The sequence below is a fragment of the Saccharopolyspora sp. NPDC002578 genome (genome assembly GCF_053592695.1).
Genome location: NZ_JBSFWJ010000011.1, coordinates 56,958 through 113,168, shown reverse-complemented (window position 1 = coordinate 113,168; position 56,211 = coordinate 56,958). Strand labels below are relative to the sequence as shown.

Sequence of the window (56,211 nt, the reverse complement as noted above, 5' to 3'; positions counted from 1 at the left end):
GATGGGCCGCTCCCGCGCGGGGCACCTGGTCTTCCTGCGACGCAGGGTGGCCGAGCCCGGCTTCGTCGTCGCCATCGACGCCCCGCCGGGCGCCGAGGGGTCCGACGGGGTGCTCACCGCGGTCTGGGCGCACGCGAACGAGGCGTTCGACCGCCTGATGCGGGAATCCTGAGCCGCGCGGCGAGGTGGGCCGCGTTCGGTCCGAGCCGGAAGGAGAAGCTCATGATGGCGCGCGAGATCATGCACGCGGGAGCCCGCTGCGTGGGTGAGGACGAGAGCCTGCAGGTGGCCGCCAGGATGATGCGCGACCTGGGAGTGGGGTCGCTGCCCATCTGCGGCCGGGACGACCGGTTGCGCGGCATGCTGACCGATCGGGACATCGTGCTGCACTGCTGCGCGGAGGGACGGGACCCGGCGTCGGTGACCGCGGGCGAGCTCGCGGCCGGCACCCCGCACTGGGTCTCCGCCGACGCCGAGACGACCGAAGTGCTCATGATGATGGAGACCCACCAGATCCGGCGAGTGCCGGTGATCGACCACCACCGGCTCGTCGGCATCATCAGCGAGGCCGACCTCGCCAGGAACATCACCGACGACCAGCTCGCGCACTTCGTCGAGAGCGTCTACGCCCTGCGGTGAGGGACCGCGGTCCGGACCACCGGCACTGCTTGAACCAGGACGGCGTGGATCGGGATCGTCGAGCACGGCCAGGCCGCTCGACGTGCCGGGACGCGGTGAGCGCGCCGCTGGCCGCACCCGACTGCCTGCGCGCCGGACGGGCGTAGGCGGAGGGCTCTGAACTGCGGTGATGCGTTCCGTGACCTGACCGCAACCTCAGCGGAACACGTGGGAGGTGCACTGACGTGCACGAACCTTCTCCGTGGAGGCGGTGCAGCGATGATGTTCTGTGCGAGTTGCCGCGAACCGATCCCGTCCTCTAGCCCGTCCGACGACTTCTGCCGAGAGCAGTGCCAGCTGTCCTGGTACTCGGGCCGGCTCGCTCCAGGCGCCGGCGGCACCGCCGTGGCGCCGACGCCAGGGTTCCCCTTGCGAGATCGTCGCCACTCGGCGCCAGGTGCGTAACGAGCCTTCCCGTTTATGCTGGTCAATGCCCTGGTGTCCGCAGTGATCCACGAGGGGAGGCGGCGAGCGAGATGGCGATACGTGTGTTCGTGGTCGACGACCACGAAGTGATCCGGCGGGGCGTGGCGGCCCTGGTGAAATCCGATTCGGAACTCGAACTGATCGGTGAGGCGGCATCAGCGGCCGAAGCGCTGGCACTGGTGCCGCAGCACCGGCCGGACGTGGCCGTGCTCGACGTGCGGCTGCCCGACGGCAACGGCGTCGAGCTGTGCCGGGAGCTGCGCTCGCAGCAGCCGGAACTGCGGTGCCTGATGCTCACCTCGTTCGACGATCACGAGGCGCTGCTGGACGCGATCCTGGCCGGTGCCGCGGGTTTCGTGCTCAAGGGCGTGGTCAGCGAGGAGCTGCTCAGCGCGCTGCGGACCGTCGGGTCCGGGCGGTCGCTGCTGAGCCCGAAGAAGACCGAGGCGATGCTGTCCTGGCTGCGCCGGGAGCAGGAGCGCGCGGACCCGCTGCGGGAGCTGACCTCGCGGGAACGGGAAGTGCTGGAGCTCATCGGCGAGGGCCTGACCAACCGCGAGATCTCCCAGCGGATGTACCTCGCCGAGAAGACGATCAAGAACTACGTCTCGCAGATGCTGGCGAAGCTCGCGATGCGCCACCGCAGCGAGGCGGCGGTGCTCGCGACCGAACTGCGGCTCGACCGCGGCACCCGGGGCAAGGACTGACGCGGTGACCGCTGATCCTGGGCGCGAACGGCTGCTCGCCGGGTTACGGGACCTGCGGGACGGCAACTTCCGGCGCAGGCTCGCCGTGGCGGGCCCCGACGCGGAACTCGCCGCGGCGTTCAACGAACTCGCCGACCGCGAGCAGCACCTGATCACCGAGCTGCGGCGGGTCACCGCGGCGGCCGTGCGCGGCGAGTGGCCGCAGTCGCCCGTGAGCTTCGGCGGCACCGGGGGCTGGCAAGGCGCCGAACAGGCCGTCACCGAACTCCTGGAGGCGCTGCTGCGCCCGGCGGGCGAGCTCAGCCGGGTGCTGGGCGCGGTCGCGGCTGGTGACCTGACGCAGCGGATGCCGCGCCGCGCCGACGACCGGCTGCCCGGCGGCTTCGGCGACGTGGCCTCGACGGTCAACGACCTGCTCGACCAGCTGTCGCTGTTCGCCTCCGAGGTGAGCCGGGTCGCCGGGGAGATCGGCACCGAGGGCAGGCTGGGCGGGCAGGCGCAGGTGCCTGGCCTGGTGGGCACCTGGTGGGAGCTGGCCGACGCGGTGAACCGGATGGCCGCGAACCTCACCGGTCAGGTCCGCGACATCTCCCAGGCCGCGAAGGCGGTGGCGCGCGGCGACCTGAGCAGGCGCATCACCGTCGAGGTCTCCGGGGAGCTGGTGGAGCTCAAGGACACCTTCAACTCGATGCTGGACCAGCTCTCGGAATTCGCCGACGAGGTGACCAGGGTGTCCCGCGAGGTCGGCAGCGAAGGCAGGCTGGGCGGGCAGGCGCAGGTGCCGGGGGTGGCGGGCACCTGGCGCGGCCTGACGGACTCGGTGAACCTGATGGCCGATAACCTCACCGCGCAGGTCCGCAACATCTCCCAGGTGGCCACGGCGGTGGCGCGCGGCGACCTGACCCAGAAGATCGACGTGGACGCGCGCGGCGAGGTCCTGGAGCTGAAGAACACGCTCAACACCATGGTCGACCAGCTCTCCGCGTTCGCCGACGAGGTGACCAGGGTGTCCCGCGAGGTCGGCACCGAGGGCAAGCTCGGCGGGCAGGCGCGGGTGTCCGGCGTCGGCGGCACCTGGAAGGACCTCACCGACAACGTCAACATCATGGCCGACAACCTCACCACCCAGGTGCGCAACATCGCCGCGGTGGCCGCGGCCGTGGCGGGCGGCGACCTGTCGAAGAAGATCACCGTGGAGACCAAGGGGGAGGTCGCCGCGCTGGCCGCGACGATCAACGGGATGGTCGAGACGCTGGGCGCGTTCGCCGAGCAGGTCACGCTGGTCGCCCGCGAGGTCGGCACCGAGGGCATCCTCGGCGGGCAGGCGCGGGTGCCGGGCGTGGCGGGGACGTGGAAGGACCTGACCGACAACGTGAACCTGATGGCGCGCAACCTGACCAACCAGGTGCGCAACATCGCCCAGGTGACGACGGCGGTGGCGCAGGGCGACCTGTCCAAGAAGATCGACGTGGACGCCCAGGGCGAGATCCTGGAGCTCAAGACGACCATCAACACGATGGTCGACCAGCTCTCCGCCTTCGCGGGCGAGGTGACCAGGGTGTCCCGAGAGGTCGGCACCGAGGGCAAGCTCGGCGGCCAGGCCGAGGTCGCCGACGTCTCCGGGACGTGGCGGCGCCTGACCGAGAGCGTGAACCGGCTCGCGGGCAACCTCACCACGCAGGTCCGGGCGATCGCGGGCGTGGCCAACGCGGTGACCAGCGGGGACTTGACCAGGCAGATCACCGTCGAGGCCAGCGGCGAGGTCGCCGAGCTCAAGGACGACATCAACGCGATGATCTCGAACCTCGCGGAGACGACCCGCACCAACGAGGAGCAGGACTGGCTCAAGACGCACCTGACGCGCCTGTCCGGGCTGATGCAGGGCCGCGGCGAGCTGCGCGCGCTCGCCGCGCTGATCATGACGGAGCTGGTGCCGCTGGTCTCCGCGCAGTACGGGGCGTTCTACCTGGCGCAGGGCGACGACGACGGCCCGGTGCTGACCCGCACCGCCACCTACGGCCTGCCGCGCACCGACACCCCGGAGCGGTTCGAGCTGGGTGAGTCGCTGGTGGGCCAGGCCGCCGCCGATCGCACCACGATCCTGGTGCGGGAGACGCCGCCGCAGTACCTGCGGATCAGTTCCGGGCTGGGCACCGCGGCCCCGGTCGGCGTGGTGGTGGTGCCGGTGCTGTTCGAGGACCAGGTGCTGGCCGTGCTGGAACTCGCCTCGGTGCACGAGTTCAGCGCGCTGCACCTGGATCTGCTGCAACGGTTGCAGGAGACGATCGGCGTGGAGGTGAACACGATCGTCTCCAACTCCCGGACGGAGGCGCTGCTGGCCGAGTCCCAGCACTTGGCGCGGGAGTTGCGGGCGCGGTCCGAACAGCTGGAGCACCAGCAGAACGAGTTGCAGCGCTCCAACTCGGAGCTCGCGGAGAAGGCCGAGCAGCTGGCCGCGCGCAACCGGGACATCGAGATCAAGAACAGCGAGATCGAGCAGGCCCGCCAGCAGCTGGAGGAGCGGGCGAGCGAGCTGTCGCTGGCGTCGGCCTACAAGTCGGAGTTCCTGGCCAACATGTCCCACGAGCTGCGGACGCCGCTGAACAGCTCGTTGCTGCTGGCGAAGCTGCTGGCCGACAACGTCGACGGCAACCTCACCGATCAGCAGGTGGACCTCGCCAACACCATCCACGCCGCGGGCAGCGACCTGCTGGCGCTGATCAACGACGTGCTCGATCTGTCCAAAGTGGAGGCTGGGCACATGACTGTGCTGCCGGAGGACGTCGATCCGGCGGAGCTGGCCCGGCACCTGGAGTCGCAGTACCGGCCGCTGGCCGCGGACAAGGGGCTCGATTTCGAGGCGGCGGTGGCGGATTCGGCGCCGGCGCGGCTGTTCACCGACCAGAGCAGGGTGGAGCAGATCCTGCGCAACCTGCTGTCGAACGCGGTGAAGTTCACCGAGCACGGGTCGGTGCGGTTGCGCATCGAGCGCGGCGACCCGGCGGCGACGGCCGATCCGGCGTTGCGGGCGCAGCCGGAGCTGGTGGCGTTCTCGGTGCAGGACACCGGGATCGGGGTGCCCGCGGGGAAGCTCAACCGCATCTTCGAGGCGTTCCAGCAGGGCGACGGCACGATCGTGCGCGAGTTCGGCGGCACCGGGCTCGGCCTGTCCATCAGCCGCGAGCTGACCGCGCTGCTCGGCGGCGAGCTCACGGTGCAAAGCGAACCGGGCCAGGGCAGCACGTTCACGCTGCACCTGCCCGCGGAGTTCCCTGAGCGGGACGAGCAACCGGAGGCGGTCGCCGAGGTGGAGTCACCGCCGGAACCGGCGTCGCCACCCCCGCCGATCAGCGCGGAGGTCAAGTTCGACGTCGCCGCCGAGGGGATCGACCCGCCGATGCCGGAGTGGGAGTCCTCGATGGACACCGGTCCGCTCGTCGCCCCCGAGAACGGGTCCGCAGCGGAGAACGGTGCGGCGGGATTCCTGCGCTTCGGCGGGCAGAAGGTGCTCGTGGTCGACGACGATCCGCGCAGCGTCTACGCGCTGACCGCGCTGCTGGAGCAGCACGGATTGCGCGTGGTGTACGTGGACAACGGCATCGCCGGGTTGAGCGCGCTGCAGGAGCACGACGACGTGTCCGTGGTGCTGATGGACGTGATGATGCCGGAGCTGGACGGGAACTCCACGATCCGCACCATCCGGCGCATCCCGCGCCACCGGGACCTGCCGATCATCGCGGTGACGGCGAAGGCGATGCACGGCGACCGCGAGCGCAGCCTCGCGTCCGGAGCCACCGAATGCGTGACCAAGCCCGTCGACCCCGAACGCCTGCTGCGACTGATCGCCGAGCAACTCGGCGTCGACGCAGGCCCGGCCGCGGGGCCTTGACAGGACGACCCGCGTAGCTGGTCGCTCAGCGGAACCTCAGCGGCTTCCTCGCTGCGGGATCGATTTCTGATGTATGTCCGATACACGGCGACATCGCCGTCCTCGCGAGGAAGCCGCCGAGAACCCGCCGGTGGTCGTCTTGCTCGGGCTGGTCGCTGCTCAGCGGCTTCGCCGCTGACAGGACAACGAGCAAAAGATCATTCCGAAAGGATGTCTCAGTCGAGATCAGGGCCGGGGGTGGTGGGGAGTTCGTCTAGCTGTTCGCGCAGTCGCTGCGACCAGCGCAGGTCGCGGGCGAAGGTGGCGTCGTAGTGGTCGACGCCGTGCGGCTGCTGCGGTTGGGGCGGTCCGGGTGGTGCCATGGGGAATCCTGAGATCGGGGATTCCGGCCCCGCTCGGGGGACTGACGAGGCCGGAATCCCCTAGCTTACGAGGCGCGCGCCCGCTGGTCGCCACCGGTGTCGGCGGACTCACAGCTCCCGCGTGGTTCTAGTGCCGTTCTGGGCCGATGGTGTGAGCTCGCGCATGCCGGTTCGGCGGCTTCCCCGATCTCCGGGATAGTGCAGACTGTATGCAGTGTTGCGGAACGGGAGGTGAGCACTCATGGGAGGACTGCGGAAGCTGGCGCGAGCGGTCGCGCGGATGCCGCGCGGTTACGCCGCGGACGGCCGCATGCTGGGGTTGGTGACGGCCGCGGCCGTCGAATCGGCCGCGCGGCAGGACGAATCGGTCGAGCAGGAGCAGAGCACTCCGCTGCCACGGCAGCGGCAGCGGGTGGACTGACGGGCCGCTCAGCGCCCGTCGGCGCGGCGGGTGTGCGCCCGGGGCCGACCGGCTTGGCGGACGTAGTGGGCGGCGAGCGCGTCGGCGAGCGCGTTGCGCGCGGCCAGCCGCAGGAACCAGTGCGGGGCGAGGCGTTCGTGCAACCAGACGAAGCCGATCGCGAAACCGGTGCCGATCAGCGCCTGGTACGCCAGGAAGCCCGCGAGCGGCTCGCGCAGGCCGGGCGAGCCGCTCAGCACCCACCACGTGATCGTCTCGTGCAGCAACCGGGCCAGCGGGAACGCCACCAGCCAATACGCGGCGGCCGGCGCGAACATCCCCGGCCGCAGCAGCCCGGCGGCCAGCAGCAGCCCGTGGCCGCCGCCGGACAACGCCAGCGGCAGCACCAGGGCGAGCGTCGTCACGGCCGTCCACCACGGCGGTTGCTGCGCGAGGGAGGCCAGCGGCCCGGCGAACGCGCCCGCCACCGCACCGATCACCGCGCCGGGGACCGCGATCGGAGCGCTCTCCCGGAACGGCATCAGCTCACCACCACGCCGAACCGGAACAGGCTGTAGAACAGCATGCCGAGGTAGAACACGGCGCCGAAGCCGATGATCGCGTTGCTCCACCACTTCGGCCGGATCGGCCTCGGCAGCAGCCGGTTGTTCACCAGCAGCAGCACCACGCAGTACGCGCCCATCGCGAACGTGGACAGGAACGCCAGCACGTCCAGGATCGCGCCAGGACCGTCGGCGGGGCCGAACAGCAGGACGAGGATCCCGAAGATGATCACGCCCCACAGGAATCCCGCGTACAGGTGCGAGAGCCGCAGCCGCCGCGCCCCCGGGACGAAGTGGTAGGTCATGTCGGCCTGCCCGCGGGAGAACGAGTCGAACAGCCCGAGCGTGGCGTTCAGCCCGATCAGCGCGATGAAGCCGAGGAACACGGTGCCCATCCAGGAACCGCCCGCCGCGGAGAACGCGTCCGCCATCGCGCTGATCGCGGCCTCCCGCTCGCCGGACTCGATGAGCCCGCGCACCCCCGGGTTCTGCCGGGCCGCGGATTGGGCGAGCACGGTGAACGAGATCGTGACGAGCATCGTCACGCCCCAGAACAGCAGCAGCGCGTCGAAGGTGACCCAGCGCCGCCAGCCCCGCCACTTGTCCAGCTCGGCCGGGTCGGCGGTGTCGAACATGAAGCCGCGCGAGGGCATCGTCTCCTCGTCGGCGGCGTGCCGGAGCCCGCGGATGCGGGGGATGTGCGCGCCCATGCCGGCCCCCTTGTCCCGCAGGTGCAGCGTGTACCACATCTGCTGCATCCCGGACGGCCCGGCGAACGCGATGGAGCCGACCACGATGGGGAACCAGGTCGGCGACATCGCCTCGGCCGGGAAGTAGCCGAAGTGCAGCATCCCCGCCAGTGTGCTGCCGAGGTCCGCCAGGTTGCCCGCCATCGCGGCGACCACGCTGGTCCCCACCACGAGCAGGCCGATCAGCACGCTGAGCACGTTCTCCAGCAGCGGGTAGATCACCTTCGCGAGGCTGAACACCACGCCCACGAGCACCAGCCCGACGCAGGCCGACAGCACCCAGGGCACCCCGGTGATCTCCTCCAGCGCCGCGGCTCCCGCGGAGAGGTGCCCCGGCCAGATGTAGACGGCGATCGCGGTGACGAAGAAGAACCACATCAGCGGCTTCGCGATCCGGGCCGCTCCGCTGAAGATGCTCTCGCCGGTGGCCATCGCCCAGCGCGCCATCTCCAGCATCACCACGGCCTGCAAGGTGACGCCGATGAGGAACAGCCAGCGGATCTCCGGGCCGAACACCAGCACCAGCCGCGGCCACATGTAGGACTCGCCCATGCCCACGCCCAGCGCCACCAGGAACACGGTCGGGCCGAGCAGGTGGATCGAGGGCGGTGCGTCGGGCAGCGGCCGGATGGGCATCGACTCCAGGCGCCCGGCCCGCCACACCCGCGCGCCGGTGCGCGTCGGCTGCCTGCTTAATTCGGGCTCCGGTTCCGCACTGCCTGCGGACGGTTTGTCGGCTTCCACGGCACTGACCTCCTCGTCGTCAGTCCAGCAATCCCGCGGCGCGGGCCCACTGGTACTTGGCGCCCAGCACGGCCACCGGTTTCTCGGTGGTGTAGGGGTAAGCGACGACCCCGCGGTCGTAGAGGTGGTCGCTCGCCTGCTCGACCTCGACGTCGCCCGCCAGCGAGGCCACGACCGGTTTGCTGATGCCCTCGGCGCGGGCTTCGGCGACGACGCGGGCGGTGAGCTCGGCGAAGACCATCGGTGGCGTGACGATCGTGTGCCAGTACCCGAGGATCAGCGCGTGCACGCGCGGATCCCGCAGGCCCAGCCGGATGGTCTCCTCGTAGGTGCGGGGCGGTTCACCGCCGGTGATGTCGATGGGATTGCCCGCCGCGCCGAACGGCGGGATGTGGCGGCGGAACGCCTCGTCCAGATCGGGAGGGACGTCCATCAGCCGCAACCCGTTCGCCACGCAGGCGTCGGACAGCAGCACCCCGGAACCGCCCGCACCGGTGATGATCACGACGTTCTCGCCCTGCGGGGTGGGCAGCACCGGCAGCCCGCGGGCGTACTCCAGCATGTCGTTGAGGCCGGGGGCGCGCACCACACCCGCTTGGCGCAGCACGTCGTCGTAGACCTTGTCGTCGCCCGCGAGCGCGCCGGTGTGCGAACTCGCCGCCCGCGCGCCGAGTTCGGTGCGCCCGGCCTTGAGCACCACCACCGGTTTCGTGCGCGTGATCCGCCGGGCCGCGTCGACGAACGCCCGCCCGTCCTTGAGGTCTTCGAGGTGCATCGCGACGCACTTGGTGTGCTCGTCCTGCTCGAAGAACGCCAGCAGGTCATCTTCGTCCACATCGGACTTGTTGCCGAGCCCGACGATCGCCGACACCCCGGTCCGGGTGGTGCGGCTGAACCCGAGGATGGCCATCCCGATGCCGCCGCTCTGCGAGGTCAGCGCCACCCCGCCGCGCACGTCGTAGGGCGTGCAGAACGTCGCGCACAGGTCGTGCGGCGTGTAGTAGTAGCCGTAGATGTTCGGCCCCAGCAACCGGATTCCGTGCTTCTCGGCGATGGCCACGACCTCGTCCTGCAGTGCGGTCTCGCCGGTTTCGGCGAACCCGGACGGGATGAGCACGGCCGCCGCGACGCCCTTCGCGCCGCACTCCTCCAACGCGGCGGGCACGAACTTCGCGGGTACCGCGAACACCGCTACGTCCACTTCGCCCGGCACGTCGCCGATGCTGCGGTACGCCCGGTGGCCGAGCACGGTGTCCGCCTTCGGGTTGACCGGCAGGATGCGCCCGCCGTAGCCGCCGTCGGCGAGGTTGCGCAGCACCGAGTTGCCGATCTTGCCGTCCTCGTTGGACGCGCCGATCACGGCGACCGAGGCGGGCCGCATCAGCTTGTTCATCGCCCGCAGGATCTCCTCGCGCGAACGCCGCCGGGGCCGCCGCGCACCGTCCGGGTCGAGCAGCACCCGCACGTCGGCGGCGATCGCGCCGGAGGGCGCGGCGAACACCGGGTTGAGGTCGAACTCGGAGATCTCGGGGAAGTCGGTGACCAGCTCGGACAGCCGGTGCAGCACGCCTGCCAGCCCCGCCGCGTCGACGGGTTCGGCCCCGCGGGCTCCGCGCAGCACCGCGGCGGCCTTGATGTCGCCGAGCATGCCGCGGGCCTCCGACGCGTTGATCGGGGCCATCCGGAAGGTGACGTCTTCGAGCACCTCGACCAGCACGCCGCCGAGGCCGAACGCGACGACCTTGCCGAACGTGGGATCGGTCGTGGCGCCGATGATGACCTCGTGCCCGCCGGTGATCATCTGCTGCACCTGCACTCCGGTGAGCGTCGCGTTCGCGTCGTACCGGCGGGCGCGGTCGAGGATCGTCTCGTAGCCCGCGCGCACGTTCTGGGCGCCTTCGATCCCGGTGAGCACGCAGCCGGCCTCGGTCTTGTGCAGGATCTCCGGCGAGACGATCTTCAGCGCGACCGGTCCGCCGATGTCGGCGGCCAGCAGCACCGCCTGCTCCGCGCTGCGCGCGAGCCCTTCGGCGGCGGCGGGGATTCCGCAGGCGTCGCAGAGGGTTCGGCCCTCCGGAGCGGTCAACGCCGAGCGCCCTTCGGCGAGCACCGCGTCGAGCACCCGGCGCACCGCTTGCTTGTCGTGGCCCATCAGATCACTCCGTTCGCCTTGAGCTCGGCCAGTTCGGCGGCGCCCACGCCCAGCCGATCCCGGTAGATCTGCTCGTTGTGCTCGCCCAGCAGCGGGGATCGGGTGACGTGGGCGGGGGAGTCGGACAGCTTGATGGGGCAGCCGACGGTCCGGTACGGACCGCGCTGCGGGTGCTCGACGGTGACGATCATGCCGTTGTCGGCGAGCGAGGCGTCCTCGATCAGCTCGCGGGTGGACAGGATCGGACCGCACGGCACGCCCTGCTCGGTCAGCCGCGCGAGCACGTCCCACTTGCCGTGGCGCAGCGTCCACTCCTCGATGAGCCGGAACATCTTGTCCAGCTTGGACAACCGCGCTTCCGGCGTGGCCCAGTCCGGATCGTCGATCAGCTCCGGGCGGCCGATCAACCGGGCGATCGGTGCCCAGCCGACGGGTTGCACGATCACGTACACGTAGTCGTTGGCCCCACCCGGACTGCACCGCAGCGCGGACCCGGGCTGGCCGCCGCCGGAGGCGTTGCCGGAGCGTGGCACCTCGGCGCCGAACTCGTCGTTCGGGTACTCCCGCAGCGCCCCGTGCGCGAGCCGTTGCTGGTCGCGCAGCTTCACCCGGCACAGGTTGAGCACGGCGTGCTGCATCGCCACCGACACCCGCTGCCCGCGCCCGGTGCGCTCACGTTGCAGCAGCGCCGCGAGGATGCCCGCGACCGTGTGGATGCCGGTACCGGAGTCACCGATCTGCGCGCCCGTCGCGGTGGGCGGGCCGTCCTCGAACCCGGTGGTGGCCATCGACCCGCCCATCGCCTGCGCCACCACCTCGTAGGCCTTGTAGTGGGTGTAGGGCCCGTCGCCGAAACCCTTGATGGAGGCGTAGATCAACGCCGGGTTCAGCGAGCGCAGCCGGTCCCAGTCGAAGCCCATCCGGTCGACCGTGCCCGGCCCGAAGTTCTCCACCAGCACGTCGGCGTCCCGGACGAGCTCGGTGAACAGCTCCTTGCCGCGGGTGCTCTTCATGTTCAGCGTGATGCTCTGCTTGTTGCCGTTGAGCATCGTGAAGTAGAGGCTGTCGGCGTCCGGCACGTCCCGCAGCTGGGTGCGGGTGATGTCGCCGGCCGGGGCCTCCAGCTTGAGGACTTCCGCGCCCAGCCACGCGAGGATCTGGGTCGCCGACGGTCCGGACTGGACATGCGTCATGTCCAGCACCCGGACGCCTTGCAGTGCGGTGCTCATGATCGTCACTCCTTCGCTCCCGAGAAGGGCGATTCGAAGCCGTCCCGCGATGGCGGGGAATGCCGGGCGGTGACGGGAGATCCCGGTCGCCGCGCGCTCCGGCGGTCGCCGCGGCGAGCGGGTCGTCCCGGCTCACCGCGACCGGAGGGTCACTTGTACATCGTCTGGTTCATGGTTCCCGGCGCGTACACGTCCGGGTCGATCCACACGTTGATCAGCGAGGGCTTCCCGGATTCCCGGGCGCGCAGCAGGGCCGGTCCGATCTCGGCGGGATCGCGCACTTCCTCGCCGTGGCCGCCGAGCATCCGGGCGAACTCGCTGTAGGGCACGTCGCCGAGGGTGTTGCCCACCCGGTCGCGGTCCGCGCCGTACTTCTGCGCCTGGCCGTAGCGGATCTGGTTCATCGACGAGTTGTTCCCGACGATGCCCACGAACGGCAGATCGAAGCGCACCATCGTCTCGAAGTCCCAGCCGGTGAGGCTGAACGCGCCGTCGCCGAACAGGCACACCACCTCCTGGTCCGGGCGGGCGTGCTTGGCGGCCATCGCGAACGGGACGCCGACGCCGAGCGTGCCCAACGGCCCCGGATCCATCCAGTGCCCGGGTGCTTTGGGCTGCACGACCTGGCCGGAGAACGTGACCACGTCACCGCCGTCGCCGATGTAGATCGAGTCCTCGGTGAGGAACTCGTTGATCTCGTGCACCAGCCGGTACGGGTCGATGGGGGAGGCGTCGGACAGCTGCCGGGGCAGGCGCTTGTCGTAGGCGGCCTGCTCGACCTCGCGCAGTTCCCGCAACCACTCCTTGCGGGTCGCCGAGCCGTTCGCCGGGCGCCCGGACGCGGCCTGGGCCGTGGCCCGCAGCACCGCGTCGGCGTCGCCGACGATGCCCAGGTCGACGTCCCGGTTGCGGCCCACCGTGCGGTAGTCCAGGTCGATCTGCACCACGGTGGCCTGCGGGGAGAGCCTGCGCCCGTAGCCCATCCGGAAGTCGAACGGGGTGCCGACGATGACGATCAGGTCGGCGTGGGCGAACGCGTGCCGGCGCGCCAGCTGGAAGTGCAGCGGGTCCTGCGGGGCGAGCGTGCCGCGCCCCGCGCCGTTCATGAACGCGGGCACGTCCAGCGCGCGCACCAGCTCGACCGCCGAGTCCGTGGCCCGGCACGTCCACACCTGGTTGCCCAGCAGGATGCACGGTTTCTCCGCGTGCACCAGCAGGTCCGCGAGCCGCTCGATCGCCTCCGGGTCGCCTGCCGAACGCGTGGAGGCCCGGTAGCTCGCGGGCACCCTCGCCCGGTCCACGGGCACCTTCGCGTCGAGCACGTCGCGCGGGATCTCCAGGAACGACGGCCCGGGAGCGCCGTGGTGGCACTCGCGGAACGCCATCGAGACCAGGTCCGCGACCCGCTCGGTGTGCGGCACGGTGGCGGCGAACTTGGTGATCGGCGACATCATGTCCACGTGCGGTAAGTCCTGCAACGACCCCATCTTGTGCTGCGCGAGCGCGCCCTGACCGCCGATCAGCAGCAGCGGGCTCTCCGCGCGGAACGCGTTCGCCACGCCGGTGACCGCGTCGGTGGTGCCGGGACCGGCGGTGACCACGGCGCAGCCGGGCCGGCCGGTGATGCGGGCGTAGCCGTCGGCGGCGTGCGCGGCGACCTGCTCGTGGCGCACGTCGATGACCGAGATGCCCTCGTCGACGCAGCCGTCGTAGATGTCGATGATGTGCCCGCCGCACAAGGTGAAGATCGTGTCGACCCCCTCGGCGCGCAGCGCCTTCGCGACCAGGTGGCCGCCGGAGATCAGTTCGGTGTCGTCAGCGGAAGGACCGGAATTCGCCATTCGGTGCTCATCTCCTCACCGCGCGCCCGGCACTGCTCGCCGATCGGCGCACCCTCGGTGGAGCTCCATACTGCATACCGTATGAGCTAGGCGTACTCCTCGGCCCGCGAGCTGTCCAGAGCCCGATCCGCAATACGCACTGATGGCGGCCCAACTCCCACCATCAAGTAAAAACTCCATTGAGGATTGTTCGTTTTTGCCTTGTGGTGTGGTCGGGTGGCGGAACCTCAGTGGCTTCCTCGCTGCGGGATCTTTTTCCCTCGTGGCGGAGCCACTCGGGAAAAAGATCCCGCAGCGAGAGGCTCACTGAGGTTCCGCTACCCGGACACCCAAGCCACACGAGCCGCCGAATCCAGTTGGGACGTGAGTCACAAGGAACCCGTCGTTTCGGGGGTGGGCGGGGTCCTACCATCGGTTCCCATGGCGCCCTCCGACAGGCTCTCGACGACGAGCAGCCCCCGGCCCAGCCTCAGCCTGGGCGGCGAATTCCCCGAGCCCACGCACCGGCAGTGGCTCGATCAGGTGGAGAAGGTCCTGCGCAGGACCGGCCGCATCGCGGAAGGTGATGCTGCCCCCGACGATCCGTCGGAGCTGCTCGCGACGCGGACCTACGACGGGGTCGCGGTGCGCCCGCTGTACTCCGCCGAGGACCGCGCCGGCGCGGACGCGTCCGGTTCGGGGCTGCCGGGCTTCGCCCCGTTCGTGCGGGGCAGCCGGCCGCAGGGCTCGGTCGCGGAGGGCTGGGACGTGCGCCAGTCGCACGGGAACCCGGATGCGTCGGTGTCGAACCGGGAGGTCTTGGCCGATCTCCACGGCGGTGTCACGTCGCTGGTGCTGCGGCTCGGCGAGGGCGGGATCGCGGTGGACGCGCTGCCGGACGTGCTCAACGGCGTGCACTTGGACATGATCGGCGTGGTGCTGGACGCGGGTGAGCAGGCCGCGAGCGCCGCCGACGCCTTCCTGGAGGTCGCCGCCGAGCAGGGCGTGGCGCCGAGCGCGCTGCGCGGCAACCTCGGTGCCGATCCGCTGGGCGTGCAGGCGCGCACGGGACGTGAGGTCGGCCCGGAGCAGGCGGTGGAGCTGGCGAAGCGCTGCGCCGCCGAGCACCCGGGTCTGCGGGCGGTCGTGGTGGACGCGCTGCCGTTCCACGACGCGGGCGGTTCGGACGGCGAGGAGCTCGGTGCTTCGCTGGCCGCGGGCGTCACCTACCTGCGCTGGCTGACCGAGGCGGGGTTGGACGTGGACACCGCGTGCGGCCTGCTGGAGTTCCGCTACGCGGCGACCGCCGATCAGTTCTCGACGATCGCGAAGCTGCGCGCCGCGCGGCGCGCGTGGGCTCAGGTGGCGCGCCGGTGCGGTGCGTCGGAATCGGCGCGGGCGCAGCAGCAGCACGCGGTGACGTCCTCGGCGATGCTGACGCGGCGCGACCCGTGGGTGAACATGCTGCGCGCGACGATCGCGACGTTCGCCGCCGGTGTGGGCGGGGCGCAGGCGGTGACGGTGCAGCCGTTCGACGCGGCCATCGGTTCGCCGGACGAGTTCTCCCGCCGGGTCGCGCGCAACACGCAGGCGCTGCTGCTCGACGAGTCGCACTTGGCGCAGGTCATCGACCCGGCCGGGGGTTCCTGGTACGTGGAGGAGCTGACCGACGAGCTGGCGAACGCGGCGTGGGCGTGGTTCCAGGAGATCGAGCGCGCGGGCGGGCTGCCGGAGGCGTTGCGCTCCGGGCTGGTCGCCGACCGGCTCGCGTCGACTTGGCAGAAGCGCAAGGCGGCGGTCGCCGATCGCTCCGACCCGATCACGGGAGTGAGCGAGTTCCCGAACCTCGCCGAGCAGCCGTTGCGGCGCGAACCCGCGCCGGAGCCGCCGTCGGGCGGCTTGCCGAGGGTGCGCTACGCGGAGGAGTTCGAGGCGCTGCGCGACGCCGCCGACGCCCGCCCGGAGCGCCCGGAGGTCTTCCTCGCCACGCTGGGCCCGCTGGCCACCTACACGGCGCGGGCGTCGTTCGCCCGCAACCTGTTCGCCGCCGGTGGCCTGGAGGCGAGCGAGGCCGGGCCGACGGAGTCCACCGCGGACGTCCTCGCCGCCTACGCCGAGCACCCCACTCCGGTGGTGTGCCTGTGCTCGACGGACGGGGTCTACGCCGAGCGCGCCGCCGAGACGGCGAGCGCGCTCAAGGAGGCGGGCGCGGAAAGCGTGCTGCTGGCCGGAAAACCCGGCCATGGGCTGAACAATGTGGACGGTCACGTGTTCGCCGGGTGCGACGCGATCCAGGTTCTGCGCGCGGCGCACCGCACGTTGGGAGTCGAGTGATGAGCAGCATCCCGAACTTCGCCGACGTTCCGCTGGAGCGGGACGCGGCCGAGGGCGACCCGAACTGGGATTCGGCGGTCTTCTCGGCCACCGGCAAGGAAGCCGACGCCCTGGTGTGGGAAGCACCCGAGGGCATCGGGGTGAAGCCGCTCTACACCGCGGCCGACACCGAGGACTTGGACTTCCTGGGCACCAAGCCGGGCATCGCGCCGTTCCTGCGCGGCCCGTACCCGACGATGTACGTCAACCAGCCGTGGACGGTGCGCCAGTACGCGGGTTTCTCCACGGCCGCCGCGTCGAACGCGTTCTACCGCCGCAACCTCGCCGCCGGGCAGAAGGGCCTGTCGGTGGCGTTCGACCTGGCCACCCACCGCGGCTACGACTCCGACCACCCGCGGGTGTCCGGTGACGTGGGCATGGCCGGGGTGGCGATCGACTCGATCTACGACATGCGCCAGCTGTTCGACGGCATCCCGCTGGACAAGATGAGCGTGTCGATGACCATGAACGGCGCCGTGCTGCCGGTGATGGCGCTCTACATCGTCGCCGCCGAAGAGCAGGGCGTGGCGCCGGAGAAGCTCGCGGGGACCATTCAGAACGACATCCTCAAGGAGTTCATGGTCCGCAACACCTACATCTACCCGCCGCAGCCGTCGATGCGGATCATCTCGGACATCTTCGCCTACACGTCGCAGAAGATGCCGAAGTTCAACTCGATCTCCATCTCCGGCTACCACATCCAGGAGGCCGGGGCGACGGCCGATCTGGAGCTGGCCTACACCCTCGCCGACGGCGTGGAGTACTTGCGCGCGGGCAAGCAGGCCGGGTTGGACATCGACGCGTTCGCGCCCCGGTTGTCGTTCTTCTGGGGCATCGGGATGAACTTCGCGATGGAGGTCGCGAAGCTGCGCGCCGCCCGGTTGCTGTGGGCGAAGCTGGTGAAGGAGTTCGGTCCGCGGAACTCGAAATCGCTGTCGCTGCGCACCCACTCGCAGACCTCCGGCTGGTCGCTGACCGCGCAGGACGTCTACAACAACGTGGCCCGCACCTGCGTGGAGGCGATGGCCGCGACCCAGGGGCACACGCAGTCGCTGCACACCAACGCGCTCGACGAGGCGCTGGCGCTGCCCACGGACTTCTCCGCGCGCATCGCCCGCAACACGCAACTGGTGCTGCAGCAGGAATCGGGCACCACGCGCGTCATCGACCCGTGGGGCGGCAGCCACTACGTCGAGCGGCTCACCCAGGACCTCGCGGAACGCGCGTGGGCGCACATCACCGAGGTCGAGGACGCGGGCGGCATGGCGCAGGCCATCGACGCGGGCATCCCGAAGCTGCGCGTGGAGGAGGCCGCCGCGCGCACCCAGGCGCGCATCGACTCCGGGCGCCAGCCGCTGATCGGCATCAACAAGTACCGCTTCGACGGCGACGAGCAGATCGAGGTCCTCAAGGTCGACAACGCCGAGGTCCGCGCCGAGCAGCTGGAGAAGCTGCGGCGGCTGCGGGAGGAGCGCGACGAGGCGGCCTGCCAGGACGCGCTGCGCCGCCTCACCGGTGCCGCCGAGGCGTCGATGTCCGACGAGCGCCCGAACGACCTCGACCACAACCTGCTCACGCTGGCCGTGGACGCGGCGCGGGCGAAGGCGACGGTCGGCGAGATCTCCGACGCGATGGAGAAGGTCTTCGGCCGCCACGCGGGTCAGATCCGTACGATCTCCGGTGTGTACCGGGAGGAATCGGGGCCGTCGGAGTCCTTGGAGCGGGCCCGCGAGGTCGTGGAGCGCTTCGCCGAGGACGAGGGCCGCCGCCCCCGGATCCTGGTCGCGAAGATGGGCCAGGACGGCCACGACCGGGGCCAGAAGGTGATCGCCACGGCGTTCGCCGACCTCGGTTTCGACGTGGACGTGGGCCCGCTGTTCCAGACGCCCGCCGAGGTGGCGCGCCAGGCCGCCGAGTCCGACGTGCACATCGTCGGGGTGTCCTCGCTGGCCGCCGGGCACCTCACCTTGGTGCCCGCGCTGCGCGACGAGCTCGCCGCGGTGGGCCGCGAGGACATCATGGTGGTCGTCGGCGGCGTCATCCCGCCCGCGGACTTCGACGCGCTGCGCGACGCGGGCGCGAGCGCGATCTTCCCGCCCGGCACGGTGATCGCCGAGGCGGCGCTCGGCCTGCTCGACGAGCTCCGGACCCGGCTCGAACTCGACTGAGGAGTCCTTTTCCGAATGAGCTGCGCAGTGGGTCAGGTGGCGGAACCTCAGTTGCTTCCTCGCTGCGGGATCGATTTCCCGAGTGGCTCCGCCACGAGGGAAATCGCTGTCCTCGCGAGGAAGCAACTGAGAACCCGCCGGTGGCCGCCCTACGCACGTGGTCGCCGCTCAGCGGCTCCGCCGCTGACAGGACAAGCACCCGGCTCACCCCGCAAGGACTCCTGATGCCGCGCGAGATCGACGTCGAGGACTACGCCAAGGGCGTACTGGAGGGTTCCCGCACGAAGCTGGCGCAGGCGATCACGCTGGTCGAGTCGACCAAGCCGGCGCACCGGGCGAAGGCGCAGGAGCTGCTGATCGAGCTGCTCCCGCACAGCGGCGGGGCGCACCGGGTGGGCATCACCGGTGTGCCCGGCGTCGGCAAGTCCACGTTCATCGAGTCGCTGGGCACCTCGCTGACCGCCGCCGGGCACCGGGTGGCGGTGCTGGCGGTGGACCCGTCCTCGACCCGCACCGGCGGCAGCATCCTCGGTGACAAGACGCGGATGGCGACGCTGTCGGCGGATCCGGCCGCGTTCGTGCGCCCGTCCCCGTCGGCGGGCACGCTCGGCGGCGTCGCGCGGGCCACCCGCGAGACGATCGTGCTGATGGAGGCCGCCGGGTTCGACGTGGTGCTGGTGGAGACCGTCGGCGTCGGCCAGTCCGAGGTGACGGTGGCCGGCATGGTCGACTGCTTCCTGCTGCTGACGCTGGCGCGCACCGGGGATCAGCTGCAGGGCATCAAGAAGGGCGTGCTGGAGCTCGCCGACCTGGTCGCGGTCAACAAGGCCGACGGTCCACATGAGACGGACGCGCGCAAGGCGGCCCGCGAGCTGCGCGGGGCGCTGCGGTTGCTCACCCCGGTCAGCGCCTCGTGGACTCCGCCCGTTGTGACGTGCAGCGGGCTCACCGGCGCCGGGCTGGACTCGTTGTGGGAGCAGATCGAGCAGCACCGCGCCACGCTCACCGACACCGGCGAACTCGCCGACAAGCGCAGCCGCCAGCAGGTCGAGTGGACGTGGGCGCTGGTGCGCGACCAGCTGATGGCGGAGCTCGTCGCCCACCCCGAGGTGCGCGGCATCGTCGACGACGTCGAATCCCACGTCCGCGCGGGCGAACTCACCGCGTCCCTGGCGGCGGAGAGGCTGCTGCGCGCCTTCCGCGAGCGGTGACCGCGCGCTGGATCCGCGCGGGCGTCCGAGGATCATGCACCGCATGTCCGCATGGGTCATCGAAGCCGAGCCGGTCGACGACGCGGGGATCGACGCGTTGATCCGGGAGTTCACCGCCGAGGTCGGCCGCCGTCTTCTGGGACGTCCGGCGACCGGCGCGGAGCTGCGCGCGGTGCTCGACCGCGATCCGCACGGCGACCTGGCCCCGCCGCGGGGAACGTTCCTCGTCGCGCGGGACGACGACGGCGATCTCATCGGATGCGTCGGCGCGCGGCTGCTGGACGACCTCCCCGCGACGGCGGAGCTCAAGCGGATGTACGTGCGCCCCGCGCACCGCGGGGCCGGCGTGGGCCGTGCGCTGCTGGTGGCCGCCGAGCAGGCCGCCGCGGCCCTGGGCGCTACCCGGATCGTCCTCGACACCAGGACGGTGCTCGTCGAGGCGCGGACGCTCTACAGCTCCCACGGGTACCGGGAGACGGCGCCGTACAACGACCACGGCGACGCGGAGCACTGGTACGCGAAGACCCTCCGCTGAGCGGGGCGACGGGCCGCGCGCCCACTACTGCCCGCAGGCCGGGCATTCGGGTAGTGCGGCTGCTCCGGATGGCCGTTTTTCCGGACTTTCCGGGAGGTTTCGACCCTGCCGGGGTGCCCGGAGGCGGTACACCGTCCTCGGGCACTCGCTTCGGAGGTCGGGATGGCCGAGGAGATCCGCAACGTCTTCACCGGAACCGCGCGCAACGTCGTGCAGGTGGGCAAGGTCGACGGCGACGTGCACTTCCACCAGCGGACCGCTCCGGAGGTCCCGGTGCCGAAGCAGTTGCCCGCCCGCGTCGCGCACTTCACCGACCGCGAGACCAGCTTGGACGCACTGGATTCCTGGCTGGCCGACCCCGCCGCGCCGACCTGGCTGATCGTCGGTTCCGGGGGCGTCGGGAAGACGTCGCTGGCCGCCTGCTGGGCGCACCGGGTGCGGGACCGGTTCCCCGACGGGGACCTGTACGTGGACCTGCGCGGTCACCACGTCGACCGCAGGCGGGACGCGAGCGAGGCGCTGGACGAGATGCTGCGCGCGCTGGGCGTTCCCAGCGAGCGGTTGCCCGTGGACGCCGATGCGAAGTCCTCGATGTACCGGACGCTGCTGACCGGCCGCCATATGCTGATCGTGCTCGACAACGCCGCCACCGCCGAGCAAGTCCGCCCGCTGCTGCCCGGTTCCGCGCCCTGCCGGGTGCTGATCACCAGCCGCAACCGGTTGACGAGCCTGACGGCCAGGGAAGGAGCCACCCGGATGTCGCTGGACGTGCTGCCACCGGACCGCGCGATCGAACTGCTCCGCAGGGCCGCGGGCGCCGACCGGGTCGACGCGGAACCCGACGCCGCCGCCGAACTCGCCCGGTACTGCGGATTCCTGCCGCTGGCGCTGCGCATCGCCGCCGAACGGCTCGTCGCCGGAGCGCACCTGCGGGTCGCCGAGCTCGTCGAGGAGCTGGCCGACGAACGCGACCGGCTGGACGCGCTGACCGTCGAGGAGGACGAGTTCACCACGGTGCGGGCGGTCTTCTCCTGGTCCTACCGCTCGCTGCCCGCGGACGCGGCGCGCCTGTTCCGGCTGCTCGGGCTCGCCGAGACCCCCGACGTCGGTTTGGACGCCGCGACGGCGCTGAGCGGGCTCTCGCGCGGCAAGACCCGCCGGTCGCTGGACGTCCTGGTCGGAGCGCACCTGCTCGACGAGCACCGGCCGCAGCGCTACCGCTTCCACGACCTGCTGGGCCTCTACGCCGCCGAATGCGCGCGGCACGACGAGAACGAGGCGGCGCGCGACGCGGCGGTGCGCGGGATGCTGTCCTGGTACCTGCACGCGACGATCGCCGCGTCCTGGCCGGCGGCGCCGAGCTTCACCCGAATCCCGATGGACACGCCCGACTCTCCCGGCTCCATACCGGAATTCGCCGATCGTCCGGCTGCGCTGCACTTCTACGACGAAGAGCGCGAGAACCTGAAGGCCGCGGTCCGGCAGGCCTCGGCGCGCGGGGAGCACGTGTTCGGCTGGCAGCTGCCGGTGGCGATGTTCGCCTTCATGCTGTCGCGGCGGCCGGTGGCCGACTGGCTGGAGACGCACCGCATCGGGCTCGCGTCGGCCCGCGCGCTCGGCGACGAGCTCGCCGAGGCATGGCTGCTGACCAGCGACGCCATCGCGTGGGGAACGGTGCGCGAGCACCAGAAGGCGCTGGTGGAGTTGCAGCGCGCGGTCTCGCTGTGGGAGCGGACCGGCCCGGAGTGGGCGCACGCGTGGGCGCTGCGCGACCTGGGCAGCGTGTACTACGGGCTGGGCCGCGACGCGGAGGCCGACGAGACCTTGGAGCGCGCGTTCGCCATGCACGTCGCGCTGGGCGACGAGTGGGGCGAGGCCACCGCGTTGAGCGCGCTGGCCAAAGCCGAGTGCCGCCTCGGGCAGTTCGACGAGGCGATCCCGCACCTGCAGCGGGCCATCGAGATCCGCCGCTCGCACGGCGACCGCCGCAACGAGGCCAGCTGCTTGAGCGAGATCGGGCTGGTGCTGGGCGCGATGGGCAGCACCGACGAGGCCGCCGAGCACTTGGAGCAGGCGCTGGCGCTGCACCAGGAGACCGAGTACGGCTACGGCGAGGCCATGGATCGCGAGCGGCTCGCCGACCTCTACGAGCGCACCGGACGCCCCGAGCAGGCCGGCGAGCAGCGCCGGGCCGCGGCGCGGCTCTACGACGAACTCGGCGTCCCGCACGAACTCGCCGGGTGAGGCGGCTGCCTCCCGGCGCTCGTCCTGCTCGGGGCGGAGGAACCTCCGTCGCCTGCCACGACGCGTTCGAGGACGTTCGCCGCGGGCCTGGCGGCCTCCGAGCATTCAGTTCGAGCATTGACAGTTAGAGCTCGAACTGTCAGAGTTCTGACCGTGGACGCACCGGACGACATGCTCACCAGCACCCTCGAACTGCTGCGCTGGATCGGATGGGCGCAGCGGAAGGCCGGCGAGGACTGGATCCGGGCCCGCGACATCACCTTCGAACAGGGTTTCGTGCTCCGGCAACTGGTCCGCAATCCCGGCTCGATCCAACGCGACCTCGCGCAGCTGACCCGCACCAGCGCGGCCAGCGTCTCCAGCCTGCTGCAGGGACTGGAGCGCCGGGGCCTCGTCGAGCGGCGCACCGAGCCCGGCAACGAGCGCAGCAAGCGCGTGTACGCGACGGAGGCGGGCGCCGAAGTCGTCTCCGGGTTCGACTCCGCGATGGCCGCCACCGAGGAGTCGGTGCTGGCCCCGCTGGACCAGGCCGAACGAGCGACCCTGCACGACCTGCTCACGAAGGTCACCGCAGAACTCCCGCGCCCGACGCGGCCGTAGCCGCATAACGCCCCGCTACCCGGAACATCCCGCGCCGCGCAGGCCACGCCTGCGCGCGCTAGAACCTGCTCGCACGAAGGAGCCACCCATGCGCACTCCCGTCACGATCATCGGCGCGGGGCTCGGCGGACTCGCACTGGCCCGCGTCCTGCACCTGCGCGGCATCCCGGTGGAAGTCCACGAGGCGGAGCCCTCGCCGACCGCGCGGTCGCAGGGCGGACTGCTCGACATCCACGAGCACGACGGGCAGCTCGCCCTCGAAGCGGCCGGGCTGATCGACGAGTTCCGCGCCCTCGTCCTGGAGGGCCACCAGGCGACGCGGTTCCTCCACCCGGACGGAACCGTCCTGCTCGACCTGCCCGACGACGGCACGGGCGGACGCCCCGAGGTGCACCGCGGCGAGCTGCGGCGGATGCTGCTCGACTCGCTGCCGACAGGCGCCGTCCGGTGGGGCCGCAAGGTCCGCGGCGCCCGCGCGTTCGGCGACGGGCGCCACGAGGTGACCTTCGCCGACGGCACCACGATCACCACGAGCCTCCTGGTCGGCGCGGACGGCGCCTGGTCCCGGATCCGGCCGCTGCTGTCCGCCGACGTGCCCGAGTACCCCGGCCGGTCGTTCGTCGAGACCTACCTGTTCGACAGCGACGCCCGGCACCCCGCCACCGCGAAGGCCGTCGGTGGCGGATCGATGTTCGCGCTCGCACCGGGCAGCGGGATCCAGACCCACCGGGAGCGCAACGGCACCCTGCACACCTACGTGGCGCTCACCGAACCGCAGGAGTGGTTCGCGGACATCGACTTCACCGACACCGCAGCGGCCACCGCGCGCCTCGCGCGGGAATTCGACGGCTGGGCGCCGGAACTCACCGCGCTGATCACCGACAGCGACACCCCGCCCGTGCTTCGGCCCCTGCACCACCTGCCGGTCGAGCACCGGTGGGAACGGGTGCCGGGCGTGACCCTGCTCGGCGACGCCGCCCACCTCTGCGTCCCGAACGGCGAAGGCGCCAACCTCGCCCTGCACGACGGCGCCGAGCTCGGCAAGGCCATCGCCGCGCACCCCGACGACGTCGAAACCGCGCTCGCCGAGCACGAGCGGGCGATGTTCGCCCGCAGCGCCGAAGCCGCCGCCGACGGCGACCGGCTCCACGAGCTCATGTTCGGCGCGGGCGCGCCCCACGACCTGGTAGCGGAATTCGCCGCCCACGCTCGGACTCCGTGAACGCCCGCCCGGTGCGCGTGACGGACAATGCGGGGATGGATCTCAGCGTGGACCCCGATTCCGGGGTGAGCCCGTTCGAACAGGTGCGGTCCGGGATCGCGGAGCGGATCAACTCCGGTGCGCTGCCGGTGGGCGCGAAGCTGCCGACCGTGCGGGGGCTGGCGGCGGAGGTGGGCATCGCCGCGAACACGGCCGCGAAGGCGTACCGCGAGCTGGAGCAGGCCGGGCTCATCGAGACCCGCGGGCGCGCGGGCACCTTCGTCAGCGCCGCCGGGGACCGCAGCGCCCAGCGCGCCGCCGACGCCGCCGCGGACTACGCCCGCACCACCCACGACCTCGGCATCCCGCCGCAGGAAGCGCTGGCGCTGGCCCGCGCCGCGCTGGGTTTGCCGCAGAGCTGACTCCGCCCCGGCGGGGCCGGACCGGCACCGGCACGAGGTGCCCCGATCGCGGCTCGGGGCGGTCGGCGTGGTGAGGCGGGACTCGTTGCCACCTCCCAACGGGCGTGAGACGTTGGAATCGAGCCCGACGACGTGGCTCCCGGACGAGGGGTGCCGTACCCGGTGTGCGACAAGACGGCCCGGAGGAGTCCGTGATGTCGTGGATCGTTCTCGTGCTGTCCGGTGTGCTCGAAGCCGTCTGGGCGACGGCGCTGGGCAAATCCGAAGGCCTCAGCAGGCTCGGCCCGTCGGTGGTCTTCTTCGCCGCGTTGGCCGCGAGCATGGCGGGCCTCGCCTACGCCATGCGCGATCTCCCCGTCGGCACGTCCTACGCGGTGTGGGTGGGCATCGGCGCGGTGCTCACCGTCACCTACGCGATGGCCACCGGGGACGAATCGGTCTCCGCGCTCAAGGTCCTGTTCCTCGCGGCCATCGTCGGCGGCGTCATCGGCCTCAAGCTCCTCCACTGAGCCCCGGCACTGCCGGATGCGGCGCCGGGCAACCCGTCCTGGGAGGACTTCTCAGAGCCGCGCGACGAGGTCGCGCAGCGGGTCCGCGAGGTCGGGGTGGTCGCCCATGTCGACGCGGTGCAGGGCGCGGGACGCGACGTAGCGCAGCGCGGTGCGGCCCTCGCCGGTGTCGAGCACGTCGGCGAACGTCTCGCGCACCTTCGCCGCGACCGGCGGGACGAGCAGGCTGTAGCAGTACAGCGAGGCCGCGTCCGTGCCCGCCGGGCCGCGCCCCCACAACTCCCAGTCGAGCAGGCCGAAGCGCGGGCGCACCAGGTTCGCCCAGTGCAGGTCGCCGTGCACCGTGTCCCAGTGCTCGATGTCCAGGTCGTGGCCGAGCTTGTCCCGCACGGCCCGCTGGATGTCCGGTTCGTCGTTGCGCAGCCGCAGCGTCGGCACCACCCGGATCGTGTCCAGCGCGGTGCGCAGCTCGGCCCACCAGTCGCCGGAGAGGTCCGGTTCCTCGCGCAGCACGTCGGTGTCCGAGCAGCGCTGCCCCGGTACGAAGGTCATGAGTTCGGCGCGCTGCCGCCGCGTCTCCGCGAGTTCCCACTCCACCAGGCCGAGCACCCGCGGCTTGCGCACGCCGGTGATCGCGTTGGAGTCGGCGTTGCCGGTCCACCAGTCCCCTTCGGCCCACTGGATCTCCTCCGACACCACGCGCAGCCAGCGCGGCCCGTCGGGGCTGAGCACGGCCGCGCCGATGGAGCGCTGCCGCCACCCGAGCACCGGATCGCCGACCACGCGCACCGCGAAGTGCTCGGCCGCCCGGTCCAGGTTCTGCCGCATCCACGCGGCGAACATCTCGTCGGCTTCCTCGTTCGGAATCTCGTTCGGTGCCACCACCCGATCATGTGCCATCGGGTCGCGGCCCGCTCATCTCGGTCCCGGTTTCACCGTCCTCCGGAGTGGCCTTCGCCGGATCCACCCAGACCAGCCGGGGCCGGATGTGCGCACCGAAGCAGAAGTCCACTATGGACTTCTCGGCGGTCGCCGCGCTGCGGCGCACTCCCCGTTCGACCGAGACCACCTCGACCCGATCCGGCAGAGCCATCCCCCACGCGGCCACGCGCCCGTCCACTCGGCACCCGTACTCCTGGACGACGGCGAACAACCGGGGAGCGGAATCGGCCACGACGCCGGCCATGATCTCCACGAACTGCTCCTCGTCGCACAGCGGCGGCATCCCGGTGGGGTCGTTGACGAACTCGTCCAGCGGATGCCCCTTCTTCGACCCGGTCGTCGCGTCGTGGATGTGCACCATGCGGTTCGGAGCGCTTGCTGAAATCGCGCTCTCCCAAGGCGACTCCAACGATGCGATCATGAAGGCGCTCAGCAATTACGAGTGATCGCACGAAGGAGCCGACCATGCGGGTGGATCCGTTGGAGAACACCGAGTGGCGCAAGAGCAGTTTCTCCGGTGGTGGCAGCAATGGCGGCGGTCAGTGCGTGGAGGCTGCCGCGCTGGCCGATGGGCGGGTCGCGGTGCGCAACAGCAAGCGTCCCGAGGACGGCGCCGTGCTGTTCACCCGCGCGGAGATGCTCGCGTGGGTGCAGGGGATCAAGGCCGGGGAGTTCGACGACCTCACCTGAGGGAGGCCGGGCCTCAGCCGGCGAGCCCGCGCATCGTGGCGATCTCGTCGGTCTGGGTGACCAGGACGTCCTGGGCCATCTCGTGCAGCCGCTCGTCGCGGCCGGTGGCGAGCACGTCGGTGGCCATCGCGACCGCGCCCTCGTGGTGCGCGGTCATCAGCCGGAGGAAGAGGCGGTCGAACTCCGCTCCCCCGGACGCTTCCAGCGCCGCGAGCTGCTCGGGCGTCGCCATGCCCGGCATCTCGGCTCCGTGACCTGGGTGCCCGTGCCCGGAGTGCCCCTCGTGCCCCGAGCCCTGCGCGTTCTCCGGCAGGTCGTGGGTGGCGAGCCAGCCGCGCATGGCGCCGATCTCGGCCGGTTGCGCGGCGCCGATGCGCGCCGCGAGCGAGCGCACGCTCGGATTCGCGGCCCTGGTCTCGGCCAGGTCCGTCATCAGCACGGCCTGCTCGTGGTGCACGATCATCATCCGCACGTAGTCCGCTTCGGCCTGCACCGGTTCAGCGCTCGCGAGGCGGTCGCGGTCCAGCGACGGCACGACCGACGGTTCGTCACCGGGTTCGCCGGGCAGGACCACGGGAGCACCGGCCGCCGATTCCTCCGGTGCGGCGCTCGGTTCGCTCGTGCACCCCGCCGCGACCAGCAGCGCAGCGGCGCAGCAGCCCACCGCGCCCCACCTCGCGCGACCGGCAGCGACACGTCCGAACACCGGCATTTCTCCCCTCGAACTCCCCCGGCCCGGCAACGAGCAGGGATTTCACATGCTGAAACAACCACTCGGACTATTGGGTCAACCATCCGTGGCCAAGATACTGATCGGAAGCGGTCGGGGTAACCGCTGTTCGACGACGGTCGGTGATCGGCCGGACAAATGGGGTGATGGCGTGGGTATCGGTCAGCGCAGCAGGAGGCGCGTCGCGGGAGTGCTCGCCGCGACGGTGCCGTTGGTGCTCGGGGTGGTGTTCGCCGCGCCCTCGTCGGCGACGCCGCCGAACGAGCATCCCGAGGAGACCACCGGTGCCACCGTGCAGGCACGGCCGGCGGACACCGATCACAGCCCGAACATCGAGCACCTGGCGAACCTGCCGAAGCAGGCACCGTTCGACAACCTCGACAGCATCGGCACGGACATCGCGTTCAAGGGCGACCACGCCTACGTCGGCAACTACGACGGCGTCGTCGTCTACGACATCGCGAAGCCGGAGAAGCCGAAGGTCCTCACGCAGATCGTCTGCCCCGGCGGCCAGGGCGACGTGTCGATCTCCGGGAACCTGCTGTTCGTGTCCACGGACTACCCGCGCACGAACGACAGCTGCGACAGCCAGGAGGCCGACTCCGCGGACCCGCAGGCATGGGAGGGCATGAAGGTCTTCGACGTGAGCGACCCGGCGAAGCCGCGCTACGTCTCCGCGATCCGCACCGACTGCGGCTCGCACACGCACACGCTGGTGCCGGACAAGGCCGGCGAGGCCGTGTACCTCTACGTCTCGTCCTACGGACCGTCGGCGGAGTTCCCGAACTGCCAGCCGCCGCACGACAAGATCTCGATCGTCAAGGTGCCGCTGGACAACCCGGCCGCGCCCGAGCTCGTCGACGCCCCGGTGCTGTTCCCGGACGGCGGCAACCCGGGCGTGCCCGACGGCATCCGGGAGACCTCCGGCTGCCACGACATCACCGTGTTCCCGGAGCGCGACCTCGCCGCCGGGGCGTGCATGGGCGACGGCGTGCTGTTCGACATCTCCGACCCGGCGAAGCCGAAGGTGACCGAGCAGGTCCGCGACGACGAGAACTTCGCGTTCTGGCACTCCGCCACGTTCAACAACGACGGCACGAAGGTCGTGTTCACCGACGAGCTCGGCGGTGGCGCCGCCGCCACCTGCAACTCGCGGGTCGGCCCGCACCGGGGAGCCAACGGCGTCTACGACATCACCGGCTCCGGCGCGGACGCGAAGCTGGAGTTCCGCAGCTACTTCAAGCTGCCGCGCGAGCAGGCCGACACCGAGAACTGCGTGGCGCACAACGGGTCCCTGATCCCCGTTCCGGGCCGCGACATCATGGTGCAGGCCTGGTACCAGGGCGGCGTGTCGGTGTGGGACTTCACCGATTCGGCGCAGCCGCAGGAGATCGCGCACTTCGACCGCCCGCCGTTCGACCCGAACGAGCTGCAGCTCGCCGGTTCGTGGTCGGCGTACTACTACAACGGCCACATCTACTCCAGCGGCATCCAGGAAGGCCTCGACGTGCTCGCGTTGAACGACCCGCGCACCGACCCGGCCAAGGACGTCCGCTACGAGGAGTTCAACCCGCAGACCCAGCCCGTCCACGCGGGCTGAGCCGAGCAGCGATTCGGCCCCGCTCGTCCTGACGAGCGGGGCCGAATCGCGTTCACGGCAACGGGATGGGCGAGCTCAGTCGGGCTCGTGGGGTGGTTGGGCGGCGCCGAACTTCCGCAGCAATGCCTGCGCGTCCCACGCGGTCACCGGATCGCCGTACAGCGGGCCCACGGCGAAGTCGCAGCCCGCCTCGGCCCAATGGCGCTGCTGCTTCTCGTCGGCCACGTCCCCGGTGCAGATCTTCACGCCGCTGTCGTGCATCAACGGCAACAGCTGCCGCACCGCGCGCACCGCCGGATCGTTCTGGTCGTCGCAGCCGTGCACCATCTCGACCAGTTCGTCGGCCAAGCGCACACCTTCCACGGGGATGCGGCGCAGCGCCCGCAGTTCCGGCGCGGAACCGGAGAAGCTGTGCAGCAGCGTGCGCACGCCCAGCGTCCGCAGCACGCGGATGTTCTCCAGCAGCTCCTCGGAGGCATTCATGATCACGCTGGTCGGCATCGCCAGGTGCATCCAGCTCGCGTCGAGGTCGCCGTCGTCGAGGACCGACCGCACCAACGCCACCAGATCCGGGTCGCGGACCTGGTTCTCGCTCAGCTCCACCAGGAAGCACGTCCTGAAACCGGCGCGGTGCCACGTGCCGACCTGCTCCCACGCGACGCGCAACATCCAGTCCCGCAACGACAACGTCACGCCGGAGCGTTCGGCGAGTTCCAGGCATTCGCCGTGCCCGAGCACCCCGTGCCCCGGCGGGCTCCACCGCAGCTGGGCCTCGACGCAGATGAGGTCGCCGGTGTTCAGGCCCACCGTGGGCCGGTAGCAGACCTCGAATTCGCCGAGCTCCAGCGCGCCCGGCATGATCGCCGCCAGCTGCGCCTCGGTCCGCTCGTCCGGGGCCAGGTCCGGGTCGAACAGCTCCCACTGCCGCGCCCCGGCGATCTCCGCCCGGCGCAGCGCCACGTCGGCGGCCCACATCATGTTCGTCGGGTCGCCCTCGGAGACCGGGCGGCGCACCACGCCGATGCTCGCCGAGGTCGCGATGCCGTGCCTGCCGACGTAGATCGGCTCGGACAGCTCCTCGTTGATGAGCGCGGCGAACTCCGGGATGGCGGGCGTGTGCGGGGATTCGCTGATCAGGATGGCGAATTCGGTGCCGCCGAAGCGGGCGACGAGCGCTTCCTCGTTCTCCACCAGCTGTTCCAGCCGGTGCGCGACGGCGCGGATCACCTTGTCCCCGGTCTCGTAGCCGAGCCCGTCGTTGATCAGCTCGAAGCCGTCCAGGCCCAGGTGGTAGAGGGTGAGCATGCCGTCCGGCGGGAAGTTGCCCTGCGCGGCCTCCAGCCGGGTCCGGAAGTACTGCCGGTTCGCCAGGCCCGTCATCGCGTCGTGCAGCGCCTGGTACTGGATGCGTTCCTGCAGCAGGTAGAGGTCGCTGATGTCCTCGACCATCGTGACGATGTGCTTCGGTTCCCCCTCCGCACCGCGCAGGAGCGACACCGCCAGGTACGTCCAGGCCTGCTCGCCGTCGGCGCGCAGCAGCCTGCGCCGCTCCCGGAGCCGCTGCCCCGGGCCGCCTTCGGCGAGCTCGGCGTAGGCGGCGTTGAGGTACGCGGCCTCCTCCGGGTGGAACAGGTCGTGGATCGCCATCGTCAGCAGGTCGTCCTCGCGGTGCCGGAGGATCTCGGCCAACGCAGGATTGACCTCCATGAACCGGCCGTCGAGGTCGCAGATGGCGACGCCGATGGGCGTGCTGGTGAAGACTTCGCGGAACCGGGCGTCGCTGGCCTTGAGCTCGCGGTCCGCGCGCATCAGCGCCTGCGTGGTGGTGCGTTCGGCGCGTTCCCGGTCGGCGGCCGAGTAGGCCGCGGCGATCGAGGTGAGCAGTTGCAGCAGGTGCCCGACCGCGCCCACTCCGGACTCGCCGACGACGCAGTCCCGGATGAGTTCCAGCGTGCACGGCAGGCTGCGATCACCGGTGGCGTGCAGCTCGACCAGCCGCTCCCCCACGATGCGGCCGGATTCCTCCGCCCGTTCGGGGTCCTGCAGCGCCTCGGCGAGCTCGTCGACGAGCTTCGCCAGCTCGTGCTCCAGTTCCGCGTCCGACAAGCGGATCTCCGGGGAACACTCGGTGAGGCGCTGCGCCCACCGCAGGACCAGCGTCGCGCGCCACCCGGTTCGTTCCGGCAGCGGCCCGGCCCCGTTCCCCGCGTCGAGGGGGTCACCCATGCTCAGTTCACCTGTCCGTCGACCACACCGGCGGACCTAGCGCCGGCCCAGGTGAGATGACCGGCCACCAGGAGGCGGACGTCGCGCCCGGAGGCTGCCCGGCCTCCGGGTTCGTCGCACCACGTTGGTCCCCGAACGTCTCCCCGTATTCGCAAGACTACTGGGTGATGTCCAGTACGCGGAGCACCGTCCACTCGTCTCATCCGACCACCACCCGTGCCACGTTCGTGATCATCATCCCTCGGACGATGGCTTTTCGATCACTGGGCTTGCTCCAACGCCGTGCCCTCCGGGACGAGGTCGTCGAGTTCGGCCACGTCCGTGTCCGTCAACTCCACCCGATCGGCCGAAGAGTTCACTTCCAGGTGCTCGATCGACGAGGTTCCGGGGATCAGCAGCAGGTTCGGCGACCGGTGCAGCAGCCAGGCCAGTGACACCTGAGCGGGCGTGGCGCCGCGACGCTGCGCGATCGTGCGCACGACCTGGTCGCCGCGCACCCTGCTGTCGGCGACGAACGCCGAACCGAGCGGGAAGAACGGCACGAACGGCACGCCCAGCTCCGCGGTCCGGTCCAGCAGCGCCGCCGCGGTTCGGTCGAAGACGTTGTAGGCGTTCTGCACCGACGCGATCGGCGTGACCGCCTGGGCCTGCTCGAACTGCTCCGGCGTCACGTTCGACAGGCCGATGCCGCGCAGCAGGCCTTCCTCGCGCAGCTCGACGAGGGCGCCGAGCTGGTCCTGCAAGGTGATCCCCGGCCGGTCGACGGTGTGGCGCAGGTACACCACGTCGAGGGTTTCCAGGTGCAGGCGGCGCAGGTTGTCGTGCACCTGGGACTTCAGGGCGTCCGGGTGCCCCAGCGGTGGGAAACCGCCGTGCTGATCGCGGTAGGCGCCGACCTTGGTGGCCAGGACCAGACCGTCCGGATAGGGCCGCAGGGCCTTCGCGATGAGCTCGTTGACCACCCACGGGCCGTAGAAGTCGGAGGTGTCGATGTGGTCGATGCCCAGCTCCACCGCGCGGCGCAGCACCGCCTCGGCGCGCGCCGGGTCGGCGGGCGGACCGAGGACGCCGGGGCCGGCCAGCTGCATGGCGCCGAATCCGATGCGGTGCACCGGGCGGACACCGGGGAGGTCGAGAACGTTCGTCGTCGTCACCCGGTGATGCTGCGTCACGGGACCGGTTCAGGGCAAGGCTCCCCGGGGAGGCCACTGTGGACTTCCGGGCGGCATCACTGCTCGTCACAGGTCTGGTCCACTGGTGCGGCATCTGCCCGCCCGGTCCCGGCCGCGAGCGGATCCGCTGGTCAGAGCTGCGGGATGAGCAGCAACCAGCGGCCCCCCACGACGAGCGCGGCGCCGCCGATCAGGAACCAGATGCCGAGCCAGGCCGCCGCCGGGACGCGCACGAGCCGGGCCAGCTGGTCGGCGTCGGAGCTCGGCGCGCGGCCCCTGGTGCGCTTGCCGCGCAGCTCGGCGATCGGGCGCAGGCCGCCGAACAGCAGGAACCAGCTGAACAGCACGCAGCACGCGGCCTGCCACTGCGGGCTGGCGAACCAGGACACGGCGAACAGCAGACCGCCGGTCACGACGATCGAGAGCACGCCGTAGGCGTTGCGGATGGCCAGCAGCATCAGCGCCAGCAGCGCGATCGCCGCCCACAGCGCGGGCCGCGCCTGGTCGAACGAGACCAGCGCCGCCCCGCCCAGCCCCAGCAGCGACACCGCCGGATACCCGGCGAACAGGGTGAACACCATGCCCGGCCCGGTGGGGCGGCCGGTGGAGAGGGTGAGCCCGGAGGTGTCCGAGTGCAGCCGGATGCCGTTGAGCTTGCGACCGCTGAGCAGCGCGACGACGGCGTGCCCGCCTTCGTGCGCGATGGTCACCACGTTGCGCAGCAGCCGCCACGTGCCGCGGTTGACCACCAGGCCGAGCGCGACGAGTCCGAGCAGCAGCGTGAGAGCGGAACCGGAGTCGAGCAGCTGCGCGCTCCACGACCTGACTAATTCGTCCACAGTAGACACACCAGGGGTTTCGGGGTTCTTCCATCGAACGGGTGCCGATCGTACGCAGCGCCCCGCCCCGGACGGCCAGGACCGCCGCAGCCACTCCGCCGGCGCCCCCGAGGGCGCGCCGGCGGAGGGCTCGGCGTCAGTCGAAGAAGCGGGGCACGTCCAGCGGGCCGCCCGCCGCCTCGAACTCCGCGTGCACGGCGTCGCGGAGCCGCTCGTCCGCCAGGTAGTCGACCGCCGTCAGGGCGAGTCCCGCCGCGCCGTCGAGCACCGCGCGGTCGCCCGCCTCCGATCCGGCCGCCGTCGCGAACCCGGCCGTGTGCAAGGACAAGCCGGAGTCGCCCAAGCCGATCATCGGGTGGATCGCGGGCATCCGGAAGCTGAGGTTGCCGAGGTCGGTGGAACCGGTGAGGTACTCCGGCACCACCCCGCGCGGCAGCGAGGTGCGGCCCCGGCGGGACTGGTGCTGCGCCCAGCGCGCGGCGAGCGCGTCGTTGTGCCGGATCGGCAGGTACGGGCACTGCCCGTCCCAGACCAGCTCCACACCGCACCCGGTCATCTCGGCGGCACCGCGTGCGATCCGCTCGATGCGCTCCGCCAGGTCCCGCAACGAATCCGGGTCCGCCGAACGCACGTAGAACTGGGCGGCGGCGCGCTCCGGCACCACGTTCGGGCGCTGACCGCCGTCGGTGATGATGCCGTGCACCCGATCGCCCGAGGGCATGTGCTGGCGCAGCGCGGACACGCCCTGGTACGTCGCCACCACCGCGTCCAGCGCGTTGCGGCCCATGAACGGCTGCGCCGACGCGTGCGCCGCGATGCCGTGGAAGACCACGTCCACCTGGCGGCGCCCCAGGAACGGGTGCGTGGCGACGTCGTGCGAGAACGGGTGCAGCATCACCACGGCGTCCACATCGTCGAACACGCCCGCGCGCGCCAGGATCTCCTTGCCCCCACCGCCTTCTTCCGCCGGCGTGCCGATGAGGCTCAGCCTGCCGCCGACCTCGTCCAGCGCGGCGGCGGCACCGAGGAAACCGCCGGTGCCCGCCGAGCAGATGATGTTGTGCCCGCAGGCGTGCCCCACGCCGGGCAGCGCGTCGTACTCGGCGAGCACCGCCACGTGCGGGCCGCCCGAACCCGCGGTCGCCAGCAGCGCGGTGGGCAGCTCGCCGACCCCGACCTGCGCCTCGAACCCCTGAGCGCGCACCAAGTCCGCGACCGCCGCCACCGAGCGGTGCTCCGCGAAACCCTCCTCCGGGTGCGCGTGCAGGTCGTGGCTGAGCCCGAGCAGCGCGTCCGCCTGCTCGTCGAGCCGGGACTCCACGCGGGCGCGCACCGCCTCGGAGGCACCGTCGAACTCGGAGCGGATCGGTTCGGCGGTGGCCACGGCTCGTTCGGTCGCCGCCGCGACCGCCTTCAGGTACGAGTCATCAGGCGAGGAGGGAACAGTCATTCCCGCACTGTAGGACCCCGGAATGATCTGCGTAGCTGGTCGCTCGGCGGAACCTCAGCGGCCTTCTCGCTGCGGGATCGATTTCCCAAGTGGCTCCGCCACGAGGGAAATCGCTGTCCTCGCGAGAAGGCCGCTGAGAACCCGCCGGTGGTCGTTTTGCTCGGGTGGTCGCTGCTCAGCGGCTTCGCCGCTGACAGGACGACGATGAACGACCGCTCCGCGGGGTCTTACTGGTCGTCGACGGTGGCGTCCGGGTCGTCGAGGTAGCGGTGGGCGAGGAGGGTGCCGCCGACGACGGCGGCCGGGATCACCACGAGCTGTGCGACCGGGATGAGGCACAGCAGGTAGGCGGGGAGGCTGAAGCCGAGGGTGCGGGCCTTGTTCGCCGTCAACGAACGCTGCCGGTCGCGCATGGTCAGGCCGCGCCGCTGGAACACCAGCCCCACCATCTCCAGCGCCACCACCCAGGCGCCGAACACGGCGGCCAGCACCGGGATCACCGTCTGCCCGATGACCGGGATGAAACCGAGGAAGAACAGCACCACCGCTCCGACCAGCGCCACCAGCACCAGCTTGAGCGCGTCGCGGACGCCCCGGCCGAGCTGCCGGGCCGTCCCGGCGCCGTCGTCGCGGGTGTCGAGCCCGAGCCGCTGCTCGGCCTGCTCGGCGATGTGCTCGTAGAACGGTCCGCCGATCAGCAGCGTCACGGCGATGAACGACACCGAGGCCAGCAGCGCCGCCGCACCGACCAGCGCCGCGCCGAGCACCACCCGGAACGCCTGGCGCAGCCACTCCGTCCAGCCGTCGGCGAACGGCGTCAGCCACGACACCAGGTCACCGCTGAAGTACAGCAACGTCCCCAAGGCTCCCAGCAGCAGGAACATGCTGATCAGCGCGGGAATCGCCCCGATCAGCAGCAGGCGCGGGGACCGCAGGATCAGGCCGAGCCCGGTGCCCAGCGTGCGGACACCGGCGACGAAGTTCTTCATGCTGCTCCAAGAACGGCGGATCTTCCCCAGCAAGGTATACGGCCCGATTTGACCGCCCGTGACCGGATCACTCCGCCAGCAGGCCGATTTTCGTGACATACCGCACTTCGGCGTAACACGGGACGCGGCGCGGAACTCAGAGTGGCCGCGACCGGCGTCGGTGACGACGCAGGGCCGGAGGGGAGAACCGTGTTGACAACGCAGCGAACGTTCGCCGAGCGGCTGTGGCACGCGCAGCCGCGGAATCGGCAGCTGCGCGGCCTGTGGCGGCTCACGAAGAAGACGATCCTCGCCAGCTCCCGGCACCGGCTGACCGGCTTGGCGGGCGAGGCGGCGTTCTTCACCCTCATCTCGATGCCCCCGGTGCTGCTGGGCCTGGTCGGCACGCTCGGCTACCTGGCCGACGTGCTCGGCGGCGGCACCATCGCGGCCGTTCGCGAAGCACTGGTGACCGGGGCCTCGACGGTGCTGTCCCAGCAGGCGATCGACGAACTGCTGCAGCCGGTGCTGGACGAGGTGCTGAGCTCCGGGCGGGCCGGGGTGATCTCGATCGGTTTCGTGCTGGCGCTGTGGTCCGGTTCGGCGGCGCTGAACGTCTTCATCGACACGATCTCCGTCGTCTACGGCATGGGCGGGCAGCGCAACGTGGTGCGGCAGCGGCTGATGTCGGTGGGTCTCTACACCGCGGCCCTGTTCGGCGGGATCATCCTGCTGCCGATGCTGGCCGTCGGCCCCTCGGTGATCGCCGACTGGTTCCCGCAGGTCGCGGTGATCGTGTACTCGCTGTACTGGCCGGTGATCGTGATCGGGTCGATCGCGTCGCTGTGCACCTTGTACTCGTTGTCGCTGCCGCTGCGCGCGCCGTGGCTGGAGCACCTGCCGGGTGCCGCGCTGGCGCTGCTGGTGTGGGTGGGCGGCAGCTTGGCGCTGCGCGTCTACCTGGACGTGACGATCGAGCACTCCCCCGTCTACGGTGCCCTGGCGGCGCCGATGGGCGTGCTGCTGTGGCTCTACGTCACCGCGTTCGCGGTGCTGCTGGGCGCGACGGTGAACGCGGAGCTCGACGGCGTGCAGCCGTCGCGGCGCACCGCGCTGGCCCGCCGGGAGCTCGTCGAGGAGTGATCGGTGCAGCCGCACAACTCACACCACAACGACGCGCGTGTTTGTTAGGTTAGCCTTCGCTTGATTGCACCGGATGAAGGATGCGCGATGACCACTGCTGACCGAACGCACCCGCAGGACGAAGCCTCCCGAGGCGGCACCCGCCTGGGTCGGCGCGGCTTCCTGGCCGGAGCGACCGGTCTGCTCGCCGCCGGGCTGGCGGGCTGCGCGGGCGGCTCGCCCACCCCCTCCGGTCAGCCCGCGGGCCCCGGATTCCCCGTGCGGATCCCGAACAAGTTCGGCACCGCCGAGATCCCCGCCGCCCCCGGCAAGGTCGTGTCGCTGGGCATCACCGATCACGACGTGCTGCTGCCGCTGGGCGTCGTGCCCGCCGGTCTCACCCCGTGGGGGCCGTGGGAATCCGGAGTGGGCCCGTGGGTGGAGCCGATGCTGGGCCAGGCGAAGCCGAAGCAGCTCGGCACCGACGTCGACGTCGAAGCCGTGATCACGCTGATGCCGGACCTGATCCTCGGCGTGCAGAGCGCGTTGACGCAGGACCAGTACAACCGGCTCGCCGCGTTCAAACCGGTCGTGGCGCAGCCGCCGAAGGCCATCGACTACGGGGTGAACTGGCGGGTGCAGGCCGAGACCATCGGGCAGGCCCTGGGCAAGGAGGCCGAGGTGGACGAGCTGATCGCCGCCACCCAGGCCCGCATCGACCAGACCCGGCAGGCCAACCCGCTGTTCGAGGGCCGCACGCACGTCACGGTGCGCACCGACTCGGCGGGCACCTACGCCGCCTACACCAAGCAGGACGCCCGCACGGCGCTGCTGGAACAGCTCGGACTGAAGCTGGCGCCGTCGATCGACGGGATGGACAGCGGCGGCAAGTTCAACGTGAAGGTCAGCAAGGAGCAGGTGTCGCTGCTCGACGCGGACGTCGTCATCGTCACCACCGCGAAGCCCACCGATGTGGCGGCGGTGAAAGCGGATCCGCTGCTGAACAACCTGCCTGCGGCCAAGCGCGGTTCGCTGCTGCTGCTCGACGACTACGACCTGACGATGGCGCTGGGCTCGGCGACGGTGTCCAGCATCCCGTTCGCGCTGGACAAGTTGACGCCGCTGCTCAACGGGGCGCTGCAGAAGCTCTGAGGCGGAACCGCCCGGCTCACGCGCCGATCACCGCGGCGAGGGCAGCCGGGCCGGGTCCACTTCGAGCAGCGAGCGGTCCCAGTCGCCGTGCTGCGCGGCGGCGGCGTAGCTGGAACGCAGGAATTCCAGCAGCGCGGCCTCCGGATCGTCCGCCGTGCGCACCGCCTCGTAGGGCAGCACGAACTCCCCGAGGTCCGGGAAGTACGCGGCGTCGGCGGGCCGCACCGGGTGCTCGGCGAACCCGGCGGGTTCCGGGTAGGCGTAGGAGTAGAACAGCCCTTCGCCCTCACCTCCCGGCCAGAACCCGCAGCTGCTGAGCTCGTGCGAGTAGCCCTCCACCATCACGTCGTCCGGGCAGTTCGGCGCGCCGCCGGGGTGCGGTGGCGCGGGCCTGCCGGAGAACCGGGTCACCGCCAGGTCCATCGCGCCCCAGAAGTAGTGCACGGGACTGGCCTTGCCGAGGAATTCCGCGCGGAACTCCCCGAAAACGCGGTTCGCGGCCACCAGCTGCCGCCACCACAGGTGCGCGCTCGCCGCGTCGTAGGAGGCGTGCTCGGTGTCCTCGTCGAACGGGATCGCCCGCACGACCTCGTTCGGCGCGGAGTGGATCGCGGTGGTGAGGTCCAGTTCGTCGAGCGCGGCCATCGTCTCGCGGTAGAACAGCGCCACCGATTTCGGCTCCAGCACGACTTCGCGCTGCTCGCCGTCGGCGGAGCGGATGCGCAGCACGTGGTCGCAGAAGTCGAATTCGGCGTCGAAGCTCCGCTGCCCGTACGGCACCGCCGAGGTCGTCAGGCCACGCGGAGACACGTACAGCGCCGTCTGCCACCAGTGGTTCATCATCGGCGCCAGCGCCAGCCGCACCTTGCCGACGATCTGCGTCCACAGCTGCAAGGTGTCGCGCGTGTCGGCCCATTCGTCGACCCGCAGCCTCGGCCAGCCCACGGCTTCCTGAACCCGTCCTGTCATCACGCCCTCCCCGGTCGCGTCCGGACCCCATGTTGAGCGCCGCCATCGGTGAACGCAGCCGCCGCACGTCCCGAAAACCGCAGGTCACATCGGGGCCGAAGGACTCTTCCGGAAGAAGCGTGGTCCCCCCGCGCGGTCCGGTGGGAGGACCGCGCGGGGAGACCGACCGGGTGGCGCGGGGCGCGGCGCCGCCCGGTCACCACCGGCAGCCACGCGGCAGGACGCGGGCGCCGGTGGAGGCCCCGCCGGGCGCTCGTGGTCGGGGAGGCGCGAGCGGCCCGGCGGGGCACGGCCCGCCACCGGGGAAGGCACGGCGGCGAACCGGGTTCGGAAAGGTCACGGGGCGAGCAGGGCGACGCAGGACGCGCACTCCCGCCGGTCTTCGTCACCGCGGCGCGGCCGGTCCAGCAACCGGTGGACGCGTCCGGAGATCGGATGCCCGCAGGCACCGACGAGCACCGGGCCCGCGGCGGCGCGGTCCACCACGTGCCAGGTGGAGCACCACTCCGAACTGACCCACGCGGTCATCCCGCTTCGAGCTCCGGCGCGATCTCCTCGCACGCCGTCACCCTGGACCGCAGCGCCATGACCCGAGTGCACGCCATGCACGGCATGCCGAGCAGATCGGAGATCACCTCGGCGTCGGCGGCGGTGAGGCGTTCCTCGCACAGCGCCAGGTAATCGCCGTCCCGCAACGGCATCGCCACGTGCACGACCCGCTTCGCCTCCCCCACTGCCCCGGCCCGATACCGCACCCGCACGGGGAAAGCGGCGACGGTGGGCCCGCCTGACCGTTCCTGCTCCACGTCAAACCCCCTTGATCAGCTCCACCAGCGAAGCAATGTTCCACATAGTCATCAGTGCTGCATGCATCAAATATCGCTGCACATCACGTGTCGCACAAGATCCACCTTCGGGTGATGACCTTGGGCGCCCTACGTGACCACCTAAGATGTCGCGCATGGCGAGCAATGCAGACACACCACGAGCTCGCGCACTCGGTGCGGAGCTTCGGCAAGCCCGGAGCCACAAGGGCATCAGCACGCGGAAGCTCGCCGAGCTGATCGGGCGCAGCGGCTCACACATCTCCCGATGGGAAACAGGCAAACTCGCGCCCACGGAAGCCGACACCGCGACAGTGCTCGCAGTCCTCGGAGTTCGCGGCTCCCATCGGGAACGCTTGCTGGAACTGGCACGCGACGCATCAGATCCGAACTGGGTCGCACCCGGCGCCGACAAGCAGCTGGCCATGCTGATGGAGTACGAGCGCACCGCGAGCACGATCACCAACGTGGAACCGCTGATGGTTCCCGGTTTGTTGCAGACCTACCAGTACGCGCGCCACATCCTCTCGGCTTTCGGCGCACCCCGTGGCCAGGCCGAAACGAACGCGCACATGCGCATCGGCAGGCAACACGTGCTCACGGACGCCCCGCCGAAGAAGCTGATCGCCTTCATCGGCGAGTCGGCATTACGGTTCCCGCCATGCTCGCACGGCGTGATGATCGAACAACTTCAACGGCTTTCGCAGTCCGCACAGCGGGACACCGTGACGTTGCACGTCCTACCGCACGGCCTCGCGCTCGCGCCACTGCTGTGCGGCTCGTGGCTGCTGATCGAGTTTCCTCAAGCAAAGCCGGTGGTCCATCTGGAGCACTTCGGTTCGTCGACCACCTTGACCGACGGCAAAGCGGTGAACCAGTATCGGGATTCCGTTGCGCTGCTTCAAAAACACGCCATGAGCCCTGCCGAATCAGCGGACTTCATCAGCAAGTTGAGCAAGCAGAAGGAGAAGTCATGAATGCCAGCACGGGGCACAACCACTGGCGGAAGTCGAGCTACAGCGGCGGACAGACCAACTGCGTCGAGGTCGGGCGGGCGCGCAGCGGTGCCGCTGTGCGGGACACGAAAGACCGTGCCGCCGGGTACTTCACGGCCACGCCCGACCAGTGGGTCTCGTTCCTCGACGCGATCAAGTCCGGTCGCTACGACGGCTGAGCGCGCTCGCGTGAGTGCTGATCGCGGCTGATAACAGCCGCACGGCACCGAATTCCGCTCCGGCCCGATCAGTCCAGGTCGACGTGGACGTGGACCTTGCCGCCTTCGTCGCGGACCGCGCGGGCCTGGCCGGTGCGCCGCTCGCCGCCGACTTCGAGGGCGATCGGGCCGGATTCCAGGAAGTTGCGCCACCAGCGCTTCTGGTCGGGCAGTTCGACCTTGATCGTGGCACCGCTCTCGGTGCGGCGGATGGCGACGACCAGTGAGAACTCCCGCCCGGAGCGACGGCCCTGGTAGGTCACGATCGCCATGCTCGTACCGCCGGCGTCCGGCCATTTCCCGAACCGCGCGACGAGCGGCGCGACGGCCTTGTTGACCCAGCGCCCTACGACGGACACGACTCCCACGGCGACCACCCGATTCCGTTGACGACACCCGTGATCGACTCTACGCCGCCGAATCGTCAGGCGGCTTCCTCCGCGATCGAGCGCAGAACTCCGTCCAGCGCGGTGGAAAAGCGGTCGAACGTGTCCGCGCGCAGCGACACGAAGCAGCGGGTCCCTTCGAAGCGGCAGCGCACCACGCCCGCTTCCCGCAGCACCTTCATGTGGTGGCTGAGCGTCGAGGGCCCCACCTCCACGACGAAGTCGTCCCGCTGGTGCTCGCCGCGGTCCGCGAGGACCGCCAGGGGTCCAACGTCGGCGTCTGGGTCGCGGCCGACGCCGAGGAGCTGCACGACGTGCTCTCCGACCTGCCGATCTGGCCCTGGGCCGACATCGAGGTGACCCCGCTGATCACGCACCAGCTGGTCGCCGAGGCGAAGTAGCACCGCTCAGCCTGCGGATCAAGGAAGTTCACCGCACCCGATCTTGCGGATTCTTTCACCCGGCCACGCCTTCCCGGTGGTCATCGCTCGTCGGCACCCTGGAGTTCGACGCACTTCCCAGCGCAGGAGGCGAACGATGGGCAGACGGGACGCCGACCGGGACGGGCAGGGCACTCCGCAGCCGGAGAAGTGGGAGACCTGGGGCAGCGAGGACGACGGCAACAAGCACGAAGGCGACGAGGGCAAGGAGTAGGCCGTCGTGACCGCGTGGCGTGCCCGGCTCCCCGTGCCCAGGGAGGCGTTCGTTCCGCCGGTGATCTGGGACGACGACCCGGAATCGGACGGATTCGCTCCGGTCTCCCGCGAGAGCGAGCCCGCGCGGTGGCGTGCCTTGGTCGACGCCGACGAACCGGTCGTGACTCAAGTCGAAGACGGGCGGGACCACGACATCGCGCGAGCACCGACCAGCTCGTGCAGCAGGCCGTCGCTCGTCGCCGACATGCTCGACGCGCTGGAAGTGCGGCCAGGCCAACGGATTCTCGAAATCGGCAGCGGCACCGGGTGGAACGCGGCGCTGCTGCGCGACCGAGTCGGCTCGGCGGGTCACGTCACCACGGTCGAGATCGACGCGGACGTGGCCGAGCAGGCCCGGCGCGCACTCGCCGCGACCGGCCACGAAGCCGTGGTCGTCACCGCCGACGGCAGCGGCGGTCACCCGGCGGGAGCGCCGTACGACCGGGTGATCGCCACCGCCTCGGTGCGAGCCGTGCCGCAGGCGTGGATCGACCAGGCTCGCGACGGCGGGCTGATCCTGACTCCGTGGGGCACCGACTACGGCGAAGATGCCTTGACACGGCTAGAAGTTCGCCCGGACGGCTCCGCGAGCGGGCGGTGCGGCACCCGCTTGGCGTTCATGCGGATGCGCGGGCAACGCCGCCACCACCTCGATCCCACCGACGCGGAACTGGCCGCCGCCGACCGGACCATCACCTCGCGGCGCGGTCCGGAACTGTTCGACATGGTGGAGTTCTCCCGAGCCGCCTTCACCATCGGCCTGCGCGTACCGCACTGCTACCTCACCGTCGACGATCGCGACGACGAGCACCGCGACGTCGAACTGCACGACCTCCGCTCGCGGTCCTGGGCGAAAGTCGCCATGGTGCGCGGCGAACACCCCTGGACCGTGCACCAGCTCGGCCCCCGTCACCTGTGGGACGAGGCCGACGCCGCGTACTCGTGGTGGCTGAGCAACGGCGAACCGGCCGCGGACCGCTACGGGCTGACCGTCGCACCCGACGGCTCGCACGCGGTGCGGCTGGACGAACCGGACGGCGAACACCGCTGGACGCTCGACACCTGAAGCGCCGCAAGCGGAAACCTCCGGCGGCCTGAGCACCCGACCGTTCCATGCCGACCGCCCGGCGACGATCCTCTCTCCCTCGCCGAACTCCGGATCCGATCTTGCCGAACCCGGCGCGGAGCGGTCCCCGTCCTCGGTAGCCTCCGCGCCACCGCGGAAAGGAGGCGTCGCAATGCCGGAAGAGCCGGAGCTGGTCGTTGTCGCCGAACGCGCACGCCGGTCCGAGGCCGGATCGCGTGCCGTGTTCAAAGCGCTCGCCCGGTCCTACCTCTACGCCCGCACCAGCGAGGACGCACCGCTGCTGCACGTCGCCGACCTCGGCGAACGTGGCCGGTGGGCGTCGGTGTTCAGCACCCGCGAACGACTCGCCGCCACCATCGGCGAGTGCGACGCGATCGGGATGCCCGGCATGGACTTCCTCGAATTCGTGCCCACCGGAGTCGGCCTCGTCCTCGACCCCCGCGACCCGCACGCCCTGCCCCTGCCGCCGCACCTGCTCGACCAGGCGGCCGCAGCCCTCGGCGTGACCAGGTCGGCATGAGCGACCACGGCGAAGTCGAAGTCACCCTGACCGCACTGATCAACGCCGCGACCGGCATCGACCAGGTCGTCGAGGACATGAGCACCGTCGGCGCCGAAGACATCTCCGACCTCGGCGACGGCACCGACTACGGCCACGAACCGCTGACACCAGCCGTCCGCGAATTCGCCGACGCCTGGGGACACGGCCTGGACAGGCTGATGCGGGACGCCACCGGGCTGAGCGAATCCCTGCACGACTCCGCGCAGACCTACGCCGAGGCGGAGAACGTCAACATCGACCGGTTCGTGCAGGGACGGTGAGCGTGGCCGAGCTCGGAGATACCACCGACCCGCGCGCGCTCATCCCCGGCGATCCGGGAACGGGTTCGCGGCGAGATCGCGCTGTGCAATCGCTACGCAGCCGGACTCGGCCGCGCCGGGGAGGCACTGCGAACCCTCGACACCGCGGATTGGCGAGGTGAAGCCGCCGACGCGTTCCACGAAGCGTTCGACGGACACCCCGTCGACTGGCTCAAGGCGTCCGACGCGTTCCGCGACGCCGCCGACTCCCTCACCGGATACGTCGAAGTCCTCGAATGGGCGCAGCGCCAAGCCGTGGAGGCCGTCGCCCTGTGGCAGGAAGCCGACGCCGCGACGCAGCAGGCCCGAGCCGACCACGACACCGCGGTCGCCCGCGAGCAGAAGCGGTCCGCCGACGCTGGAACACCCGCCGCGCCGATCCCCTTCGCTGACCCCGGCGCCGAAAAGCGGGCCGCCGCTCAAGACCTGCTGCACCGCACTCGTGCACAACTCGCCGAGACCGGTGACCGCACCCGCACGACGATCCTCGACCTCACCGCCGCAGCACCCGCCCGGCCGGGGTTCTGGGGTCAGGCGGGCCAGCTCGGTGCCGACTTCGCCGCCGGACTCGGCGACTGGGTCAGCGACCTCGGCGACATCCTCGGCAACATCCCCGCCACGCTCTCGGCGGCGGCCACCGATCCCACCGCGTTCGCGAAGCAACTGGTCTCCTGGGACCAGTTCCACACCAACCCCGCACGCTGGGCAGGACACGTCCTCCCGGACGCGGCGCTCACCCTCGTCGGCGGCGCCGGAGCGGCCAAGAAGGGCGGCAGCCTGCTCAAAGGCGTCACCGCGACGGGCCGCGCCAACCGCATCCTCGACAAGGCCAAGCACAACGGCAAAGGCATCACCGACCACATCGCGAACAAGGGCGCGGACATCGGGCGCAAGCCGGACCGCAACAAGAAGATGCCCATCCGCCTCGTCGACAACGTCGACGACCTCAACACCATTTGGAAAGACCTGTCCCGCGGCGGCCGCCCAACGGAATTGCCGAACTACAACGGGACGAGCGTAGAGATGCCGGACGGCAGCGTGATCTCCTACCGGGAGAAACCAGGACGCGGCCCCACTGGGAACACCATCGACTTGGTGTCCCCCGAAGGCCGTAGCCTCAAGATTCACATCGACACACCCAAAGGGAACTGATGAACCTATCAGCCGATTTCATCGAGGGCGTCCGTGAGGCGGGCGAAGACGACTGGGTTCAGTTCATCGACCTCGGACACCTGCTGATCGAAGAGAGCGGAACGAACGAACGCCTCATCGAGCGAGGTGTCGACGCGGCCGCCGAGCTGATCGAGCGAGGCATCGTCCGCCCCGGGCAGCTGACCGAGCACGGGTTCCAGCCATGGACGTGCAGCAAAAGCGAAGCGATCGATCAAATCCGCGAGATGGCACAGGAAATAAGCAAGACGCAGAGCATCTTCCGGCCCGGAGACATCTGCTGGTTCGACGTCATCACGGATGAATCTTGAAGTGACACTCCGGATTTCAGAACAACTCCTCGACTGGGTGCTCGAATCCGGGGAGTATGACCAGATTCAGCTCGCGGACCTCGCCTACTTCGTCAAGGAAGACACCGGGACCGACGAAGACCTCATCGGTCGCACCGTGGAGGCGACCATCTTGTTGATGCAGGACGGTGTCCTCACCCCCGGCGACATGGTCGACCACGAGTTCCGGCCGTGGACGGTCGACCTGCAGCAGGCCGAACGACGAATCCGCGAAGGAGCGGCGCACGTACGGCAAGAGACCGGGCGGTTCCTCCCCGGCGACATCTGCTGGTTCAGGGCGCGCAGTTACGACGCTTGAGCCCACACGAAGGTCACGCGCCGAAGAGCAGAACGACCCGCCCGCCCCGAATCTCGGGGTGGGCGGGTCGTTCGGTGCTGCTGGGTCAGGCGATGATGCGCAGCGGGTCTTCCAGGAGGGCGGTGAACTGCTGGAGGAACGCCGCGCCCACGGCGCCGTCGATGGCGCGGTGGTCGGCGGAGAGGGTGACGCGCAGGATCTTGCGGGCCACGACCTCGCCGTCGCGGAGCTGGAGCTCGTCCTTCGCCGCGCCGACGGCCAGGATTCCGGCCTCCGGCGGGTTGATCACGGCGGAGAACTGCTCGATGCCGAACATGCCCAGGTTCGAGATGGTGAAGGTGCCGCCGGACATCTCGTCCAGCTTCAGCTTGCCCTCGCGAGCCCGCCCGGCCTTCTCGCGGCCCTCGGCGGCGATCTCCGAGACGCTCTTGCGGTCCGCGTCGGGGATGACCGGCACGATCAGGCCGTCCTCGATGGCGACCGCGACGCCCAGGTTGATGCGCTTGTGCTTGATCAGCTTGTCGCCGCCGAAGGAGACGTTCACCGCCGGGTTCGCTCGCAGCGCCGTGGCGACCGCCTTCACGACCAGGTCGTTGATGCTGACCTTCGGGCCACCCGCCGCCTGCAGCCGCTCGTTGAGCTTCGCGCGGAACTCGACGAGTTCCGTGACGTCGATGGCGCTGGTCAGGTAGAAGTGCGGGGCCTGCTGCTTGCTCTCGGTGAGCCGCTTCGCGGTGACCTTGCGGATGTTGCTCAGCGGCACCTCCTCGGCGTCCGCCGGAGTCGCCACCTGCGGCGCCGGGGCCGGGGCGGCCGGGGCCTGCGCTGCCGGGGCGGCCGGAGCGGGAGCCGACGAGGCGGCGGCCTCGATGTCGGCGCGGATGATCCTGCCACCGGGGCCGGTGCCCTCGACCGAACCGAGATCCACCCCGAGGTCCTTGGCCACGGCCTTCGCCAGCGGCGACGCCTTCGGCTTCGCACCCTCGGCGACCGCGTTGCCGTTGGTGGGGGCGGGAGCGGCGGCGGGCTCGGCCTCCGGGGCCGGTTCCGGCTTCGCCGCCGGCGCGGTGGCCGGAGCCGACTGCGCCGCCGAACCCGAACCGTCGCCGACCAGGGCGATCGGCGTGCCGATCGGCACCGTCTGGCCCTCCTCGACGAGCAGCTGCTCCAGCACGCCGTCGTCGAAGGCCTCCAGCTCCATGATGGCCTTGTCGGTCTCGATGTCCGCGACGACCTCGCCGCGCTCGATCGAATCGCCCACCTTCTTGCGCCAGGCGGCGATGACGCCTTCCTCCATGGTGTCGGACAGGCGGGGCATCTGGATCTCAGTCATCTGCACATTCCTCGGGAACTCTCAAAGTCTCGTGGTGAACCGGTTCGTCGTGGCTCCCGGGGTCCGGCCCGAACGCACGACTCGGGTCGGGCTCAGCGGCGACGGCCGACGGCGTCGAGCGTCTCACGCACCGCGGTCGTGAGGGACTCGGCGGAGGGCAGCGCGGCCGTCTCCAGCGGCTTCGCGTACGGCAGCGGGACCTCGGCGGAGGCGACCCGGCGCACCGGGGCGTCCAAGTAGTCGAACGCGCCGTCCGAAATGGACGCGGCGATCTCCGCGCCGATGCCGTAGGTCAGCCAGTCGTCCTCGGCCACGACCGCGCAACCGGTCTTGCGGACCGAGTTCACGAACGTCTCGCGGTCCAGCGGGCGCAGGCTGCGCAGGTCCACGACCTCGGCGTTGATGCCCTCCTCGGCGGCCAGCTTCTCCGCGACCTGCGTCGCCACGCCCGCCATCCGGGAGTAGCCGATGATCGTGATGTCGGTGCCCTCGCGGGTCACCGCGGCCTTGCCGATCTCGGCGGGCTCCACGTGATCCGGGACCTCGCCCTTGGTGTTGTAGAGCGCCAGGTTCTCCAAGAACAGCACCGGGTCGTCGTCCCGGATCGACGCCAGCAGCAGCGCCTTCGCGTCCGCGGGCGTGCTCGGCGCGACGACCTTCAGACCCGGCACGAACGCGTAGTACAGCTCGATGTTCTGCGAATGCGTCGCACCCAGCTGCTGACCGCCGCCACCGGGCGTGCGCAGCACCATCGGCACGTTGGTCTGCCCGCCGAACATGCCGTAGATCTTGGCCGCGTGGTTGACGATCTGGTCCAGCGCCACCAGCGAGAAGTTGATCGTCATGAGCTCGACGACGGGCCGCAGCCCCAGCATCGCGGCGCCGACCGCAGCACCGACGAAGCCCTCCTCAGCGATCGGGGTGTCGCGCACCCGCTTCTCGCCGAACTCGTCCAGCAGCCCAGCGGTGATCTTGTACGAGCCCTCGAAGACGCCGATCTCCTCACCGATGAGGAACACGTCGTCGTCGCGGTGCATCTCGTCGCGCAGGGTGTCGTGCAGCGCCTGGCGGTAAGTGATGACGGCCAAGAGTCGTTCTCCTGAAGACATGCCGCGCGCGGCACCCGGCGAAGCACACCGGGCACCGCGCGACGACGAGAGATGAGAGTGCGGTCAGAACACCGGGTCGGCGGGCAGCCGACGCGAGTCGTTGGCGACCGGAGTGGCGTAGGTGTAGTCGAACAGCGTCGAGACCTCGGGGTGCGGGCTGTCGTCGGCGAAGGCCACCGCGGCGTCCGCGTCGGCCTGCGCCAGCCGCTCGATCTCCTTGGCACCGTCCTCGTCGAGCACGCCGGCCTCGATCAGCCGCGCACGGAAGTTCACCACCGGGTCGTGGTCGCGGGCGTCCTGCACCGACTCCTCGCTGCGGTACTTCGCGGGGTCCACGACCGAGTGGCCCTTGAGGCGGTGGCTGACCGCCTCCAGCAGCGCCGGGCCGCCCGACTCGCGGGCGCGCTGCACCAGCCGCGTCGCGGCGTCGCGGACGGCCAGCACGTCGTTGCCGTCGACCCGCTCGCCGTGCATCCGGTACGCCGAAGCCCGCTTGTAGAGCTCCGACTCCGCGGAGGACTTCTCGACCGTGGTGCCCATGCCGAGGAAGTTGTTCACCACCACGAACACCACCGGCAGGTTCCACAGCGCCGCGATGTTCAGCGCCTCGTGGAACGCGCCGATGTTCGTGGTGCCGTCACCCATCTGGCACATCACGACCTGGTCGCCGTCGCGGTAGTCGATGGCCAGCGCGGCACCCGTGGCCAGCGGGATCTGGCCGCCGACGATGCCGTAGCCGCCGAGCAGCCCGGCCTCCACGTCGAACATGTGCATCGAACCGCCCCAGCCCTTGGAGGTGCCGGTGGTGCGGCCGTAGAGCTCCGCCATCACGCGGCCGGGCTCGATGCCCTTGGCCAGCGCGTAGCCGTGCTCGCGGTAGTTCGTGAACAGCAGGTCCGTCTTGCGCAGCGCCGACATCAGGCCGACGACGGTGGCCTCCTCGCCCAGGTTCAGGTGGCAGTAGCCACCGATCTTGGCCTGGGTGTAGCCCTGCGCCGCGCGCTCCTCGAAGCGGCGGATCAGCGTCATCTGCTGGAAGTAGCCGCGCAGCAGCTCGGCGGACTCCCCGGAGAACGGGCCGCTCTTGGCGGCGCTCGCCGTGCCGCGGCGGGACTTCGCGCGGGTGGCGGGCTTGGTGCGGGTCGCGGTCTCAGCCATCACGGAACCCTTTCGATGCGTCGAGCGGAACGGGTGGATCAACGCTTCTTCGGCGGCGCGGTGTGCACCGGCAGTCCGAGCGCGGACATCGCCGCCTCCATGCCGATCTCACCGAGCGTCGGGTGCGCGTGGATCGTCTCGGCGAGCTCGTCGAGCGTCGCCTCCAAGGTGATCGCCAACGCGCCCTCGGTGATCAGGTCGCTGGCGGACGGGCCGAACACGTGCACGCCGAGCACCTCGCCGTACTGCTTGCCCGCCACGATCTTCATGAATCCCTCGGTGTCGCCGAAGGTCTGGGCGCGGCCCAGCGCGGCGAACGGGAACTTCGCGGCGACGACCTCGTGGCCGGCGTCGGTGGCCTGCTTCTCGGTGAGCCCGACGCTGGCGATCTCCGGGTGGGTGAACGTCGCCGCCGGGATGACGTTGTAGTCGATCGCCGCGTGGTGGCCCGCGATGGTCTCGGCCGCCACGACGCCCTGGTGCGAGGCGACGTGCGCGAGCAGCGCCTTGCCGGTGACGTCGCCGATCGCGTAGACGTGCTCGACGTTGGTGCGCAGCTTGTCGTCGACCTGCACGAAACCGCGGCCGTCGACCTCGACTCCGGCGGCGGAGAGGTCCAGCGAAGCGGTGTTGGGCTTGCGGCCCACGCCGACCAGCACCACGTCCGCGTCGACCTCGGAGACCTTCGCGCCGTCGACCGCGACCTTCAGCGCCGCGTTCTTGCCGCGACCGGAACTCTCGATCTTCGAGACGGTGGCGCCGGTGAGGACCTGCACGCCCCGCTTGCCGAAGGAACGGCCGAGCGCCTTGCCGACCTCGGCGTCCTCGGCGGGCACCAGCGTCGGCTGCATCTCGATGATGGTGACCTCGCTGCCCAGCGAGGAGAACAGGCTGGCCCACTCCGCGCCGACGGCGCTGCCGCCGATGACGGCGAGCTTGCCGGGCACCTCGGTGAGGCCGAACGCGCCGTCGGAGGTGATCACGCCGGGCAGTTCCGCGCCGGGCAGCGGCAGCTGCACGGGGACCGAGCCGGTCGCGATGATCACGTCGGTCGCGCTGATCTTGTCGATGGGCTCCGCACCGGCCGGTTCGGCGGCGTAGCGCGGGCCGTTCGCGCCGAGCGCGGACTCGCCGACGGCGAACACGTCGACCGTGGTCGGGCCGGTGAAGCGGGCGTGACCGTTGACGACGGTGACGCCGTTGGCCTTGAGCAGGCCCGCCACCCCGTCGGTGAGGCCCTTGACCACGCTGTCCTTGCGGCGGGTCACCGTGTCGTAGTCCAGGCCGATGTTCTCGGCGCGCACACCGAAGTCCGCGGCGTGCAGCACCGTCTCGTAGACCTCGGCCGAACGCAGCATCGCCTTCGTCGGGATGCAGCCCCAGTTCAGGCACACGCCGCCGGGGCGTTCCTTCTCGACCACGGCCACGTTCAGACCGCGCTGCGCGGCCCGGATCGCCGCGACATATCCGCCGGGGCCGCCGCCCACTACGAGGAGGTCGTATTCCTGCACTTCGATGTGCTCCTTCGAGCCGCACCAGCCCTCACGAGACCGCGCCAACGGGCGGGTTCGCAGCCGGGTGAATATCGGGTGATTCTCACTGTGAGTGTCGTGAGCGCGGCCACTTCCGCGCTATGCGCGACCGCCCAGACTTCGCCGACGGTCGCTGTGCACAACGCACAATTCCGACCTTGATCAATACCTTCGGTGATCACGTATCACTTTCCGTGAGATCCTACCGCCGATGCCCCCAGGAAAACGCGGCCGCCTCACGGCGCGGAGAAAAACGGGAAAATTTCGCCGCCGGACTCAGTCGCGCAGTCCGTCGCGCAGGTGTAGGGCCGACAGCGCCAGCGACAGCGACACGTACGCCGCCCGCCCGTGCAGCGGCTGCCCGATCAACGTGCCGATCCGGTGCAACCGGTTCAGCACCGTGTTGCGGTGGCAGTGCAACCGCACCGCCGCGTTCGCGGTGGAGCAGTTCTCCTCCAGCCACGCCGTGAGCGTGTCCAGCAGCATGTCCCGCTCCTTGACCGGCAGGTCCAGCAACGGCCCCAGCTGCGAATCCAGCAGGCGTTGTGCCAGGTCAGGGGACTGCACCAGCAGCGCCTCCGGATAGCGCTGGTCCAGCGACACCAGCTGCGCGGAACCGTAGGAGGCGGTGCCCATCGCCGTCACCGCGAGCTGGTGCGCCAGCCCGACCTCGGCCAGGCCGCGCACCACCGGCGACGCCGCCACCCGGCCGCGGGCCAACGGGCGCAGCACCTCCAGCGCACCCGCCGCCTTCCGCTGCTCCAGCGCGACCAGGCCCACGAGTGTGTCCGCGCGCACTTGCCACACCGATCTGATGTGCACCCCGCCCAACGCGTCGTGCTGCCCGCTGAGCGCGAAGCTGCCGTCCGACCGCATCTCCGCCACCACGACCAGGTAACGACCGGCGGCGGGCAGGTCCAGTTCCTTCGCCGTCCGCTGCGCGAAGGCGGTGTCCCGCGCCCGGCCGCTGAGCAGGTCCTCCACCAGCGCGTGCCTGCGCTGGTCGTCGCGGCGCAACCGCTCCAGCTCGGTGTTGCGGTACGAGGTGGACAGCGTCGAGGACAGCCCGTCGATCACCGTCCACATCGACGTCGCCGCCCCCAGCACCACGTCCGGATCGGCGCGATCCGCGTGCGCCTGCTCGACGATGGCCTCCCACACGATGCGCCCGCCGAGGCGGAAGGTGCGCAGCATGACCTCCAGCGGCACGCCCTGCTCCGCGCGGCGGCGGCCGATCGCCGCGGCCACGTCGTCGCCGTCCGGGTCGCCCGCGGCGCCGCTGAGGATCTCCAGCACCCGCTGCAGGTAGCGGCGGCAGCCCTCGTAGAGGTCCTCGCGGGGCACCGGGCGGTAGTCGGTCCACTCCGGGTTGTCGGTGAAGATCGCCGCCATCAACCGCCCGGCCAGCGCCTCGGCATCACCCAGCCGAGCCGCGGCCAGCGAATGCGTGATCGCGTGCCCGGGATCGGGCACCGGACGAGCAGGATCGGCGGCCACGTCCTGCGACGATACCCGTGGAGGAACGATCAGCGATCGTGTCGCGCCGCACGCCTGGTATCAAGTTCGCAGCATCACCCTTCGCCGTGACCGGCGGCGCACCCCACCACGATCGACCAGGGACGATCGAAATCAGGCGATGATCGAGAGAGCGATGCCCGGAGCAGGACTGCCCCAACGACGACCCCGCGCCCAGCTCTCCGACGAGGTGGCCGCCCGCATCCGCGACCGGATAGTGACCGGACGGCTGCGCAAGGGCGAACACCTGCACCTGGAGCGCCTGGCCGAGCAGATCGGCGTCAGCGTCACCCCGGTGCGCGAAGCCCTGCTGGCGCTGCGCGGCGAGGGGTTCGTCGAACTGGAGCCCCGCCGCGGCTTCACCGTCCTGCCGCTGAACCGCCAGGACATCGAGGACACCAGCCGGGTGCAGGCGACGCTGGCCGGTGAGCTCGCCGCGCGCACCGCCGAGCTGATCAGCGTCGCGCAGCTGGCCGGTTTGGAAGAGGTGCAGGCGGAGCTGGAGCACGCCGGCCGGTTCGGCATCGGCGACGCCGCGGAGCTCGACCTCCGGTTCCACCACGTCATCTACGACATCGCCGACTCGGCGAAGCTGGCGTGGTTCGTGCAACTGGCCTCGCGGTACGTGCCGCGGCGGCAGCTGGCCGCCGCGTCGGACTTCACCGAGTCGACCGGGCCGGAGCACCGCGCGATCCTGCGCGCCCTGCACAACCGCGACCCGGAGGCCGCTCGGCAGGCGATGCACGAGCACCTCACGCACAGCGGGCAGGTCCTGATCAGGCAGCTGGACCAGCAGGGGTTCTGGGAGCAGTGATCGCACGTTCCAGTGAACTCCGGTCTGTTCGATAGCGCTTCGCAGCCGGAGTCGGCGACCATTCCCTCACGTGGGCGAGATGGACGCCACCAGGGAATATTTCGGGTACGTAACGTATTCTTCCAGTGCGGCGACATGCTCTGTGGCACTCGAGTTCGCGGCGACGTCACCCCCTCCGAACCCTCGGATCGGCCCCGGCCGATTCACGGGTCTCCCAGGGGTGTTCGGCGGCCCTCGGACGCACCGGAAGACCACGCCACCCGAGCTCGAACGCCACCACCAAGCAGCTTTCACCTCCTCCCAGGAATGCGGGGCACGAACCATGCAGATCAGCAGCCGCACTGCCGTGTCGGTTGTCGGAACGGTGATGATGGTCCTGGTGACCGTCGTACTCGCCGCATGGTCGTCACCGCAGTCCCCGGTGCAGCAACCCACCGGTGCACCCAACGGCGCCATGGTCAGCGTCCTGCGCTGACCGGGGTGCGGTGGTCCGGGCCGCTCAGTCCTCGCGCACCACGTCGGTGGCCGGTTTGTCGTTGCGCAGCCCCAGGAACCTCGGGTGCCGCAACCTGCCGTCCCGGGTCCACTCGGTGAAGCCGACCTCCGCGACGAGCTCCGGCTCGGCCCACCGCACCTCCCGCTCCGGGATGCGGTCCGCGAACGGCGACTCCCGCCGGGACAGCTCGTCGAGCCTGCCGCCGATGTCCCGCAACGCCGCCTCGTCGTAGCCCGTGCCGACCTTGCCCGCGTACCGCAGCGCGCCGCCGTCGAAGTAGCCGACGAGCAACGCCCCGAACCCGGACCGGGACCCCTTCGGCTCGGTCCTGCCGCCGATGACGAACTCCTGGCCGGACAGGCACGGGAACTTCAGCCAGTCCCGGCTGCGACCGCTGCGGTAGGGGCGGTCCGCGCGCTTCGCGATCAGCCCCTCCCAGCCGCTGGCGCAGGCCTGCCGGAAGAACTCCGCGCCGTCCCCGCTGCGGTGCTCGCTCAGCAGCAGCGGGCCGGTGAACTCGAAGCACTCCGCCAGCAGCCGCTTGCGGACGCGCAGCGGCAGCCGGGTCAGGTCGACGCCGCCGAACGCCGGCAGGTCGAACACGCAGTAGTGCACCGCCACCCCGGTGCGGCGGGCGGCACGCGGATCGGTCAGATGCATCCGGCGCTGCAGCCTGGCGAAGCTGGTGCGGTCGCCGTCGAAGGCCACCACCTCGCCGTCCAGCAGGAACCGGTCCGCCTGCCCGGCCAGCGCCTCGACGACCTCGGGATAGGCGGAGTCGACCCGGTTGTGGTTGCGCGACCACAGCACCGGCGCTCCCCCGTCGCGCCCCGCGATCACCCGCACCCCGTCGAGCTTGCGCTCGAACACCCAGTCCGGGTCGGAGAAGCGGGCGTCGGTCCGGGTCGCCAGCTCCGGCTCCAGCCAGTCCCCCGACCAGCCCCGCAGCAGCGGGCGAAGATCGGCGTCGAGCAGGTCGAGCGGATCGGTTCCGGTCACGCATGCGGTATACCCGTAGTGGGCAGGGCGACCCCCTGACCACCCGCTCTCTCACACTTTCGTGATGGTGCGGGAAACTGGAGTTGATCTGCCGCAGGTGCGGGTACGCCCCGCCCGAGCCGACCGCTGAAGGTGCACCGAGCGATGCCGAAGACTAAGAACCCGCTGCTGAAGAAGAGCGGCCCCTCCACCAACATGATCTTAAGCATCGTGGTGGTCGTGGGCGCGATCCTGATCGTGGGCGGGATCCTGCTGTTCACCGCCTCCCGGAAGGGCGACGACCAGGCCGGGGGCGGCGGTCCCGCCCCGGCGCCCGGTGCCGACGTCAGCGCCGTCGTGGCGCACCCGGACAGCAACAAGCTGATCGAAGCGCCCGACGGCAAGGTCACCGTCTCGGAGTTCCTCGACTTCCAGTGCCCGTCCTGCTGGCAGTACTACAGCGGCGTCACCCAGACGATCGAGAAGGAGTTCGCGGGCCGCATCACCTTCGTGAACCGGAACTTCCCCATCGCCAAGGCGCACCCGCTGGCCGAAACCGCCGCGCAGGCCGCCGAAGCGGGCGCCGCCCAGGGCAAGTACAAGGAGATGTACCACGCCCTCTACGACAACTACCGCGCCTGGGCGGTCAGCGACGACGGGCAGAGCGTCAGCGACGACACGGCCCGCGCCGACAAGCTGTTCACCCAGTACGCGCAGCAGAACGGGCTGGACGTGGACAAGTTCCGCGCGGACATGAAATCGCCCGCGGTGGCCGAGCGGATCAAGAAGGACCAGGCGGACGGCGAGAAGGCCGGGGTCGAGGGCACGCCCACGTTCTTCATCAACGGGCAGAAGTGGGAAGCCGGCCAGGACGCCAAGACCTACGGCGACGTGCTCAACCAGCTGCGGGACCGGCTGAACCAGGAGCTGGCGAAGTGACCGCCACCCAGCAGGCCCGCGCCGCCGAGCCCGCGCCCGCGAGCTCGGCGGCGCCGCCCCGCGGGCTGGGCTGGCTGTACCTGATCGGCGGCGCGATCGGCCTCGTCGCCGCCGCCGCGCTGCTCATCGAGAAGATCAACAAGCTGGGCAATCCGGCGTACGTCCCGTCGTGCAGCTTCAACCCGATCGTGTCGTGCGGTTCCGTCATGGACAGCACGCAGGCCGCGCTGTTCGGGTTCCCGAACCCGCTGATCGGCGTCGCCGCGTTCCCCGTACTGATCACCGTCGGCGCCGTGCTGCTGGCCGGGTTCGCCGCCCCGCGCTGGTTCTGGCTCGGCCTGCAGCTCGGCACCGCGCTCGGCGTGGTGTTCGTGCACTGGCTGATCGCCCAGAGCCTGTACGAGATCGGCGCGCTGTGCCCGTACTGCATGGTCGTGTGGGTCGTGACGATCCCGATCTTCTGGTACACGACCCTGCACACCCTGAGCTCCGGGCACCTCGGCGGCGGCGTCGCCGCGGGCACCGCGCTGAGCCGGTTCCACAGCCTCGGGCTGGTGGTGTGGTACTTGGTGATCGTGGTACTCGTGCTGCAGGCCTTCTGGAGCTACTGG

At 70.7% G+C, this 56,211-nt stretch carries 56 protein-coding genes and 1 riboswitch (2 of these 57 running past the window's edge); of the genes, 31 read left to right on the top strand and 25 right to left on the bottom strand.

All coding sequences use genetic code 11. The features are described 5' to 3' along the window. From ACWD38_RS08410 to ACWD38_RS08395, 4 genes are all read left to right on the top strand, one after another. Window positions 1–172, top strand: the 3' portion of a protein-coding gene (locus ACWD38_RS08410) for a hypothetical protein (RefSeq protein WP_184479136.1). It extends 65 nt beyond the left edge of the window; the window shows 172 of its 237 coding nt (coding positions 66–237); its start codon lies off the left edge, out of view; it ends in the stop codon at window positions 170–172. 50 nt (window positions 173–222) lie between these two features. After that, a complete protein-coding gene (locus tag ACWD38_RS08405; RefSeq protein WP_184479137.1) occupies window positions 223–639 on the top strand; it encodes a CBS domain-containing protein in 417 nt (138 codons plus the stop codon). 515 nt (window positions 640–1,154) lie between these two features. After that, window positions 1,155–1,811 (top strand): response regulator, encoded by a 657-nt coding sequence (locus ACWD38_RS08400; protein ID WP_450123682.1) that lies wholly within the window; start codon window positions 1,155–1,157, stop codon window positions 1,809–1,811. A gap of 4 nt (window positions 1,812–1,815) precedes the next feature. After that, window positions 1,816–5,700 carry a HAMP domain-containing protein gene (locus ACWD38_RS08395; RefSeq protein WP_450123681.1) on the top strand — a complete coding sequence of 1,295 codons (3,885 nt, stop codon included), beginning with the start codon at window positions 1,816–1,818 and terminating at the stop codon, window positions 5,698–5,700. A 215-nt stretch (window positions 5,701–5,915) separates the two neighbouring features. Here the strand turns inward: ACWD38_RS08395 and ACWD38_RS08390 are convergent, their stop codons facing one another. Then, the gene (locus tag ACWD38_RS08390; protein WP_184479140.1) at window positions 5,916–6,062 is read right to left on the bottom strand and encodes a hypothetical protein; all 147 of its coding nucleotides are present in this window, start codon (window positions 6,060–6,062) and stop codon (window positions 5,916–5,918) included. A 241-nt stretch (window positions 6,063–6,303) separates the two neighbouring features. Between ACWD38_RS08390 and ACWD38_RS08385 the strand changes: the two genes are divergently transcribed. Further along, complete coding sequence (locus tag ACWD38_RS08385) at window positions 6,304–6,483, top strand: hypothetical protein (protein WP_184479141.1); 180 nt, start codon at window positions 6,304–6,306, stop codon at window positions 6,481–6,483. Between the two features lie 8 nt (window positions 6,484–6,491). On the opposite strand, the gene ACWD38_RS08380 is transcribed toward ACWD38_RS08385, so the two are convergent. From ACWD38_RS08380 to ACWD38_RS08360, 5 genes are all read right to left on the bottom strand, one after another. Continuing rightward, the gene (locus ACWD38_RS08380; protein WP_184479142.1) at window positions 6,492–7,004 is read right to left on the bottom strand and encodes a hypothetical protein; all 513 of its coding nucleotides are present in this window, start codon (window positions 7,002–7,004) and stop codon (window positions 6,492–6,494) included. Next, on the bottom strand, window positions 7,004–8,518 hold the full coding sequence (locus ACWD38_RS08375; RefSeq protein WP_450123680.1) for an Nramp family divalent metal transporter: 1,515 nt from the start codon (window positions 8,516–8,518) through the stop codon (window positions 7,004–7,006). The genes ACWD38_RS08380 and ACWD38_RS08375 overlap by 1 nt, the downstream gene beginning before the upstream one ends. Window positions 8,519–8,537: 19 nt before the next feature. After that, window positions 8,538–10,670, bottom strand: a complete 2,133-nt coding sequence (locus tag ACWD38_RS08370) for an acetate--CoA ligase family protein (RefSeq protein ID WP_450123679.1) — start codon at window positions 10,668–10,670, stop codon at window positions 8,538–8,540. Then, window positions 10,670–11,899, bottom strand: a complete 1,230-nt coding sequence (gene frc, locus ACWD38_RS08365; RefSeq protein ID WP_450123678.1) for a formyl-CoA transferase — start codon at window positions 11,897–11,899, stop codon at window positions 10,670–10,672. The genes ACWD38_RS08370 and frc overlap by 1 nt, the downstream gene beginning before the upstream one ends. Before the next feature lie 149 nt (window positions 11,900–12,048). After that, window positions 12,049–13,740 carry a thiamine pyrophosphate-binding protein gene (locus tag ACWD38_RS08360; RefSeq protein ID WP_184479145.1) on the bottom strand — a complete coding sequence of 564 codons (1,692 nt, stop codon included), beginning with the start codon at window positions 13,738–13,740 and terminating at the stop codon, window positions 12,049–12,051. 420 nt (window positions 13,741–14,160) lie between these two features. Between ACWD38_RS08360 and ACWD38_RS08355 the strand changes: the two genes are divergently transcribed. The 9 genes from ACWD38_RS08355 (at window position 14,161) to ACWD38_RS08315 (ending at window position 24,982) form a co-directional block, all read left to right on the top strand. Then, window positions 14,161–16,053, top strand: coding sequence for a methylmalonyl-CoA mutase family protein (locus ACWD38_RS08355; RefSeq protein ID WP_450123677.1), 1,893 nt, complete (start codon window positions 14,161–14,163; stop codon window positions 16,051–16,053). Then, the gene (gene scpA, locus ACWD38_RS08350) at window positions 16,053–18,260 is read left to right on the top strand and encodes a methylmalonyl-CoA mutase (RefSeq protein ID WP_450123676.1); all 2,208 of its coding nucleotides are present in this window, start codon (window positions 16,053–16,055) and stop codon (window positions 18,258–18,260) included. Before ACWD38_RS08355 ends, scpA begins: the two co-directional genes overlap by 1 nt. A 224-nt stretch (window positions 18,261–18,484) precedes the next feature. Continuing rightward, on the top strand, window positions 18,485–19,471 hold the full coding sequence (gene meaB, locus ACWD38_RS08345; protein ID WP_184481071.1) for a methylmalonyl Co-A mutase-associated GTPase MeaB: 987 nt from the start codon (window positions 18,485–18,487) through the stop codon (window positions 19,469–19,471). Window positions 19,472–19,514: 43 nt separating this feature from the next. Beyond that, a complete protein-coding gene (locus ACWD38_RS08340) occupies window positions 19,515–20,006 on the top strand; it encodes a GNAT family N-acetyltransferase (RefSeq protein WP_184481073.1) in 492 nt (163 codons plus the stop codon). 162 nt (window positions 20,007–20,168) lie between these two features. Beyond that, the gene (locus ACWD38_RS08335) at window positions 20,169–22,250 is read left to right on the top strand and encodes an ATP-binding protein (RefSeq protein WP_450123675.1); all 2,082 of its coding nucleotides are present in this window, start codon (window positions 20,169–20,171) and stop codon (window positions 22,248–22,250) included. A 153-nt stretch (window positions 22,251–22,403) separates the two neighbouring features. Then, on the top strand, window positions 22,404–22,850 hold the full coding sequence (locus ACWD38_RS08330; RefSeq protein WP_343071509.1) for a MarR family winged helix-turn-helix transcriptional regulator: 447 nt from the start codon (window positions 22,404–22,406) through the stop codon (window positions 22,848–22,850). 88 nt (window positions 22,851–22,938) lie between these two features. Beyond that, window positions 22,939–24,072: an FAD-dependent oxidoreductase gene (locus ACWD38_RS08325; RefSeq protein ID WP_450123674.1), complete on the top strand. Its 1,134-nt coding sequence runs from the start codon at window positions 22,939–22,941 to the stop codon at window positions 24,070–24,072. A 35-nt stretch (window positions 24,073–24,107) separates the two neighbouring features. Next, window positions 24,108–24,473, top strand: a complete 366-nt coding sequence (locus ACWD38_RS08320; RefSeq protein ID WP_184481079.1) for a GntR family transcriptional regulator — start codon at window positions 24,108–24,110, stop codon at window positions 24,471–24,473. A 117-nt stretch (window positions 24,474–24,590) separates the two neighbouring features. Further along, a riboswitch (guanidine-III (ykkC-III) riboswitch) is annotated at window positions 24,591–24,657 on the top strand. A gap of 10 nt (window positions 24,658–24,667) precedes the next feature. Next, entirely contained in the window at window positions 24,668–24,982 is a 315-nt protein-coding gene (locus tag ACWD38_RS08315) for a DMT family transporter (protein ID WP_184481081.1), read from the top strand. 51 nt (window positions 24,983–25,033) lie between these two features. Here the strand turns inward: ACWD38_RS08315 and ACWD38_RS08310 are convergent, their stop codons facing one another. Next, complete coding sequence (locus ACWD38_RS08310) at window positions 25,034–25,864, bottom strand: aminoglycoside phosphotransferase (RefSeq protein ID WP_450123673.1); 831 nt, start codon at window positions 25,862–25,864, stop codon at window positions 25,034–25,036. 7 nt (window positions 25,865–25,871) lie between these two features. Beyond that, window positions 25,872–26,285, bottom strand: coding sequence for a hypothetical protein (locus ACWD38_RS08305; protein ID WP_450123672.1), 414 nt, complete (start codon window positions 26,283–26,285; stop codon window positions 25,872–25,874). A gap of 104 nt (window positions 26,286–26,389) precedes the next feature. Between ACWD38_RS08305 and ACWD38_RS08300 the strand changes: the two genes are divergently transcribed. Then, window positions 26,390–26,614: a DUF397 domain-containing protein gene (locus ACWD38_RS08300; protein ID WP_450123671.1), complete on the top strand. Its 225-nt coding sequence runs from the start codon at window positions 26,390–26,392 to the stop codon at window positions 26,612–26,614. Window positions 26,615–26,627: 13 nt separating this feature from the next. On the opposite strand, the gene ACWD38_RS08295 is transcribed toward ACWD38_RS08300, so the two are convergent. Then, window positions 26,628–27,320, bottom strand: a complete 693-nt coding sequence (locus ACWD38_RS08295; RefSeq protein WP_450123670.1) for a DUF305 domain-containing protein — start codon at window positions 27,318–27,320, stop codon at window positions 26,628–26,630. 175 nt (window positions 27,321–27,495) lie between these two features. On the opposite strand from ACWD38_RS08295, the gene ACWD38_RS08290 reads away from it, so the two are divergent. After that, complete coding sequence (locus tag ACWD38_RS08290) at window positions 27,496–28,944, top strand: LVIVD repeat-containing protein (RefSeq protein ID WP_450123669.1); 1,449 nt, start codon at window positions 27,496–27,498, stop codon at window positions 28,942–28,944. Between the two features lie 75 nt (window positions 28,945–29,019). Here ACWD38_RS08290 and ACWD38_RS08285 read toward each other — a convergent pair whose 3' ends face one another. The 5 genes from ACWD38_RS08285 to ACWD38_RS08265 all read right to left on the bottom strand — a co-directional run bounded on the left by ACWD38_RS08285 (window position 29,020) and on the right by ACWD38_RS08265 (window position 35,620). Further along, window positions 29,020–31,170, bottom strand: a complete 2,151-nt coding sequence (locus ACWD38_RS08285) for a putative bifunctional diguanylate cyclase/phosphodiesterase (RefSeq protein ID WP_450123668.1) — start codon at window positions 31,168–31,170, stop codon at window positions 29,020–29,022. Between the two features lie 260 nt (window positions 31,171–31,430). Beyond that, on the bottom strand, window positions 31,431–32,324 hold the full coding sequence (locus tag ACWD38_RS08280; protein ID WP_184481090.1) for an oxidoreductase: 894 nt from the start codon (window positions 32,322–32,324) through the stop codon (window positions 31,431–31,433). 149 nt (window positions 32,325–32,473) lie between these two features. Beyond that, window positions 32,474–33,181 (bottom strand): M50 family metallopeptidase, encoded by a 708-nt coding sequence (locus ACWD38_RS08275; protein WP_184481092.1) that lies wholly within the window; start codon window positions 33,179–33,181, stop codon window positions 32,474–32,476. 136 nt (window positions 33,182–33,317) lie between these two features. Next, entirely contained in the window at window positions 33,318–34,631 is a 1,314-nt protein-coding gene (locus ACWD38_RS08270) for a M20 family metallopeptidase (protein WP_450123667.1), read from the bottom strand. 227 nt (window positions 34,632–34,858) lie between these two features. After that, window positions 34,859–35,620, bottom strand: a complete 762-nt coding sequence (locus tag ACWD38_RS08265; protein WP_184481096.1) for an EI24 domain-containing protein — start codon at window positions 35,618–35,620, stop codon at window positions 34,859–34,861. A gap of 192 nt (window positions 35,621–35,812) precedes the next feature. On the opposite strand from ACWD38_RS08265, the gene ACWD38_RS08260 reads away from it, so the two are divergent. Together ACWD38_RS08260 and ACWD38_RS08255 are read left to right on the top strand one after the other, a co-directional pair. Next, a complete protein-coding gene (locus ACWD38_RS08260; protein ID WP_450123666.1) occupies window positions 35,813–36,742 on the top strand; it encodes a YihY/virulence factor BrkB family protein in 930 nt (309 codons plus the stop codon). Between the two features lie 87 nt (window positions 36,743–36,829). Beyond that, window positions 36,830–37,873: an iron-siderophore ABC transporter substrate-binding protein gene (locus ACWD38_RS08255; protein ID WP_450123665.1), complete on the top strand. Its 1,044-nt coding sequence runs from the start codon at window positions 36,830–36,832 to the stop codon at window positions 37,871–37,873. Window positions 37,874–37,900: 27 nt separating this feature from the next. Here ACWD38_RS08255 and ACWD38_RS08250 read toward each other — a convergent pair whose 3' ends face one another. From ACWD38_RS08250 to ACWD38_RS08240, 3 genes are all read right to left on the bottom strand, one after another. Next, window positions 37,901–38,842 carry a DUF5996 family protein gene (locus ACWD38_RS08250; RefSeq protein ID WP_450123664.1) on the bottom strand — a complete coding sequence of 314 codons (942 nt, stop codon included), beginning with the start codon at window positions 38,840–38,842 and terminating at the stop codon, window positions 37,901–37,903. A gap of 336 nt (window positions 38,843–39,178) precedes the next feature. Continuing rightward, a complete protein-coding gene (locus ACWD38_RS08245; RefSeq protein WP_184481106.1) occupies window positions 39,179–39,370 on the bottom strand; it encodes a hypothetical protein in 192 nt (63 codons plus the stop codon). Beyond that, window positions 39,367–39,648 (bottom strand): hypothetical protein, encoded by a 282-nt coding sequence (locus tag ACWD38_RS08240; protein WP_450123663.1) that lies wholly within the window; start codon window positions 39,646–39,648, stop codon window positions 39,367–39,369. The genes ACWD38_RS08245 and ACWD38_RS08240 overlap by 4 nt, the downstream gene beginning before the upstream one ends. A gap of 155 nt (window positions 39,649–39,803) precedes the next feature. Here ACWD38_RS08240 and ACWD38_RS08235 point away from each other — a divergent pair, with 155 nt between their 5' ends. Then, window positions 39,804–40,643 (top strand): helix-turn-helix domain-containing protein, encoded by an 840-nt coding sequence (locus tag ACWD38_RS08235; RefSeq protein WP_184481111.1) that lies wholly within the window; start codon window positions 39,804–39,806, stop codon window positions 40,641–40,643. Beyond that, window positions 40,640–40,840 carry a DUF397 domain-containing protein gene (locus ACWD38_RS08230; protein ID WP_450123662.1) on the top strand — a complete coding sequence of 67 codons (201 nt, stop codon included), beginning with the start codon at window positions 40,640–40,642 and terminating at the stop codon, window positions 40,838–40,840. The genes ACWD38_RS08235 and ACWD38_RS08230 overlap by 4 nt, the downstream gene beginning before the upstream one ends. Before the next feature lie 68 nt (window positions 40,841–40,908). Here the strand turns inward: ACWD38_RS08230 and ACWD38_RS08225 are convergent, their stop codons facing one another. Together ACWD38_RS08225 and ACWD38_RS08220 are read right to left on the bottom strand one after the other, a co-directional pair. Next, on the bottom strand, window positions 40,909–41,247 hold the full coding sequence (locus ACWD38_RS08225) for a hypothetical protein (protein ID WP_221315891.1): 339 nt from the start codon (window positions 41,245–41,247) through the stop codon (window positions 40,909–40,911). Between the two features lie 56 nt (window positions 41,248–41,303). Then, the gene (locus ACWD38_RS08220) at window positions 41,304–41,474 is read right to left on the bottom strand and encodes an ArsR/SmtB family transcription factor (RefSeq protein WP_243793538.1); all 171 of its coding nucleotides are present in this window, start codon (window positions 41,472–41,474) and stop codon (window positions 41,304–41,306) included. Between ACWD38_RS08220 and ACWD38_RS08215 the strand changes: the two genes are divergently transcribed. The 7 genes from ACWD38_RS08215 (at window position 41,451) to ACWD38_RS08185 (ending at window position 45,726) form a co-directional block, all read left to right on the top strand. After that, window positions 41,451–41,666: a muconolactone Delta-isomerase family protein gene (locus tag ACWD38_RS08215; RefSeq protein WP_450123661.1), complete on the top strand. Its 216-nt coding sequence runs from the start codon at window positions 41,451–41,453 to the stop codon at window positions 41,664–41,666. The two genes, ACWD38_RS08220 and ACWD38_RS08215, sit on opposite strands and share 24 nt — an antisense overlap. Window positions 41,667–41,925: 259 nt before the next feature. Continuing rightward, entirely contained in the window at window positions 41,926–43,026 is a 1,101-nt protein-coding gene (locus ACWD38_RS08210) for a methyltransferase domain-containing protein (RefSeq protein WP_450123660.1), read from the top strand. 172 nt (window positions 43,027–43,198) lie between these two features. Next, window positions 43,199–43,567 (top strand): SseB family protein, encoded by a 369-nt coding sequence (locus ACWD38_RS08205; RefSeq protein WP_450123659.1) that lies wholly within the window; start codon window positions 43,199–43,201, stop codon window positions 43,565–43,567. Further along, the gene (locus tag ACWD38_RS08200; RefSeq protein ID WP_450123658.1) at window positions 43,564–43,869 is read left to right on the top strand and encodes a type VII secretion target; all 306 of its coding nucleotides are present in this window, start codon (window positions 43,564–43,566) and stop codon (window positions 43,867–43,869) included. The genes ACWD38_RS08205 and ACWD38_RS08200 overlap by 4 nt, the downstream gene beginning before the upstream one ends. 18 nt (window positions 43,870–43,887) lie before the next feature. Further along, window positions 43,888–45,060, top strand: coding sequence for a putative T7SS-secreted protein (locus tag ACWD38_RS08195; protein WP_450123688.1), 1,173 nt, complete (start codon window positions 43,888–43,890; stop codon window positions 45,058–45,060). Then, window positions 45,060–45,389, top strand: a complete 330-nt coding sequence (locus ACWD38_RS08190; protein ID WP_184481131.1) for a hypothetical protein — start codon at window positions 45,060–45,062, stop codon at window positions 45,387–45,389. Before ACWD38_RS08195 ends, ACWD38_RS08190 begins: the two co-directional genes overlap by 1 nt. Window position 45,390: 1 nt before the next feature. Next, window positions 45,391–45,726, top strand: a complete 336-nt coding sequence (locus ACWD38_RS08185) for a beta/alpha barrel domain-containing protein (RefSeq protein WP_184481133.1) — start codon at window positions 45,391–45,393, stop codon at window positions 45,724–45,726. Window positions 45,727–45,811: 85 nt separating this feature from the next. On the opposite strand, the gene ACWD38_RS08180 is transcribed toward ACWD38_RS08185, so the two are convergent. The 5 genes from ACWD38_RS08180 to ACWD38_RS08160 all read right to left on the bottom strand — a co-directional run bounded on the left by ACWD38_RS08180 (window position 45,812) and on the right by ACWD38_RS08160 (window position 52,355). Then, window positions 45,812–47,059, bottom strand: coding sequence for a dihydrolipoamide acetyltransferase family protein (locus tag ACWD38_RS08180; protein ID WP_184481135.1), 1,248 nt, complete (start codon window positions 47,057–47,059; stop codon window positions 45,812–45,814). A gap of 92 nt (window positions 47,060–47,151) precedes the next feature. Beyond that, window positions 47,152–48,147: an alpha-ketoacid dehydrogenase subunit beta gene (locus tag ACWD38_RS08175; RefSeq protein ID WP_450123657.1), complete on the bottom strand. Its 996-nt coding sequence runs from the start codon at window positions 48,145–48,147 to the stop codon at window positions 47,152–47,154. 84 nt (window positions 48,148–48,231) lie between these two features. Then, window positions 48,232–49,326: a pyruvate dehydrogenase (acetyl-transferring) E1 component subunit alpha gene (gene pdhA, locus ACWD38_RS08170; RefSeq protein ID WP_184481138.1), complete on the bottom strand. Its 1,095-nt coding sequence runs from the start codon at window positions 49,324–49,326 to the stop codon at window positions 48,232–48,234. Window positions 49,327–49,364: 38 nt separating this feature from the next. Beyond that, window positions 49,365–50,837, bottom strand: coding sequence for a dihydrolipoyl dehydrogenase (gene lpdA, locus ACWD38_RS08165; RefSeq protein ID WP_184481140.1), 1,473 nt, complete (start codon window positions 50,835–50,837; stop codon window positions 49,365–49,367). A 297-nt stretch (window positions 50,838–51,134) separates the two neighbouring features. Next, window positions 51,135–52,355 carry a PucR family transcriptional regulator gene (locus ACWD38_RS08160; RefSeq protein ID WP_266089121.1) on the bottom strand — a complete coding sequence of 407 codons (1,221 nt, stop codon included), beginning with the start codon at window positions 52,353–52,355 and terminating at the stop codon, window positions 51,135–51,137. 139 nt (window positions 52,356–52,494) lie between these two features. On the opposite strand from ACWD38_RS08160, the gene ACWD38_RS08155 reads away from it, so the two are divergent. Together ACWD38_RS08155 and ACWD38_RS08150 are read left to right on the top strand one after the other, a co-directional pair. Further along, window positions 52,495–53,187: a GntR family transcriptional regulator gene (locus ACWD38_RS08155; RefSeq protein ID WP_246457034.1), complete on the top strand. Its 693-nt coding sequence runs from the start codon at window positions 52,495–52,497 to the stop codon at window positions 53,185–53,187. Window positions 53,188–53,509: 322 nt separating this feature from the next. Then, entirely contained in the window at window positions 53,510–53,662 is a 153-nt protein-coding gene (locus tag ACWD38_RS08150) for an archaellin/type IV pilin N-terminal domain-containing protein (protein ID WP_184481142.1), read from the top strand. Window positions 53,663–53,686: 24 nt separating this feature from the next. On the opposite strand, the gene ligD is transcribed toward ACWD38_RS08150, so the two are convergent. Then, a complete protein-coding gene (ligD, locus tag ACWD38_RS08145; protein WP_450123656.1) occupies window positions 53,687–54,682 on the bottom strand; it encodes a non-homologous end-joining DNA ligase in 996 nt (331 codons plus the stop codon). A 144-nt stretch (window positions 54,683–54,826) separates the two neighbouring features. On the opposite strand from ligD, the gene ACWD38_RS08140 reads away from it, so the two are divergent. Then, window positions 54,827–55,600, top strand: coding sequence for a DsbA family protein (locus ACWD38_RS08140; RefSeq protein ID WP_184481146.1), 774 nt, complete (start codon window positions 54,827–54,829; stop codon window positions 55,598–55,600). Beyond that, window positions 55,597–56,211 carry the 5' portion of a vitamin K epoxide reductase family protein gene (locus tag ACWD38_RS08135; RefSeq protein ID WP_184481148.1) on the top strand. It continues 15 nt past the right edge of the window, so 615 of the gene's 630 nt are visible here — the first part of the coding sequence; the start codon lies at window positions 55,597–55,599; its stop codon lies beyond the right edge, outside the window. Before ACWD38_RS08140 ends, ACWD38_RS08135 begins: the two co-directional genes overlap by 4 nt.

Bases quoted from the DNA above. Each gene is read 5' to 3' on its own strand.
- ACWD38_RS08405 (WP_184479137.1), top strand. From the start codon at position 223: ATGATGGCGCGCGAGATCATGCACGCGGGAGCCCGCTGCGTGGGTGAG.
- ACWD38_RS08400 (WP_450123682.1), top strand. From the start codon at position 1,155: ATGGCGATACGTGTGTTCGTGGTCGACGACCACGAAGTGATCCGGCGG.
- ACWD38_RS08390 (WP_184479140.1), bottom strand. From the start codon at position 6,062: ATGGCACCACCCGGACCGCCCCAACCGCAGCAGCCGCACGGCGTCGAC.
- ACWD38_RS08385 (WP_184479141.1), top strand. From the start codon at position 6,304: ATGGGAGGACTGCGGAAGCTGGCGCGAGCGGTCGCGCGGATGCCGCGC.
- ACWD38_RS08380 (WP_184479142.1), bottom strand. From the start codon at position 7,004: ATGCCGTTCCGGGAGAGCGCTCCGATCGCGGTCCCCGGCGCGGTGATC.
- ACWD38_RS08370 (WP_450123679.1), bottom strand. From the start codon at position 10,670: ATGGGCCACGACAAGCAAGCGGTGCGCCGGGTGCTCGACGCGGTGCTC.
- frc (WP_450123678.1), bottom strand. From the start codon at position 11,899: ATGAGCACCGCACTGCAAGGCGTCCGGGTGCTGGACATGACGCATGTC.
- ACWD38_RS08360 (WP_184479145.1), bottom strand. From the start codon at position 13,740: ATGGCGAATTCCGGTCCTTCCGCTGACGACACCGAACTGATCTCCGGC.
- ACWD38_RS08355 (WP_450123677.1), top strand. From the start codon at position 14,161: ATGGCGCCCTCCGACAGGCTCTCGACGACGAGCAGCCCCCGGCCCAGC.
- scpA (WP_450123676.1), top strand. From the start codon at position 16,053: ATGAGCAGCATCCCGAACTTCGCCGACGTTCCGCTGGAGCGGGACGCG.
- meaB (WP_184481071.1), top strand. From the start codon at position 18,485: ATGCCGCGCGAGATCGACGTCGAGGACTACGCCAAGGGCGTACTGGAG.
- ACWD38_RS08340 (WP_184481073.1), top strand. From the start codon at position 19,515: ATGTCCGCATGGGTCATCGAAGCCGAGCCGGTCGACGACGCGGGGATC.
- ACWD38_RS08335 (WP_450123675.1), top strand. From the start codon at position 20,169: ATGGCCGAGGAGATCCGCAACGTCTTCACCGGAACCGCGCGCAACGTC.
- ACWD38_RS08325 (WP_450123674.1), top strand. From the start codon at position 22,939: ATGCGCACTCCCGTCACGATCATCGGCGCGGGGCTCGGCGGACTCGCA.
- ACWD38_RS08320 (WP_184481079.1), top strand. From the start codon at position 24,108: ATGGATCTCAGCGTGGACCCCGATTCCGGGGTGAGCCCGTTCGAACAG.
- ACWD38_RS08315 (WP_184481081.1), top strand. From the start codon at position 24,668: ATGTCGTGGATCGTTCTCGTGCTGTCCGGTGTGCTCGAAGCCGTCTGG.
- ACWD38_RS08305 (WP_450123672.1), bottom strand. From the start codon at position 26,285: ATGGTGCACATCCACGACGCGACGACCGGGTCGAAGAAGGGGCATCCG.
- ACWD38_RS08300 (WP_450123671.1), top strand. From the start codon at position 26,390: ATGCGGGTGGATCCGTTGGAGAACACCGAGTGGCGCAAGAGCAGTTTC.
- ACWD38_RS08285 (WP_450123668.1), bottom strand. From the start codon at position 31,170: ATGGGTGACCCCCTCGACGCGGGGAACGGGGCCGGGCCGCTGCCGGAA.
- ACWD38_RS08270 (WP_450123667.1), bottom strand. From the start codon at position 34,631: ATGACTGTTCCCTCCTCGCCTGATGACTCGTACCTGAAGGCGGTCGCG.
- ACWD38_RS08265 (WP_184481096.1), bottom strand. From the start codon at position 35,620: ATGAAGAACTTCGTCGCCGGTGTCCGCACGCTGGGCACCGGGCTCGGC.
- ACWD38_RS08255 (WP_450123665.1), top strand. From the start codon at position 36,830: ATGACCACTGCTGACCGAACGCACCCGCAGGACGAAGCCTCCCGAGGC.
- ACWD38_RS08250 (WP_450123664.1), bottom strand. From the start codon at position 38,842: ATGACAGGACGGGTTCAGGAAGCCGTGGGCTGGCCGAGGCTGCGGGTC.
- ACWD38_RS08245 (WP_184481106.1), bottom strand. From the start codon at position 39,370: ATGACCGCGTGGGTCAGTTCGGAGTGGTGCTCCACCTGGCACGTGGTG.
- ACWD38_RS08235 (WP_184481111.1), top strand. From the start codon at position 39,804: ATGGCGAGCAATGCAGACACACCACGAGCTCGCGCACTCGGTGCGGAG.
- ACWD38_RS08230 (WP_450123662.1), top strand. From the start codon at position 40,640: ATGAATGCCAGCACGGGGCACAACCACTGGCGGAAGTCGAGCTACAGC.
- ACWD38_RS08205 (WP_450123659.1), top strand. From the start codon at position 43,199: ATGCCGGAAGAGCCGGAGCTGGTCGTTGTCGCCGAACGCGCACGCCGG.
- ACWD38_RS08200 (WP_450123658.1), top strand. From the start codon at position 43,564: ATGAGCGACCACGGCGAAGTCGAAGTCACCCTGACCGCACTGATCAAC.
- ACWD38_RS08190 (WP_184481131.1), top strand. From the start codon at position 45,060: ATGAACCTATCAGCCGATTTCATCGAGGGCGTCCGTGAGGCGGGCGAA.
- ACWD38_RS08180 (WP_184481135.1), bottom strand. From the start codon at position 47,059: ATGACTGAGATCCAGATGCCCCGCCTGTCCGACACCATGGAGGAAGGC.
- pdhA (WP_184481138.1), bottom strand. From the start codon at position 49,326: ATGGCTGAGACCGCGACCCGCACCAAGCCCGCCACCCGCGCGAAGTCC.
- ACWD38_RS08155 (WP_246457034.1), top strand. From the start codon at position 52,495: ATGATCGAGAGAGCGATGCCCGGAGCAGGACTGCCCCAACGACGACCC.
- ACWD38_RS08150 (WP_184481142.1), top strand. From the start codon at position 53,510: ATGCAGATCAGCAGCCGCACTGCCGTGTCGGTTGTCGGAACGGTGATG.
- ACWD38_RS08140 (WP_184481146.1), top strand. From the start codon at position 54,827: ATGCCGAAGACTAAGAACCCGCTGCTGAAGAAGAGCGGCCCCTCCACC.